Below are 57,671 nucleotides of genomic sequence, written 5' to 3'. Positions count from 1 at the left end.
TGGGAATATTCACCGGGTGGAAACACTTGATGGGAAATATTTATATGGTATAAAGGTATACACCTCAGGTGATAGTTTTAATCTTTGTCCTGCAGACATTTGCCAGACAACAACGGGACAGGAACTATCAAGAAATGCCTGTGCACTTGATGCTCCAAAGAACGGACTTAAAGTAGAAGCATATACTCCTTCAAAGGAAATTATTGATGCTATTGAGAAAATAATTCAGGCCGCCGGGATTGAGGTTGGTGGAATAGAATACATTATAGATGACAGGGATGGCCAACTATATTACTACGACATTAATGCGCTTTCAAATTTTGTTGCAGATGCAGTCAATGTCATAGGTTTTGACCCACATAAAAAATTAGTGGATTTTATAGAAAAAACAGCAAATTTAAAATTAAAACAAGCATTATGAAATTTGGATACTGGTTACCCGTTTTTGGCGGATGGTTAAGAAATGTAAAAGATGAGAATATGACCATTTCCTGGGATTATATTAAGGAACTGGCTCAAAAGAGCGAAGACTGGGGTTATAGCCTTTCCCTTATTGCAGAATTATATTTGAATGATATAAAAGGAGAAGAAGCTCCTTCCCTTGATGCTTGGTCTACTGCAGCTGCATTGGCAGCGGTAACCAAAGAACTAGAAATTATGGTGGCAGTAAGGCCTACGTACCATAATCCTGCTTTGTTGGCTAAGGCGGTAGCAAATCTGGAACACATAAGCAATGACAGAATTTCTCTTAACGTGGTTGCTTCTTGGTGGAAAGCCGAAGCAGATAAGTACGGAATTGAATTTGATGAGCATGACAATCGTTATGCGCGCACCAGCGAATGGATAGAAGTGATCACCCGCCTTTGGAAAGAAGATCATGTTTCTTTTCAGGGGGATTATTACCAAGTGAAGGATAATATTTTGCAGCCAAAACCATCTAAAAAGCCCTTTTTGTATGCGGGTGGAGAGTCTGAAGCGGCTAAAACAATGATCAGTACTCAATGTGACGGCTATGTTATGCATGGGGATTCTCCCGAAGGAATTAAGAAACGTATTGATGACATGAAGCAGCGCAGGGAAAAATTAGGACTGGAACCCATGAAATTCGGAGTGGCTGCTTATTCCATTGTAAGAAATAATGAACAAGAGGCAAAGCGGGAAATTGAAAGGATTTCCAATGTGGAAGCTTCTTCCGCCAGTTATAAAAATTATCAGCAATGGGTTGAAAATACGCAACTGGAAAGCAAGCTTTCATTGCAAGATTATTCGGTTTCAAATAGAGGCCTTAGGGCCGGCCTTACAGGATCTGTTTCCCAAGTTCAGGACAGAATTCATGAATTTGAAAAGGCAGGGGTAGATTTTTTCTTGTTGCAGGCTAGTCCACAAATGGAGGAGATGCAACGTTTTTCAGAAGCCGTGATCTCAGAAATGGCTTAAAAACTATTTTTTAGTAACATACTACTAGGCTGCTTTTAATCAAAGGCAGCCTTTTTCGTTCTATAAATTCGGTAACAAATTGAGCCAATAAAATTTTTAGAGTAAAGTTTAGAGCGGTTAGGAACGTAGATCTTTTCCTATTTAGACTAACAACGAATCAATCTCAAAAGTTATTGACTTGATCCTTGCTTATGGCTGTCCGATAAATCTGGGAGATGCTCGGTTACTAAATCACAATAGATATCCTCAAAGACAGTACAGTCTCTTCTTTTTTTGGCATCAGAGATTGTACTTCTCTTTGGTGAATAATCAAACTTACAATGTGAGATTTTATGGTCATAGCTTACAATGCCACCGCACAGTTCACGTAGTGAGTTGCACACTGAGGTCACACCATATACCATTGTAATTAAGTGCTGAAATGTTGAAAACCGTCTGCAATAATGATCCGATTTGCGCGATAAAGCACGTGTCGTTATTTTACTTTTATTGAGCAAACCTATCATTTGACTGAAAATCGGCTGTCCGAAAAAAAAATAGTACTTTTAACCATGGTTGAATTTCTGGTCAGATATTAATTATTCTATATAAGCAGAAAGTCTCAATTTTTGAGGCTTTCTTTATCGGACACTAATGATTTAAAATAAACGAAATATTTACTGAATAATAAGAACTATGTACAATACGATGGAAAGTATATGTAAAAGATAAAGCATAGACGCAAGATATATTTGTACCATAACTTTTAAAGAAATAAAATCCTGAAAACAGGATTAGCAAATTTAATTATCAGAGTTGGGTTTGCGCTACTTTTTATATGGGGAGGACTGGAAAAATTTATTGAAGGGTTTTTAGGAGGTGTTGGCCTACATAATATGGCTGATTTCTTAAAACAAAGCGGACTTGCTTTTCTTGGCGATTCAGGAACCTATATTTTAGGTGCACTGTTGGCTTTACTTGAGCTTGCCGCTGGTATCTCTCTTGATCATAAACAAGCAGACCATATATGCGTATGCATTTTTAGCATTTGTGATGTTAATGGCATTAGTACTTGTTCAAATCCCATCAGGAAACTGGATGAACATTATGATAAATATTGCTTTAACCACCACGTTGGCTGGATTTGCAATGCAAGAAAAGCAAAGGGTTGAAGCATAACAATAACAAAATAATTACAATTAATCTATAAATAACAGACCATGAACACTACAGAAGAAACAATTGAAAAAAATTTAAAACACATACACCGTCTTTTGGAAAAAGGTGGGTTTATTGAAGCAATGGAAACCTATTTTAGCGACGATGTACAGATGCGTGAGGCCAATGAAGAGCCTAAAATTGGCAAACAAGTTACACTTGATGCTGGACACGATTTAATTGATAATAAATTAGAAGAATTTATCAGTTATAAAATTGGGAATTACGCCGTGCAAGGCAACCACAGCTTTTACGATGCCGTAATGACGCTTAAAATGAAGGACGGAAGTACGATGTTATCTGAGCAGATAGTGGCCACTGAATGGAAAGATGGTAAAATATATAGAGAGCGCTATTATCACGCATAGTCCAATAGTGATCTAATGAAAAAGGCGAATTCCCAATATTCGCCTTTTTTCATTTATAAACACGCTATTAGCTCGCTTCTCCCGTGTTATTTTTAGTATATACGGCTGACGGGATGATCTAAAAAACACCCAATAATTACCTCTTTATAGCAATTATTGAGCGTTTTAAGGTGATTTTAGCTGTTACCCAGCAATATTTTCAACGTTTTTTATCCGAATGCAGATGCTACTGCGCCGGCATCCACTCGATAATTACGGCCATTTACAAAATTAGCTTTATCAGAACATAAAAAAGCGATTACAGCGGCAACTTCTTCAGGTTGGCTACGGCATTGTACTTCCAGATGTGGCCGTTTGTGGGATCAAGGAAAAAACTTGGGGAGAAATGTATCTTTGCAAGCAAAACACTTAGAACTTGGATAAAGAATTAGCCCGCTATTTATTGCCAGAAGGCATATTGGAATATTTTGAGATCATCAGTCATAAATCATCAACAGACAAGGTTCATTTCTATTTAGAAGAGAAGAACATTCTACCCAAAGAACATCAATCTGAAATAGCACAATCCAAAGGCTTCTTACCAGAGATAACGGTTGAAGATTTTCCGCTAAGGGGTAAATCCGTATTGCTCCATATAAAACGGAGGCGCTGGACCCTGGTCAATACAGGAGAGATAGTAAAAAGAGATTGGAACTTAATAGCTAAAGGCACTCGGATAACTAACGAGTTTGCCTCTTTTTTAAAAGGTATCGCTTGATACTCATGCGGTAAGTGCCAAACGCTTTGGTGACTATTATAAGACCAATGGTAAAACGCTGCAGTACCACTACAAAAATCATCTTAGCGACTTCAAAGATTGGACGCAAAAAGAGCATTCACAGGATTGGCTGCTCTATGGAAAGAACTTGGGCAAATATTTGAGTTTAGATGAAACCTCTTTATCCAACGGTGAGCTTTACACTATTCTAACAAACAAAGTAGCCAAGGGAAAGAAAGGCAGCATAGTGGCCATTGTTAAAGGAACCAAAGCAGTTGATGTCATTGAGGTACTAAAGGAAATCCCCGTAGAAAGGCGCAATATGGTAAAGGAAGTCACTGTGGATATGGCCGGGAGCATGAATTTGATCGCTAAAAAATGTTTCCCCAAAACCGAAATAGTCACAGATAGGTTCCATGTTCAAAAATTAGCCTCAGAAGCAGTGCAAGAAGAACGTATCCGATTAAGGTGGGAAATTATAGAAGAAGAAAACAAAGCTATTGAAGAAGCCAGGAAAAATGAAAAAACATACAAACCAGAGCTTCTCAGTAATGGGGACACGCACAGGCAGCTGCTCGCTAGAGGCCGATATCTATTGTTCAAATCCAAAACCAAATGGACGGCAAGACAAATAGAAAGGGCTGAAATATTATTTGATCTATACCCAACTATTGAAAAAGCATACAGCCTCTCTCAAGGGCTAAGCCATGTTTTTAGAAACAACACAAATAAAGATGTAGCAAGGCTAAAATTGGCACACTGGTACAACAAAGTCGAAAATTCCGAATTTAAGTCTTTCAATACCATTGCAAGATCAGTACAACTGCACTACGAGACCATCCTAAACTATTTTAACAACAGAAGCACCAACGCTTCAGCGGAATCTTTTAATGCAAAAATCAAAGAATTCAGAGCTTCGTTTAGAGGTGTCAGAGATGTGAAATTCTTCCTCTATAGACTAACTAAATTATATGCATAATTTTTGAGCTCCCCAATAATATGGTTTGATCCCACATTTGTACAAAGATGTAGAAAACACTGGTTTTAGAGCGTTCAATACCATTGCCAACACAATAACACTCAATTATAGATCAATCCTAAACTATTTTATAAACAGGAGCACTAATGCCTCAGCAGAATCATTCAACGCAAAAATAAAAGCCTTTAGAGCACAGTTCAGAGGAGTGAAAAATGTAGAATTCTTCCTTTACAGATTAACCACAATTTTTGCATAAACACAACAATTAGTCATGATCCAATCTTTCTCTAAAGATTTACAAGCTGTCTTGATTCACTTTTTTCTGCGAAATGCATGGGAACATGCTGAGTAGGTAATAAAATTCACTACCTCATTATGTGAAATAAAAATACTTAATACCATTTAATACCAAAAGATGTCAATTGAGAAGCAATGAAATTACTATATGAAAATTACATTATTCTGTACCTATTCTGTACCCATTAGAAATAAGAAAGGCTCCACATTTCTGTGAAGCCTTGTCTTTCCTAGTAGCGGGAACTGGACTCGAACCAGTGACCTTCGGGTTATGAGCCCGACGAGCTACCTACTGCTCTATCCCGCGATATATTGTGATTTCAAAATGTCAAATTTTTCGACTTTCAGCTCTTCATATTCTTTCTATGCTGCGCTATCGGGTGGCAAATATACAACGCTTTTCTACTTCTGCAAAGGTTTTTTAAAAAAATTATTCAGCAATCCAACTTATCTCTTTTAGCCTGTTCTCGATCGTAAAGCTCTTCACATTTGCATCCATAAGCAAGTCTTTGATTTCCATAGTTTTCCGCATTACAAATAAAATCGAATTGCTTTAAAAGCAAAAAATTGATTCGGAAATATTTCCTTTTCTAGATCTAAAATAACCTTTGAAAATATTTTTCAAGTAGTTAAAATCAGTTTATGAATGTTTTAATAGGTGCAAGAACTAAATATTCCTTGTATGCAATACTCAGAACATTTAAACATTTGGGTTTTTAGAGTAATCTCTAAATGGCATTAAAGATTATCGGGGTTAATTTGAGAGACCCAAGTTATAGCGTCTAATCTTTGGCTTAGTTTGTAAGTTTTAATTTCAGAATGCAAGAAAAGATCTGTGACACTCATCACCGATCTAAGCAAGGATTGGTCTGTAACTACTGCTACTTTATCTATTTGCTGGGAATTATCGTATTTGAATTTTAATTCCTCCATTAATAACTTGAATGGAATATGATTTCCTTTTAGTACCTCACAGAAAAAATTGATCTTTCCAAATTCATCAATTCTTGCAAGTATAATTTCATGGATTTTTTCCAAATAGTCATCAGTGATATCTCGATCTATCATTATTCCCACTACATGATTAGCCAATTGAAATGATGATATCATAATTTGGGGCATTAAATATTATTAATACTTATAAATCTAACAATTTTGCAGTAAGCCTCATCTGCTTTATGAATTTTTAACTATTGCTCTATATCATTTGCTTCAAAGGCATGTAATTCATTATTTTCAAAAGCAACTTGTATCTCAATAGGGTTACAACAGATTTCACAATCTTCTACATAGGTTTGTTGTCTCACAGATCTATCTAACAACATAGTAATGCTCTCCCAACAATATGGACATTGAAATTCGTGCTCTAGCATATAAAAATATTTTAATTAAAAGTTATGAAATCATTGTCGTCCGACAAAAGATATAAGATCGCTGCGCTGCCAGATTCAAGACGCAAGACGCAAGACGCAAGACTTTATTCCAACTAATTGAAAATCAATATTTTATTCTATATAAATTTTTCAAAAAGGAAAAAATAATTCTGTGTTCCAATAGCAAGCTCCTAAACATTGAAAACAGTCTTAATCCGCGTTAATTCGAGCCTCACCGAAATCCTGATTTTTTTTATCGGACAATACTATTATAAAAACAAGAAACTCGGGGTAAGCCCGCCCGAAATACCGGACAGGTCCACGAGCTAAGGATTTAGAAAATAATTTTAAAATTTCGAGGCATCCAAATAGCTATCTAGACGAGTAATTAAACCCTCAATAAGGGATTAAAATTCCAAATTTAAAAGCTGCCCGGTTAATTGTAATACCTGAAGCTCAGCAAATTTAGCATCATATTTAGCTAAGTTCTTATTTGTTTTTGCATTGAGCAAATTAATTTGAGCCTGACGGAATTCTATAGAAGATATTTGGCCAAGTTTGAATTGCTCTTGAGATCTATTAAAATTATCTTCATTTGTTAATACGTTCTTCTCTTGGACTTCATAAATATATCTCTTGTTTTGGTAATTCCCCCAAGAGTTTGCTATATCCCGCTGCACCTCTAAAATTACCTGCTCTTTTAAATACTGCTGATTCTCTAGCCTAATTTCGGCATTTTTCACATTTGTAATCGTTCTTCCTCCGTCAAAAAGACTCCAGCTTAAATTTAATCCTGCCGAATATCCATCTGTAGTATTTGTTTGCACAAATGAGGTAGATGGAAGATTGCTATTGTTCCACCCATAAGATCCGGTAAGGCCAACTGTGGGTAGATAACCAGATTTACTAACCCTGATGTCGTAATCTGATATTAACAGGTTACTCTCTGCTTGCAAAAGGCTAACGTTATTCAAATTCGCAGTCTTTATAAAATCTTCCAGTTCAAATTCAGACAAAAAATTAATTGTGGTATCAATAGCTACATCTCTAAGTTCAGTTTCTGGTTCATTTAGTATCACAAGCAGGTCTCTTTTGGTGTTTTCCAGCTGCTGTTGTGTGTTTAATAATGCAATGCTATCATTATTTACATCTACTTCAGCATTTAATATTCCCAGTCTTGAAGTTTGCCCGTAGTCAAACTGGTATTGTGCTCTTATAATTCGCTGTTTAGATATATCTAAGGTTTCATTTAAAACACTCACATTCTCTGTTAATCTAGCCACTTCAAAATAAACACTTAGCAACTGTAAAATTGTGTTCTCAATGGTTTCTCTTGCCTCCAGTTCGGTTAACTTGTATTGTGCTTTCAACTGCTTATAATTGTAAAGCCTTCCCAAACCGTCAAATAAGGTATAATTTAAATTAAGGGAAGTATTATAGCGTTTAGTCTCGGCTCCATTTAAAATTCGAGGCTCCCCGTCTTGAAACTGGGCTTCAATATTTTCATTACTATAATTGGCTCCTGCGTTTGCACTTAAACTAGGTAGATATCCGGAATTTAAAATGCCTTGGTTATTATCGGCTATTTCAATTAAATTTTGAGAACGTTGAATCCCATAATTACTTTTTAAAGTTTTTGTGATCGCTTCATCTTTGGTAAGCACTGTGGTTTGTCCAAAACTTCTTCCGCAGAGGATGATCAAAAAGAATAATAGAGAATTATTAATGTGCTTCATGAACTTCTTTTTCTTTTTGTTCTTTAATAGCTCTTTCAACTTGTTCATTATCAACTTTTTTACCTGTAGCCAACCAAATACTACCCACTTTGATATTATTACTTATGGAAATAAATAAGGGTAGTAAAAGCAATGTAAGTACAGTTGCAATTCCAATTCCGTAAGCAATAGAAATTGCCATAGGTTTTAAGAACTGTGCTTGCCTGCTCTTTTCGAAAATTAAGGGAGCTAATCCTGCAATAGTAGTTATTGAAGTTAAAAATATGGCTCGAAATCTAGAACGTCCGGCTTCATAAAGCGCCTTTTCAAACTTCATTCCTTCTACCAAAAAGCTGTTGAATTTACCAATAAAGACCAAGCCATCGTTAACCATGATCCCGATGAGAGCTATAATACCCAAAGCCGAAAGCACGTTTATTGGAAAACCGTGTATCCAGTGTCCCCATGCTATTCCAATTATACTAAAAGGGATCATAAGCATCAATAATAAAGGCTGACTGTAACTTCTGAAAGTAAATGCAATAGTTGCATAAATAAGAAATAATACAATTGGTAGTACTTTATTTGCAGAACTACTTAGTTTACCAGCTTCCCGATTCTGTCCTTCATAAGAAACAGATAAAGATGGGTATTGTGCAAGAAGGTCTGGCATTATGTTATCCTGAATATCCTGCAAAATATCTGTAGCAGACCCGTTGGGATCTTCCATATCTGCAGTTACCCGAATCTCTCTTTTCCCATCTAAATGACTAATAGATTCGGTTCCTCGAACAATCTCATAAGTAGCTATTTCCCTAAATGGAACTCGATTTCCGGAAGGAGTGATCAATCTATAATCATCTAATTGGGTGATAGACGATCTTGCTTCCAGATCGTAGCGAACCCAAACCTTAATTTCATCTTGCCCACGTTGGAATCTTTGTGCTTGTGCTCCAAAGAATGCATTTCTAATCTGCCTCATCACATTGTTAAGATCTAATCCTAAAGCGTAGGCGTTATTCTTCAGTTTTATATCTATTTCCTTAATTCCTTTTGGATCGCTATCTGTAACATCCTTCAGCAAAGAATTATTTTCTAAAATAATTTTAAGCTCTTCCTTAGCGGCTTCCAATTCAGAAATGTTATTTCCAAGTAATGATACTGAAACCGGACTTCCACCAAAATTTCCTCCAGAACCAAACGTGAGGCTTTCCACACCAAACACCGGCCCAACTTCCTCTCTAATTGAGTTGGTAATTTCTGGTGAACCAAAATCACGCTCTTCTCCCGGTAATAGGTTTACTTGTAAAGAAGCCTTATTATTTCCAGGTCCAACTCTTTTTATTATATTTTCTACCACTTGTTTCTTACCAGTTTGCTTAGCTGTATATTCTTTATTTACCTTCCATGCAGCCGCTTCTACCATACTAATTATAGAATCTGTTTTAGCAGGATTAGTACCCTCTGCCATTAAAAGATCTATAGAAACTTGATCACTTGCAATACTTGGAAATAGGGTAACCCGTATCCAACCACCGCCAATGGCTCCTATTGTAAGAATAAGGAATACCAATAAAACAGAAAAACTTAATACCTGTTGGTGTAAAACAAATTTTAGAACAGGACTATAGATCCTATCTCTTAAATAAGACATTATTTTATCACCAGTTCTATTGAATCCCCTTAGCTTATCAAAAACTTTGGCCATTCCCTTTTTCTCCTCGGCTCCATTTTCTGAATCTCTTTTTAAGGCCTTGGAATGTGCAATATGAGCAGGCAAAATAATTAAAGCTTCCACCAAGGAAACCGTTAATGTTAATATAACTACCGTTGAGACCTCTGCGAAATACTCTCCAATCCTACTATCCAGAAATAAGAAAGTACCAAAGGCAAGGATCGTAGTTATGATTGCTGAAATAATTGGAGGCACAACTTCCATGGTACCATCTATCGCCGCTTTTACGGGAGACTTACCCATTTCGTAATGCTGATAGATATTTTCTGAAATAACTATTCCATCATCCACTAAAATCCCGATCACTATGATCATTCCAAATAGAGACAGAACATTGATAGTAACTCCAAATTGTTGAGCAAAAATGAACATTCCTAAAAATGCAACCGGCAATCCAAAAGCTACCCAAAAAGCCAGTCTGGTATTTAGGAAAAAGGACAAAAAGAAGAGCACTAATAAAATCCCTATAAAGCCATTTTCTAATAACAGCATTGTTCGCTGATCCAGAGTAATGGAGGAATCACTTACTACATCTAGCCTAACATTGGTATTCTTCTCATTAAAATCTTCAACATATTCACGAACATTCTCTGCAGTAGACACTAGATCTTCGCTGTTCGTATTGCTTATTTGGATATTTACTGAATTGTTTCCGTTAAAATAGGAAGCATTAGGTGTTTCAGAAAAACGATCCCTGATTTCTGCGATATCACCCAAACGAACTGTTTGTCCAGAAGGACTGGCTCTCACCACAAGATCGTTTAACGCATCTCCGTAATAAGAACGATTATTAGCTCGTATTAAATAATCTTCTGCATTTGTCTTTATAGTTCCCCCTGTAGTAAGTATATTAGCATTGGCAACAGTTGCGGCCACTTCTTCAAAAGAAAGATTATAAGCCAAAAGATCATCCTGACTTACCGCAATTTCTATTTCTTCTTGAGGAAATCCTGAAATAGTAATTTGAGAAATTCCGTCTATCGCCCGAAGATCATTTTCTATTTGCTGACTAATCTCTTTCAAAGTTGCGAGAGGAATATTTTCTCCACTAACGGCAAAACTGATAGTTGGCCTTATTTGCTCCTGTTTTGCAACTACCAAAGGCTCCATTCCCGTGGGGAAATTCGGCACTCTATCTACTGCATTTTTAACTTCGGCTAGAAGTGCATCAATATTTTCCCCTTTTTCAATTTCTACAGTGATAGATCCGCCACTTTCACGTGCCGTAGAGGTTACTCGGTCTATGCCTACCAAGCCTTTTAAATTATCTTCGATCTTAAGGATAATTCCTTCTTCTATCTCTTCTGGGGAAGAACCTGGGTATGCAACATTTATAGTAATGATCCTAGAATCCACCAAAGGAAAAAAGGAAGACTTCATATTAAATACTCCAATCAATCCAAAGATGACGAAAGCGAAGATCAAAACATTTACCGCAACCTCATATTTTATAAAATAACTAATTATCTTTCTCACAATTAGTTGGTTTTTACTAGACTAGAATTATCACTTATTTCCACTGGCATACCTACAAAGGCTCCAGGAACCGGAGCTGAGATTAGTTTCGCACCATTCTCCAATCCTGTGATCACCACAGATTCAGATGAAAAATGTACGGCATCTATCTCTGTTAATTGCAGCGTATTGTTTTCTACAACATACACTTTATCTTGATCTACCAACAGATTTCTAGCTATGGATAGCGCATTTTCTACGTTTCTTGCTTCCAAATTAGCTTCCAGATACATTCCCTCTTTAACTTTAGCATCTTTGATCTTTATAAAGACCTGTACTGTTTGAGAGTTCGCATCTATCTTGCTGTTTACCCTGCTTACTTCGCCCTGAAACTGCTGAGTTCCTTCAAGATTTTTAAGAGCAACTTTCTCCCCTACTTGCAAAAGATCACTAAAAGATTTTCTTACCGCAACTTCTAATTCATATTCTGAAGGATCTATGAATTCTCCTAGTTTTTGACCAGGTCTTACCAAAGATCCCTCTGTAACGATTGCTTCTGTAAGCACTCCATTATAGGGTGCTACAATTGTAAATTTATTAAGTCTGGATTCTTGATTCTTGATATTATAATACCCAGAAACGATCCCTCGTCCTGAAATAAAATAATTCTCTTGATCTGAAGAAGATTCTGGAAGTGGAGCTAAACTTTTATTAACATCAAAGTTATTTAAATAAGTTTCCCATTTTGGATAGACATCTGGATAATCTAGCCGAAGATCTGGCATTACTGCAGCGATCTTATTATACAACTCACTTTTGGAAGCCCGCACATTAGCCGCATATTCTGCAGCATCAATTCTTAAGAGCACTTGTCCTCGCGAGTATTCTTGCCCAGGTCTAAAAGGTTTGGAACTACTTCTAAAGATGCCCTCTACTTCAGAAAAAAGGGAGGTTCTTTGTAAAGCAGTAACAGTACCATTTGCAGGAATCACAATAGGAACCGCCCCATTGCTAACCGTTTGCACATAAACAGTTTTAATTACTTTTTTAGCAGGAGGTCTCTCTTTAGTATTGCTTTCTATAATTGCTTTGGCAACAAAAATGGCAACTATAACAAGAACAACTCCTAGGATGGAAAGGATTATTTTACGCATTATTGACTTTTAATTACACCTTAGACTAGTAAAAGTATAAAGCGTTTAATTAACAATCCTTTTAATTATCATAAAAGTCGAAATCCTCTAATGCACCACTAATATTTTTAATTGTCAATCGAGTATTTCTCCTTCGCTCAATACAGGCTAAAATCGAAATGTTTTTTTGACCCTTCGACTTTAGTTTGTCATGAGTGATAGCTAAAGTGCTACCATTGACGTAATTCCAAGAATCTGGAATACACTCCCTCTGGTCGGTAAGGATCTGTTTAATTTTTAAGATTGTTCATTTTTTTGCGTGTCCAAAAAAACGAACCAAAAAAAGGACACTTTTTTGTAGGTGTTTCCAATTATGCTACCGCATAATTAGAACCGTACTTCCACGGCTAAATTTTCTCCAAGGCTTCGAAAATTTTACGCCGTGGAACTACTACACTTGCAAAAAAGAATTTCTTAAGAAGATAAACCTACTAGGAACAATCATATGCCAAAACCTCCGCTAGATAATTTTTTTTATCACAGGTCTCAGGCAGACAAAATAAATCAAGAACCTCGGGGCAAGCCCGCCCGAACATTACGGGCAAGCCCACGAGGTATGTCCCGATGGTTCAGGAGCAAAATACTTTTAAAAATTCGAGGCAAGCCCGCCTGAATATTTCGGGCATGCCTCGGGGAACCTGCCCAGCCGGTCAGGCGGGTTAAACCCTCAATGAGAGATTAAAACATTTAAATTCCTGAGCTAATAATATAAACACGGATGATCAATCCTAAGAAACTTAAGATATGAGCTCCAACTCCTCTTGTAACTGTTCCCAAGATTTCATTAATTGCTCTATTTCCTTTTTCTTCTTCTTATAATTTTCAAGAAAATGAGGCTTAGCGACAGCGGCTTTATAATTTGTAGCCATTTCCTCATCCTTCACCTTTAATTCCTTTTCCAGCTTACCTATTTTAGCTTCGGTATTGCTTAGTTTATTCTGAAGAGATTTAAACTTTTTCTGATCGTTATAAGATTGTTTAGAATTGGAATTATTAGATACTTCTTTCTGAACTTTATCTCTTTTTTCTATAGCACGCATGTTTTCAACATTACGCTGATCCAGATAAAAATCTATATCTCCTAAATATTCTCTAATCTTTTTATCCTTGAACTCATAAACAGAATGTGTTAAATTTTGAAGGAAATCTCTATCGTGAGAAACAATTATAAGGGTTCCTTCAAAACTTTTTAACGCTTCTTTTAAAACATTTTTAGATTTGATATCTAAGTGGTTGGTTGGCTCATCCATAATAAGCACATTAAATGGCTGAAGCAATAATTTACATAGCGCCAATCTATTTCTTTCTCCACCAGATAGCACTTTCACCTTCTTACTTACCTCGTCTCCTCTAAACAGGAAAGAGCCTAACATATCTCTTACTTTACTCCTAGTAGACTCTGTAGCGGCGTCTATCATAGTGTCCAGCACCGTCTTTTCACCATCCAACTCGTCTGCCTGATTCTGCGCGAAATATCCTAACTGTACGTTATGCCCAAGTTTCAACTTACCGGTATGCCCAACCTCTCCAACTATTACTTTAGCCAGTGTGGTTTTACCTTGTCCGTTTTGTCCAACAAAAGCGATCTTACTTCCTCTTTCTATTAGAAGATCTATATCTTCTAATATTTGCACCTCTCCGTATGCTTTTCCAACCTCTTCCGTCTCTATTACAATTTTCCCTGGCTGCAAAGAGATAGGAAAACGTAAATTCATTACGGCATTATCATCTTCATCTACCTCAATTCTATCTACCTTATCTAACTTCTTGATTAAAGATTGTGCCATAGAAGCCTTGGAAGCTTTTGCACGGAATTTTTCAATCAGTTTTTCGGTTTGCTCAATTTGCTTTGCCTGGTTTTTTTGAGAAGCTAATTGTTGCTCTCTCAATTCCTGACGTAAAACTAAATATTGCGAATATGGTTTTTTATAATCGTAGATCTTCCCTAGAGAGATCTCAATAGTTCTATTGGTAACATTATCTAAAAACATCTTATCGTGAGATACAATGATCACACACCCTGGATAATTGGTTAAGAAAGATTCCAACCAGATAATAGATTCTATATCCAAGTGGTTAGTTGGCTCATCCAGCAATAAAATGTCATTACTCTGTAGCAAAAGCTTAGCCAATTCTATACGCATTCTCCAACCTCCAGAAAAGGTATCAGTAAGTTTATCGAATTTATCACGATCAAAACCAAGTCCAACCAGTACTTTTTCAGTTTCTCCTTGGTAATTATATCCACCAATAATTTCATATTGATGAGTAATCTCACTAAGATCTTGGATTATTTGAGTGTATTCGTCACTCTCATAATCGGTTCTGGTAGCTAATTGCTCATTGATAAAGTCTATCTTTTTCTCCATCGCTTTGATCTCCACAAACGCCTGTTGCGCCTCTTGGATCACTGTACGACCTTGAATGAAATCTATATCCTGTTTTAAGAAACCTATTTTAAGTTCCTTGTCTTTAGCTATTTGCCCTGTATCTGCCTCTTGTTCCCCAGAAAGGATTTTAAGCATTGTAGACTTTCCCGCACCGTTCTTACCAATAAGTCCCACGCGATCTCCGGCGCCAAGTCTAAAGGTAATTTCATCAAATAAACTCTCGCCTCCAAATGAAATAGATAAATTATGAATGTTAAGCATTATATTATTCTAAATTTTTTGCAAAGATGCCTATTTTTGCATTACTAAAAAAATAGAAATGCAATTCTTAAAGGGCTCAAAATCATATAGTATACTAACAGGGACTTGTCCGGTGTGTCATGAGGAAAGTATGTACATGGATTCTAACCCATATAGGCTGCAAAATATTTTGAAAATGCACGAAAGATGTTCCAATTGCGGAACAAAGTATAAAATAGAACCTTCTTTTTTCTTTGGAGCTATGTATGTAAGCTATGCTTTAGGAGTTGCTGTATCTGTTGCCGCTTTTATAATATCTTATGTTTTTCTTGGTGGCGGATTGATGACAACCTTTATTGCTATTACACTAAGCTTAATTGTTTTAATGCCAATAATACTTAGATTATCCAGAAATATCTGGATAAATATGTTTCTGAGTTATGACGACGCTGCCTGATATAATTTAGCAAATCTATTTATATCTATTTCTTCGGAAAGAGCTACTGAATCTTCTATGAAGTTAATCAATTCTGAAGCTACCGTAGGCCCTATTAATACTCCTCGGCTTCCAAAGCCATTGCAGCAATACATATTTCCATGTTTGGGATGTTTCCCTACGAGAGGCTTTCTATCCTTAGCTGCAGGCCGAATTCCGGCAATTTGATCTACAACTTCAAAATCACAATTTAAGAATCCGTTTAATTTTTCCAATAAGTAGTTTTTTCCTTCCTGTGTCGGTTCTTTTGTTTTATCCCAATTATTATAAGTTGCGCCAACTTTATAAAGATCTTCTCCAAGCGGAATAATAAATACCGAAGATTTCACTGCTACTTCAAGTTTTAAATCTTGAGCTTTAATAATTAGATATTCCCCTTTGTTTCCGTTTAAAGGCAAGTAATTAAAATATGGATTCTTTTTTAATCCGAAGCCATCACAAAAGATGATCTTTTTAGCTTTTCTATTTTTATAAATGCAGTGATCCTCATTTACTTCAAATTGATCAAAATCGAAGGTTTCTTGCTGAAATGAATTTATTTCAGTTAAATAAGCCCGATATTTTTCAAGCAGGAGTTCTGTATTTACCACTCCAGTTTCTTTAACATGCCCAAAAGAATGCGATGCGGGAATATGTGGATTTATAGTTGAGACTAACTTTTCATCTAAAAATCTACTCAAATAAGGTTTATCCATTGCAGAAAACCAATTGTTCTGTTCTTCTACTGAATGAAACCTTCTATAAATCGGCAAAGGATGGATTAGGCTTATGTCTAATTTTTTCTCTAATGAGCTATAAAATGAAAGAGCGGTATCTAATTGTTCATTAGCATTCCAGGCCAATGTAAATCTTTTTAATATCACTGGATTGTAGATGCCTCCGGCAACTGTAGAGGAAGATTGGGAGTTATCATCATATACCAGAATCTTTTTGTCCTTAGAAAGTAACTTTTCAGCAACGGCAATACCGCTTAAACCAGAACCCACAATAATATAATCCAACATAGCTTATAATTGAAAAACGCCCCGGAAATTCCGGAGCGCTTAGTCTATTTAAAATTTTAAAACTTAGTAGTTCCACATATCTTGTTCGAAATTTCGAATTTGTTCCTTGATCCTTTGAGATTCCAATAGTTGCATAAATGCATTCTCTGCAATATACTCATCTACCTCACGATCTCCTTGCACGTTATCTTCTTTATAGATCACTGCACTGAATCTTCTTGCATTCAGCAAATGATCAAAAGTTATAGATTGTGCGGTGTTGCTTCCATTAAATGCATTATTGTCAAACAAGACTTCTCGCGCATCTGGGAACCAAACCCAAAATAACTCAACTAGATCTGGAATTTCATCATCTATAAAATTAACATCTGGTGCAACTGGAGCGATTCCAAGTATTCTGTATTTCAATTCTGCCATACGCTTGTCAAAATACCACATTCCACGAATATGATATTCTGCAATGTCTGCAGAAGTAATATCTCTTCTATCAATAAATTGCTGATCTATTTCTTCTCCTGCATTGTACTGCTCAACCCCAAGGTCTGTAGTATCAATTTTAGAAATAGCAGCACTAATATCGCTTAAAGTTCTCTTTTCATTGAAATAGGAATCAGCATAGATATTCTTGATCTTTCCAGTTTTAATCCCCGTCATAAGAACATCATAAAGTGATCTTCTATTAGAACCAATGTTATTGGTATCTATTGGGTAATACATTGGGAAATTTACACGTTCGTCTAAATCAATGATCTCCCAAGTATTTTTAGACCATAAGACATCTCTATCATCTACATAACCATAAGGCAATGGCTTGCTTTCTTTCTTCACCGTTTTCTCCGCCTCAGATAACTGTCCAATTTGGTCTGGAGAAGTTGCATTTAATATATTTGCCTGTCCCATTACCGATCCGGTAATAAGCAATCCAAATACACCAATCAAAATCTGATTCCACTTCATTATAAAGAATTTATTAGTTTGTTAACTCCACAAATACGGGAGATACTTTCTTAAGTTTATATCCGCTATTGGTAGCTAATTGCGCTTCAATATCGAATATTTGTACGGTCTCCCCTCTTCCTGCGCGTCTTAATGCCGCTTTAGAAGAAGAATCTAATCTTCCTCCATTAACTTTAATGGTAGGCTGTCCTGATACTTTAAAACTGAATCCTGTTACTTTTAAACCTAATTCAAAATCGAAATCTGGTAATATTGCGCCAACTTCAGATATCTCTAAACTGTTACGTTGCATTTTCACAGCACCATCTTCTCCACGAATGGTTCCAACTGGTCTTGGAATATCTTTAACTCTAAAACTTTTTTTATCTGAAACAGTTTCTCCACCAGGTAATTTACCACTTACGCTAATGGTAACTTCTCTTGCTTGGAGTGTTGTAACATCCATCATATAATTTCCTGCACCACCAGCCTGTCTAAGACCAGGAGCATTTGCAGTTACATTTCCTACCCCAGGGATGGAGATAGTCATTGGGTTTTGAACCCCACGATAAACCACATTCATTTTATCTGCAGAAATTACCGCAGAATTTGGTTTTGGTATTACCGCATAAGAACTAGTAATTGGAATTTTAACTATAGAATCTCCTTCTTTAAATTGGATTTCTCCTCTAATATCTTGTTCTCCAACATTACCAGCAGGGAAATCAAGAATAACTTGACCAGCTTGTGAACTTTCAATCTTTCTACCATTTACAACTACGTTGTCAAACTTTAAAGTTTTGTCTACTCTACCTAAAACAACTTTTCCTTTAAAATTCTCACCACTAAAAAACGCTGTTTTAGAAGGAACAACAATAGCTTCATAGTTAGTTAATGAAACTTCACTTTGTAATTGACCAGATAACATTGCAGAAAGAATTTCACTTTCAGTAGATTTAATATCTGCTTGAGTTTGGGTTAGCTGAGTTACCGAAGCTACTAAAGGAAAACCTTCATAACGGTATTTTAACCACTCTACATTTGCACCATCTACCTTAACAGATTCAGTTGAAAATTCCGCTTGGACATTCTGTACTATTTTTTCAAATCCTTTTTCGTCACCAATAATAGATACAACTCCATTTTTGTAACCACTCATTTTATCTAAAAATTCTTGTCCTTTCGGGCTAACTCTTCCGCTTTGAAAAAACAAACCATCCAATTTATTGGACTTATCCATTTCCTCATATTGTTGCTTATCATCAACATCTGATAATATCTCCGTTTTCAAGTTTTCCAAATACGAATTGAAATCTTCAGATAAAACATCAATTTTATCCGCTTTCTCTTTCAAAATGGTATATTTTTCAGGCTGCTCACTTACTTTTTCCTCTAAACCTGCCAAAAACGCATTATTACGTTGTGCAGTTGTGGTATTAGATTCTGTTAATTTTTCATTCATTAATCCAAAAGCGGTAAGTACCTCTTTAGACATATTTAAAGCCAACATTGCAATGAAAACCAAGTACATTAGGTTAATCATCTTCTGTCTTGGTGATTGTTTTCCAGACGCCATGTATAATTAGTTTAGTTTTTTATTAGATCTATTCTAGTCATTACAACTAATTAATTATGCTCTCACATTCACATTCATAGCAGTAAGCATACCACCATAAACTCCATTTAATGAAGAAAGGTTAGCAGCCATTGAACTCATCTGATCTTTTAATTTACTTGCGTTTTCAGCAACTTCTTCATTGATCTCTGCTTGTCTAGCTGAAGATTCAACTTGAACTTTATATAGGTTATTCAATGTTTCCATTTGGGCAGCTGCTACACTTAATTCTTCAGAATATTTTCTTTGAGAAACCATAGAATCTACTGTTGGAGCAATTCCTTTTGCAGCTCCTTCAAAATTACGAATACTGGTTCCAAGACTCTCCATTAGATTAGCATCTATCTTAGCTTCCTTCAACATTACATCCAATTTCTTAGATAAGGATGCTTCAGTTTCTTTATCTTCTTCAATTAAAGCATTATGTCTTGCAGAGGCAGAACCTCCGTTTAATTCTGGGTATACTAAAGCCCAATCTAAATCATCATCTACAGGCTCAAATGCTGAGATTGCAAATACTATAGCTTCGGTAACTAATCCAATAATCAACATTAAGTTTCCAAAAGGCCAGTGCATAATTTTGAAAAGGGCACCGATAATTACAACCGCGGCTCCAAGGCCATACACCATATTCATAAATTTCATTCTGTTTTTTGACTTTGCCATAATAATTTGTTGAGTTATCTTGTTGGTTAATATTAATTTGGGTTCTTGTTTGTCTTTTTTAATTTCTTGGGGATTGGTTTAAAGTAACATCTGTTCCAAGATAATCTTGGACTGTTCTAAAACCAATATAACTTCTCGCTGTATCTGAATATTCGTAGTCTCTTGTACTTACCTGTAAGAAATAAGCAACATCTTTCCAGGAACCACCTCTCACTACCTTTCGCATATCATTTTCATCATTAACGGTAGGGTTCATAGAAGACATATATTCATAAGCCGCCGGATCGTATGAAGAATTCACCCATTCTGAAACGTTTCCTGCCATATTATATAAATTATAATCGTTTGGCTCATAAGATTTTGCCTCTACAGTATACAAAGCTTGATCTGCAGCATAATCTCCTCTTAAAGGTTTGAAGTTTGCCATGAAACAACCTCTGTCATTCTTAGCATACGGCCCACCCCAAGGGTACGTTGCAGATTGTAAACCGCCTCTAGCAGCATATTCCCATTCTGCTTCAGTAGGTAATCTATAAAAAGGAACATCGTGATCCCCTTTGGATTTTCTGAAAGCATTATGATATAAGGTTCTCCATTGAGTAAAAGCTTTAGCTTGTTTCCAGCTAACACCAACTACAGGGTAATCATCAAAGGCAGTATGCCAGTAATAATCGTTGTGCATTGGTTCATTATAGGAATAATTGAAATCTTTGATCCAAACAGTTGTATCAGGATACACATTCACTTCTTCAGTAACTATAAAATCGCTTCTCTTTTGAGTTTTTGCTCTTGCCGCTTTCTGAATATCCATCCAACGGTACTTAAATTTCAACTTTTTAACGTCTATGGTTCTTTGACCGTTATAAGATTCTTCCAAAGGAATATACATTGAATCCATTACACGAGCATAAGCTTCATCTGGATAATCTCTGGTATCCCAGATGATATCAATATCTTTATTCAGTTTTCTTCCTTGGTAATCTTCAGAAAATTGAGTGTAGTTATCATACATGTATTTCTCATAAACCGTCATGTCTGCCTCGTCAGAATCAAGAAATGCATACTCTCCAATGCCATCTTCCCCTCCAGTTGACCCTTCAAAATCTGCTTCAATAGCAAGATTCATTCTAACTATAGAATCTCTTACCCAGTCGGTGAATTGTCTATATTCAGAATTAGTGATCTCTGTTTCATCCATATAAAAAGAACGCACCGTAACCGTTTTAGGTGGGGCATTTTTCGCATCGGCAATATCATCATCTGCTTTTCCCATAATAAATGCTCCACCTGGTATTAGCGTCATTCCAAAGGGCTTCTCCGGATTCCACCTCTTACCTTCTGCACCTACAAGCTGCCCACGATCACCACTGTTACAGCTATAAAGCAATGATATTACAGCAATAAGCGAAAATAATTTCTTCATAATATCTCTCTGGTTATGACATATTTGATTTAGGTAGTAAACCTATCCAAATAAATTTTAAAAAACAATACTTTTTGCAAAAATACAGTAATATATGAATATGCTTACAAAATTTTAAACTTCGTTCTTCCTTTTGGTCTTATACCATCTTTCCGGAATAACTTGGTTGCAAGCCTCTAAGTAATCCTCATGGTTGCAAGGTAATAACGTGTGCCTTTTCAATTTAGTATTAGAATTTGAAATAAAAGGTATTTCTATCCACCATCTTCCGGTTCTAGGGCTTTTAAAAAACACTAAAATTTCTTCTTCTATTGGCACTTGATATTTAATAAAATCTTTTTTAGCAGATAGGGTGTTTTCATTAGACCTATAATTTACTCCTTCTATAAAATACCAGATCATCTGGGCTATTAACATGTTTCCAGTTTCAGAATAATTGGAAGTATATTCATAAATCCCAAAAGAAGAAATTTTATCGCTTATCCCAGCATAACGCGCTAGAGCACAAATTTCCTTTCCATCGAATCCGTTTGGAGAGTTGTTTGGTGAACTATTAATAGAAGAAGCATTTACAGCATTAAGATCTATGCCAACCAAGTTTGCATCTCTCATTACTGGCTCGACTATTCTTATATTATTTGAAACCTCTCCCAATCTAAAAGAATCAAAAAACAAACGTTCCATCAAACCTATTTCCTCCTGAGAGTTGTAATATGTTTGATAGCCAACATTAGAATAATTAAATAAGTTATAGGGTTTATTTACTACTATCTTTCCAATATAGGACTTGTTGTTTATTGGCTTTTCTGCATCTCCAAGGTCAAATCTTGAATCTACATTAACAAGATTTACCATTTGTTCTACAAAATCGTACGCCCTGTATTGTGCGTAAATTAGATCCTGACTTCCTCCTAATATTACTGGTATAATGTTTTTCTTAAGCAACTCTTTTACTAAAGACTGTAATGCAAAATAGGTGTCTTCTACTGCCTCCCCTTTTTCTATAGAACCAAGGTCTGCAATATTTAAATGCCAGTTTCCTGGGAAAAGGCTATAAAAAGATCTTCTTATTTTATTGAAATTAAGAAACTCATCTTCATATCCCTCTGCCAATCTATTTTCATTTACTGAAACTATTGCTATTTGTACATTTTCAAGATCAGGAATTCCTGAGGACTGAGTATGAACTAGCAACTGGCTTCCTAGGTTATGTGATTCTGCGGAAACAATTTCTTCAAATAATTGCTGCTCTACAGGTCTTAAAAATTCAAAATCCATCAATTACTTCTTTTTTGGAGCTGGTTTCTTTTTAGCGGCAGTTTTCTTTGCTGGAGCCTTTTTCTTAGCAGCAGCTTTCTTTTTTGCAGGCTTTTTCTTAGTGTTCTTTTCTATTATTTCCTGCACCTCAACCAATGTTAATTTAGTTGCATCTACAGTTTTAGGTAGTTCGATCTTGGTTTTCCCCTTGATAATATTAGAGCGTCCCCATCGCGCTTTTTCAACTCGAATCCCTTCATCTTCCCAGTTATGAAGCACTTTATCTATCTCCTTTTGGATCTTATCCTTGATAAGCTCTTCAATATTCGCATCGGTTAAATTATCAAAATCGTATTTTTTATTAACGTTGATAAAGATATTATTCCACTTCAAAAAGGGGCCAAATCTTCCAACTCCTTTTTGCACAGGAAGCTCGTTGTAAAAATATATAGGAGCATCTGCTTTTTCTTTAGCTTCAATAAGCTCTAAAGCGCGTTCCATATCTACACTCATCGGATCTTCACCCTTATCTAAAGAAACGAATTTTCCAGAATATTTTACATAAGGTCCAAACCTTCCGTTATTCACCTCCACTGGCTCTCCTTCCCATTCCCCGATTTCTTTCGGAAGTTTGAAAAGATCCATAGCCTCTTCATAGGTAATAGAACCTAAAGATTGATTTGGAGTTAATCCCGCAAATCTTGGTTTCTCTTCATCTTCTACAGATCCAATTTGCACCATCGGCCCAAATTTACCTAAACGCACACTCACAGGTTTTCCTGATTCAGGATCTTCTCCTAGAATTCGCTCCCCTACTTCTCTATCTGCGTTTGCTGCAACATCCAATACTTGAGGATGAAATTCAGAATAAAAGTCTCTCAACATTTTAGTCCATTCCTCATTTCCTTCTGCAATATCATCGAAACTCTGCTCTACTTTTGCTGTAAAATTATAATCTAATATATTAGAAAAGTGCATCACTAAAAAGTCGTTTACTACCTGACCAACTGCGGTAGGCACTAACTTCCCTTTATCACTTCCAATATTTTCAGTTAATTCCTGTTCACTGAATTTATCATTTTTCAATCTTAACTGCGCATATTTTCGCTCAATGCCATCTACAGTTCCTTTTTCTACATAATTACGATTCTGGATTGTAGAAATAGTTGGTGCATAGGTAGAAGGTCTTCCAATTCCCAATTCCTCTAATTTCTTAACCAAAGAAGCTTCGGTATATCTATAAGGAGGTCTTGTAAAACGCTCTGTAGCGGTAATATAATTGTTGTCTAATTTTTCATTTACTCTTAACGCCGGAAGCATTCCTTCTTGCTCTTCATCTTCATCATCGCTTCCTTCTAAATACACTTTTAAGAAACCCTCAAATTTTAATACCTCGCCATTTGCGGTGAAATTTTTGTCGTGCTTATCTGTTTCAATCTTAACATTAGTACGCTCCAATTGAGCATCACTCATTTGAGATGCGATGGCTCTTTTCCAGATCAATTCGTACAAACGCTCTTGATCGCGATCTGCATTAACCGTATGATTTTCAAAAAGTGTAGGCCTAATAGCTTCGTGAGCTTCTTGTGCTCCCTTAGATTTCCCTTTGAATTGTCTTGTTTTACTGAATTTCTCCCCGTAAGCCTTTAGAATTTCATCTTTTGCACCTTTTCTAGCATCATCAGATAAGTTCACACTATCTGTTCTCATATAAGTAATATGACCCGCTTCGTATAAACGTTGCGCCATAGTCATGGTTTTACTTACTGAAAAATATAACTTTCTGGATGCTTCTTGCTGAAGCGTGGAAGTTGTAAATGGAGGTGCTGGAGATTTCTTAGCTGGCTTAGTGGTTAGATCTGCTACCTTAAAATTAGCCTGCCGATTTTCTAAAAGAAACTTTTCAGCTTCTTCCTTAGTATCAAAATTACGAGGCAATTTCGCTTTTAAGGTCTTTCCTTCTTCCGTAGTAAATTCTGCATCTATTCTATAGGAAGCTTCCGCAGTAAAACCTTCGATCTCACGCTCTCTCTCTACAATAAGACGCACAGAAACAGATTGCACCCTTCCCGCAGAAAGCCCACCTTTTACTTTTCTCCATAATATAGGAGAAAGTTCGTATCCCACCAATCTATCTAATACTCTTCTTGCTTGCTGAGCATTTACGAGATCGTAATTAATATCACGAGGGTTTTCGATCGCTTTTAAGATAGCTGTTTTGGTGATCTCGTGAAATACTATTCTTTTAGTTCTATTTTTATCTAGTTTAAGCTCTTCTGCTAAATGCCATGCGATTGCTTCTCCCTCCCGGTCTTCATCACTCGCTAACCAAACCATTTCAGCATTTTTTGCCTGCTTCTTCAGTTTACTTACAACATCCTTCTTATCCTTAGATACTATATATTTAGGTTTAAAATCCCCTTCCGTATCCACTCCTAATTCTTTGGTAGGTAGATCTGCTATGTGACCAAAACTGGACATTACAGTAAAATCTTTCCCTAAAAATTTCTCGATGGTTTTGGCTTTGGCCGGAGACTCTACAATCACTAAATTCTTTGCCATGTTTGTCTATTTTCTAGCTGCAAAAGTAGAGCAATTTTTAAATATGCACTCAAAATCCTGAAAATTCCACTAAACAAGGGAAATTAATCTCTATAATTTTTAGTGCTGTCACTTTGTCATAATCGCAGTAAAACCTATCTTTGCAAGCTAAATTACCTATAGGACACGATTGACATATGGAGAAGATCATAGATGAAAAATTACAGGGAAACACCTTAGTTATAGAGCCGAAAGCCGAAAACAAACGGAAGTTATTTATTGAAAGCTATGGCTGTGCAATGAATTTTAGCGATAGTGAAATTGTAGCATCCATACTTGAAAAAGAGGGCTTTAATACCACAAAAAATCTTGAAGATGCAGATCTGGTTTTAGTAAACACCTGTTCTATTAGAGATAAGGCTGAACAAACTGTTAGAAAGCGCTTACAAAAATACAATGCTGTTAAAAGAATAAACCCGAAAATGAAGGTTGGGGTTCTTGGCTGTATGGCAGAGCGTTTAAAAAGCAAATTTTTAGAAGAAGAAAAGATCGTGGATCTCGTAGTAGGACCAGATGCTTATAAAGATCTTCCTAATCTTATTAGCGAAGTTGAAGAGGGAAGAAATGCAGTGAATGTAATTCTTTCTAAAGATGAAACTTATGGAGATATCTCTCCCGTAAGATTGCAAAGCAATGGAGTTTCTGCATTGGTCTCTATTACCAGAGGATGCGATAATATGTGTACTTTCTGCGTGGTGCCTTTTACAAGAGGACGTGAGAGAAGTAGGGATCCGCAGAGTATTATAGAAGAAGTAAATGATCTGGCCAGTAAAGGTTTTAAAGAGATCACTCTTCTAGGCCAGAATGTAGATAGTTACGTGTGGTATGGCGGCGGACTTAAAAAAGATTTTAAGAATGCTTCTGAAATACAAAAAGCAACTGCAACCAATTTTGCAACACTATTAAAAATTGTTGCTGAAGCCCATCCTAAATTACGTATTCGTTTTTCTACTTCTAATCCTCAGGATATGACGATGGATGTTGTAGATATGATGGTGAAATATCCAAATATTTGCAAGCACATCCACTTACCAGTACAGAGCGGAAGTAATACGGTGTTGGAAAGAATGAACAGGCTTCACACAAGAGAAGAATATTTTACACTTATAGATAATATAAGAAAAAGAATCCCAGATTGTGCCATTTCTCAGGATATGATCGCAGGATTTTGTGGTGAGACTGAAGAAGATCATCAAGACACCTTATCTTTAATGGAACATGTTAAATACGATTTTGGATATATGTACTCCTATTCTAAAAGACCTGGAACATTAGGTGCTAAGAAATTTGAGGATGATGTTCCTGAAGACACAAAACAAAGAAGACTTGCTGAAATTGTAAAACTTCAGCGAGGACATTCACTTCTTAGAACACAAGGTTATATTGGCAAAACAGTAGAAGTACTTATAGAAAGAGAGTCAAAAAAATCTGACAAGCAATGGAGTGGTAGAACTACCTATAATGCGGTTGCTGTTTTTGATAAAGACACCTATAAGATTGGAGATTTCGTAAATGTTGAAATTACCGACTGTACAAGTGGGACTTTAATTGGTAAACCTATTGGATACAGCATCCATAATTAGTAAACCACCAATAAAAAATTATATAAATTTAAAGTTGCAACCTGGCGCAAGCCAATAAGCAATAGGTAAGAAATATATGGAATCAGTTCAAGCAATAAAACAGCGATTTGAGATCATAGGGAACGATCAGGTACTAAATCGTGCAGTAGAAAAAGCTATCCAAGTATCTCCTACAGATATTTCTGTTTTGGTTACAGGAGAAAGTGGTGTTGGTAAAGAAAGTATTCCTAAAATAATACATTCCTTATCTCATAGAAAACATGGGAAATATATCGCAGTTAACTGCGGAGCAATTCCAGAAGGTACAATAGACAGTGAATTATTTGGTCACGAAAAAGGGGCTTTTACAGGAGCAACACAAACCCGTAACGGTTATTTTGAAGTTGCAGATGGAGGAACTATTTTTTTAGATGAAGTAGGAGAACTTCCATTAACCACGCAGGTAAGATTGCTTAGAGTTTTAGAAAATGGCGAGTTTATAAAAGTTGGATCTTCAAAAGTTCAAAAAACTAATGTTAGAATTGTAGCTGCTACAAACCTTAATATGTTTGATGCTATTAAAAAAGAAAAGTTTAGAGAAGATCTTTACTATAGATTAAGCACCGTAGAAATTAATCTTCCTCCTTTAAGGGATAGAAAAGACGACATCCATTTGTTATTTAGAAAATTTGCAGCAGATTTTGCTATCAAATATAAGATGCCTACCATTAGGTTAGAGGATGCTGCAGTAGAGCTTATTCAGAAATACCAATGGGGTGGAAATATCCGCCAATTACGAAATGTTGCTGAACAAATTTCGGTTTTAGAACAGGAAAGAAATATTAACGGCCCTCTGATAAAAGGCTACCTTCCCAATATTGGAAGCAATTTACCAGCTGTTATTTCAGAAAAAAAGAAAGAAAGCGATTTTAGCAATGAGCGAGAGATTCTTTATAAAGTTCTTTTTGATATGAAAAGTGACTTGAACGACCTCAAGAAACTCACCATGAAATTGATGGAAAGCGGAAATCTCAAGGATGCAAAAGATGAACATGAAGGATTGATCCAGAAAATATATGGAGAGGATGATGATGAGCAAGATATAGAAGATCTAAACGAAGAAGAGCTTAACATTTTACAAATACCTCAAAATTCTTCTAAAGAAAAAGAAGATAAATACTACTTTGCTGAAGAAATAGAAGAGGAAGAAACTCTTTCTTTACAGGACAAAGAATTAGAACTTATTAAAAAATCTTTGGAAAGGCACAGCGGAAAAAGAAAAAATGCTGCTGAAGAATTGGGCATAAGCGAGCGTACCTTATATAGGAAGATTAAGCAATATGACCTTTAACTCAAATTTGATATTATAAAAGGATTAAAGATTTTAAATATTTATTTTCAATGAATAAAATTGGTTTTATTTTAAGTTGCTTATTGCTGTTTAGTTTTCAATCCTGTGGCATTTATTCTTTTACTGGAGCAGATACTGGAGCAGCGACTACATTTCAGGTGAATTATTTTCAGAATAATGCAGATATTGTAGAACCAGGAATAGATAGAGCCTTCACAATACGGCTTCAAGATCTTATCCAAGGCCAGACCAATTTATCCCTAACAAATGATGGAGGAGATCTTATTTATGAAGGAGAAATCATAGATTATTATGTAGCACCAATAACAGCAACAGCACAAAATACCGCTGCACAAAACAGGCTCACAATTGCGGTGAACCTAAGATATTATAATACCTTGCAGCCAGAAAAAGATCTTGAAAGGCAGTTTTCTTTTTATTATGATTATGATGCAAATGCCCAACTAACAGGACCTACCCTAGATACCGCCTTAGAGGAGATCTTTTCCAGAATCACTCAAGATATTTTTAACGCAACGCTTACAAATTGGTAATGAACTCTAAAGAATTAACTTCCTTATTTGCGAATTCTGCTCCTGTAAAAAACTCAGAGACAGCCGTATTGGAACCTATTCTAGAGAAATTTCCATTTTTTCAGGCTGCTAGAGCCACCTATCTTAAAGGATTACACTCCATGGATAGTCCACGTTATAATTCGGAATTAAAAAGGACAGCCGCACATACTTTAGATAGAAGTGTTTTGTTCGATTTTATTACCTCGTCGAATTTCCTACAGGATAAGGTTGCCTTGCAAATTAAGAATCAGGAAGAAAACTTAAGAAATATTACGATTTTTGAACCTGAAGAAGTTTTTGGAACTAAAAGTCTGGCAATAAACGAAGCTATAAAAATGAAGCAAATAGAATCGGACCAAGTAATGGATCCGTTTTTATTTGAAAAATTAAAAGAGCAAGCCACTCTTGAGGTACAAAACGAAAATATTCCTCAAGAGTCTCTAATAAATATTGGCAAACCCTTAGAATTCAATTCTCAAGAATCGCATTCTTTTTCGGAATGGTTAAGTTTAACTAGAGCAACTCCTATAGAAAGAAATACTCCTAAACAAAAATCAGAGTCTCCATTAAAATCTAGAAAATCGCAGCTTATAGATAATTTTATCTCGAAAAGCCCCAAGATAAAACCTAACAAACCTGCGAGCAATCACAATGTACCACTGGATAGAACAGTCCCTCCAGAAGCTTTAATGACAGAAACTTTAGCCAGGGTTTATCTGGAACAAAAAAACTATAAAAAAGCTATTCAAGCTTTCAAGATTTTAAGTTTGAAAAATCCCGAAAAAAGTGGTTTCTTTGCAGACCAAATTAGGGCAATTAAGAAATTACAAGAAAATAATACAGGAAAAGAATGAGCACATTCACTATTTTTTTAGCATTGATAATCATTGTAGCATTTTTACTGGTAATAGTAATTATGGTACAAAATCCTAAAGGCGGCGGACTTTCATCTTCATTTGGAGGTGGCGGAGGTCAGCAAATAGGAGGAGTAAAGAAAACAGGAGACTTTTTAGATAAAAGTACTTGGACCCTTGCAACTTTAATGTTGGCTTTAATCCTATTATCTAACATCCCGGTGATGGAAAGCAACGGAATCTCTGAGTCTAGAGTGATAGATGGTGACGGCACTATTGAAAACACAGTTCCAGAAGCTACACAAACTCCAGTTCAAACAGAACAAGAGCCAGAGCAAGAATAAACACTCATGACATTATAATATACAATGCCAGCTTGTCATAAGCTGGCATTTTTTGTTTCATAATGTCAGTATATATGGCGTGGCACAATTTTAGTCATTTAGGCTTTGTACAAATTAAATTAATTAACTAAAATACATTACATAATGGCTTTAAAAATCAAACCTCTTTCAGACAGAGTACTTATCGAACCTGCTGCTGCCGAGACTAAAACAGCATCTGGTATTTATATTCCTGAAACCGCAAAAGAAAAACCACAAAAAGGTAAAGTAGTTGCAGTTGGAAAAGGGACTAAAAAACATGACATGACCGTTAAGGTTGGTGATGAAGTCCTTTATGGTAAATATACTGGCACAGAACTAAAATTGGAAGGGAAGGATTATCTTATCATGAGAGAAGATGATATTCTTGCAATTGTGTAAACCCTTACACGTTTAAAATGCATTCTGCATTTTAATTTAAGAAACTATAATTTATTAATTAAAACATTTCGCTTTTATGCTTGGCATAAATCAGATGTGAAATTTTCAAAAAACTAAAAATAATGGCAAAAGATATTAAATTTAATCTTGAAGCCCGCGATGGAATAAAACGCGGAGTAGATGCATTAGCAAATGCTGTAAAAGTTACCTTAGGACCTAAAGGTCGTAATGTAATTATTGGAAAATCTTTTGGAGCACCTATGGTTACTAAAGATGGTGTAAGTGTTGCTAAAGAAATAGAATTAGATAATGCTCTAGAGAACATGGGAGCTCAAATGGTTAAAGAAGTTGCTTCTAAAACCAATGATCTTGCTGGTGATGGTACAACTACCGCTACAGTTCTTGCACAAGCTATCGTAGCTGAAGGCCTTAAGAACGTTGCTGCAGGCGCAAACCCAATGGATCTAAAGAGAGGAATAGACAAAGCTGTTGAAGCGATCACAGAAGATCTTACTAAACAAGCAAAAGAAGTTGGAAACTCTTCTGAAAAAATAAAACAGGTTGCATCTATCTCTGCTAATAATGATGACCATATTGGTGAACTCATAGCACAAGCTTTTCAGAAAGTTGGAAAAGATGGTGTAATTACTGTTGAAGAGGCTAAAGGAACTGATACGCATGTAGATGTTGTTGAAGGTATGCAATTTGACAGAGGATACCTTTCTCCATATTTTGTTACAAACAGTGAGAAAATGACCGCAGATCTTGAAGATCCATATATATTATTATATGACAAGAAAATCTCTTCTATGAAAGACCTACTTCCTATTTTGGAACCGGTTGCTCAATCTGGAAAACCATTATTGATCATCGCTGAAGATGTAGATGGAGAAGCACTTGCGACTTTAGTTGTAAACAAACTTCGTGGATCATTAAAAATCGCTGCAGTGAAAGCTCCAGGATTTGGAGATCGTAGAAAAGCAATGTTGGAAGACATCGCAATCCTAACTGGTGGTACTGTAATTTCTGAAGAAAGAGGATTCTCTTTAGAAAATGCTACTCTAGATATGTTGGGTACTGCTGAAAAAGTTGCTATAGATAAAGACAATACAACTTTGGTAAATGGAGCTGGAGATAATAACGCTATTAAAGAGCGAGTTCAACAGATTAAAGCTCAAATAGAGTCTACTACTTCAGACTACGACAAAGAAAAACTTCAAGAGCGTCTAGCTAAATTAGCTGGTGGTGTTGCTGTACTATATGTAGGTGCTGCTTCAGAAGTTGAAATGAAAGAGAAGAAAGACCGTGTAGACGATGCATTAAATGCAACTCGTGCGGCTATTGAAGAAGGTATTGTTGCTGGTGGTGGTGTTGCCTTAGTTAGAGCCAAAAAAGTTCTTGAGAGCTTAAAAGGTGAAAATGCAGACCAAATGACCGGTATTCAAATCGTGAATAAAGCGATTGAATCTCCTTTGCGTACTATTGTTGAAAATGCCGGCGGCGAAGGCTCCGTAGTGATCAATAAAGTATTAGAAGGTAAAAAAGATTTTGGTTATGATGCCAAAACCGATACCTATGTAGATATGCTAAAAGCAGGTATTATAGATCCTAAGAAAGTAACAAGAATTGCATTGGAAAATGCGGCTTCTGTTGCCGGAATGATATTAACTACCGAATGTGCTTTAGTGGACATTAAAGAAGATAACGCTGGTGGTTCGCCAGGTATGGGTGGAGGTATGCCCGGAATGATGTAGGTGGCATTGCCATATTAAATATAAAACCCCGCTTCAAGTTGAAGCGGGGTTTTTTTTGTACTTATATATTGAGATTTTTCTATTCCGAATCATGTTATTATAAAATTTTGATGGATATCACTTCGAATAATAAATGAAGACGCTTAGAATTAAGGCTTCAGTAGGAAAATCAAAACCTTGGGCACGTCCACGAGATTTGTACCAGTGAAATGGTTCGAGAGATAAATACTTTTAAAAATTCAAGGTAAGCCTTGGGGAATTAAACCTATATAAAAGTATCAAAAAGCTGAAAATAGCCCCTCCTTGAAATGATCCCAATCTGATAAAATCTGGCTTACAACCAAAAAAACTACAATAAATATCAGAATCATTTTCCAGTTCCACTTTTTTTCGTTTGGTTCATTCATGTTTTCGGTTTGAAATTAAAGATATTAAAAAAGCCATCTGTAAAAAATACAGATGGCTTTTTATAAATTATAATCTTTGTTTAAGAAACTGCTTTAAGTTTGCTTATAGTAGATTTATTCAATTTATCTTCTGCATATTCTCTAGTAACCAATAGTTCTGTTTCTTCACCTTCCGGCATTTCGAACATCGCATCAGTTAAAATTGCTTCACATAGAGATCTTAAGCCTCGTGCTCCCAATTTATATTCAACTGCTTTTCCAACTATATAATTAAGCGCATCTTCAGTAATTTCAAAAGAAATATCATCTATTTCAAACAACTTTTGATATTGTTTAATAATGGCATTTTTAGGCTCTGTAAGAATTGCTCTTAATGTTTCCTCATCTAGAGGGTCCATGTAAGTAAGTGCTGGTAAACGCCCGATAATTTCAGGAATTAATCCATAATCTTTAAGATCCTTCGGAATAATATATTTTAAAAGATTGGTGCGCTCTATTTTATCATCACTTTGAGAAGCACTAAAACCAACAGCTTGCATATTTAAACGCTTACTTATGTTTCTTTCAATACCATCAAAAGCTCCACCTGCTATAAAAAGGATATTTTCTGTATCTACCTCAATAAATTTCTGATCTGGATGCTTTCTTCCTCCTTTTGGCGGAACATTCACGGTAGTTCCTTCTAATAACTTCAATAAAGCCTGCTGAACACCTTCCCCGGAAACATCTCTGGTAATAGATGGGTTATCACTTTTACGAGCGATCTTATCTATTTCATCTATAAAAACAATTCCGCGTTGTGCTTTCTCTACATCATAGTCTGCTGCCTGAAGCAACTTCGTTAAAATACCTTCCACATCTTCACCAACATAACCTGCTTCTGTAAGCACTGTAGCATCTACAATTGCCAATGGAACATTCAACATTTTAGAGATGGTTTTTGCCATTAGGGTTTTTCCGGTTCCGGTCTCCCCTACCATAATGATATTACTCTTTTGGATCTCTATATCATCTTCACTTTTTGGTTGCAATAATCTTTTATAGTGATTATAAACAGCCACAGACATTACTTTTTTAGTGGCTTCTTGCCCTATGATATATTCATCTAAAAAAGCTTTTATAATCTTCGGCTTGCTTAACATCAAATCTGATGACAACTCCTTTGCGCCTCCTTGTTTTGATTCTTCTAAAACTATCCCATGAGCCTGCTCGATACATTTATCACAAATGTGTGCATCTAAACCTGCAATCAGAAGATCAGTCTCTGGTTTTTTCCTTCCACAAAAGGAACATTCTAAATCATCTTTCGCCATTTCTTACAATTTCAATATTTAAATACTGCTTATAGAATATATGAAATATCTCAGCAGTATCCTAGATCATTCTATTTATCGCGGGTTAAAACCTCATCTATCATCCCGTAATCCTTCGCGCGATCTGCTTTCATCCAAAAGTCTCTATCGCTATCTTCTTCAATTTTCTCGTAAGATTGCCCACTATGCTTGGCAATAATATCATACAATTCCTTTTTCAAGCTAACTATCTCACGTGCCGTAATTTCTATATCGCTTGCTTGACCTTGCGCACCACCTAAGGGTTGGTGGATCATCACTCTCGAGTGAGGCAATCCAGTACGTTTTCCTTTTGCTCCTGCACATAATAACACTGCTCCCATCGAAGCTGCCATTCCTGTGCAGATTGTTGCCACCTCTGGTTTAATAAATTGCATAGTATCATAAATCCCTAATCCGGCATAAACACTTCCTCCTGGGGAGTTAATATATATCTGGATATCCTTAGAAGAGTCTGTACTTTCTAAAAACAAAAGTTGTGCTTGGATAATATTAGCGATCTGGTCGTTAATACCTGTCCCTAAAAAGATGATCCTATCCATCATCAATCTTGAAAAAACGTCCATTGCTACTGCATTCATTTGGCGTTCTTCAATAATATTAGGGGTCATCCCCGTTGGGTTCATACTAGTGATAATCTTATCGTAATAGTTCCCGTTGATGCCATGATCTTTAATGGCGTATTTTTCGAATTCTTTTCCGTAATCCATAGCTTATTATATTCTCTATTTAAGTAAATAAGGCGTTATAACCATTGGTTTAACGCCTTAAAGATATGTATAAAAATTTAAGAAAGTCTACTTATAGATCTCTTTAACAAAGTCTTCGTAAGTAACCTCTTTTTCTTTTAAACTGATATTTTCTTTGTAGAATCCTAAGAGTTTTTCGTTCATCAATTGTTCAGATAAACGTTTGATCTCATCTTGATTTGAAAGTACACGCGCAGCGATATCATCCAATTCCTTTTCTGCAGGATCTGTTTGCCCAAATTGAGCCATCTGTTCCTTGATTCTAGCAGTAGTGAATTCTTTAAGATCTTCAAATTTAACTTCCAATTTGTTCTCGCTGATTAACTTCCCTTCGATCAATTGAAATCTTAAACCTTGCTCGCTCTTTATATATTCTTCCTTAGCTTCTTCTTCTGTTAATGGCTTCTCTCCTATTGTGCGAATCCATTTCTGAAGAAATTCTTTTGGAAGATCAAACTTATTATTTTCTATTAAAGCTTCAGTAACATCATTCAATAATTGTTGATCTCCTTGTTGCTGAAATTGTTTTGCCGCATCTTCCTTGATCTTTTCTTTAAGATCTTCTACATTCTTAACTTCAGAATCCGGGAAAAGCTTATCAAATAATTCCTGATTTAACTCAGCAGATTCCTGATGATTGATTTCGGTTACCGTAAGAGTAACCTCTACATCTAAATCATGTATTCTATCATGCTCTACATTTAAAACTTTTTCTAATTGATGATCATCCTCAAAAAGACCTTTAGTTTTCAATGTAATTACATCCCCTTTTTTTGCTCCAACAAATTTATTGATATTCTTTTTCCCTTTTAATTGGTCTAAAGAAATAGTCCCTAAATTTTCAATATTTTCTTCTTCATTTACAATGGTACCAACTACAACATCCCCTTCTTCAGCTACCTCTTTAGAGATCAATTTCCCATATTGTTTTTGGATATTGGTGATCTGATTTTGAATCATCTCTTCTCCTGCAACAATTTTGTAAAGAGTAATAGGTTTTTTAGTCTTTAAATTCAACTCGAATTGCGGAGTTAGCCCTAATTCAAATTCAAAACTGTAATTATCCTGATCCCAATTAAAATTCTCTTTCTCTTTTGGTAAAGGATTACCAAGAACATCTAACTTTTCTTCGGTTAAATACTTATTTAAAGCTTCTTGTAATAATTTATTTACCTCGTCTACCAATACAGCCTGACCATATTGCTTCTTCACCATCCCCATTGGAACATGACCTTTTCTAAATCCAGGTATATTTGCGTTCTTTTTGTAATCTTTTAAGATCTTGTCTACCTTTTCAATGTAGTCGTCTTTCGCGATATCTACTTTTACTATCGCATTCAATTCATCAATATTCTCTCTAGTAATATTCATTGTAACGTATTATAAATTGGTGTGCAAAAGTACACATTTTTGGATTGTTCACAAAGTTTCAAACTGCTGAATTTCAGCATCCTCTAATCTGATCCCAGTACAGAATATAATATAGTTTGCAAAAGAGATAACAGCAAGCTAAATATAAGGGCAATTAAAAACCCATCTACTCCAAACCCGCTCACAAATGCATCTGCTAGTAAGATTATAACTGCATTAATAACCAACAAAAATAAGCCCAAAGTGACAATAGTAACTGGCAATGTTAGCAACACCAGAATAGGCTTAACTATCAAATTGAGAATAGCCAAAACAATTGCAACAATAATTGCAGTTACATATCCAGCAACTGTTACACCAGGTAAAAATTTTGCTAGTAAAACTACCGCAACTGCGGTCAATAGAATGCGTATTAAAAATTTCATCTCTTTGCTTTATTTGATTGAATATCTAACAAAAATGCAAAAAAAACATCGGAATAAATCCAGCACTTTGGTTTTTATGATTTAATTAATACGCTCTAAGTCTAGAGTTTGAAATCTTAGTGAATTATCCCTACCTTATTTTTACTAAATTAGAGGTCGAGACTCAGCCTGTCTCATGCACAAACTCGTTATAGCAAATAAAAATGGAGTACGATTATATTATTGTTGGAAGTGGTTTTGGAGGTTCGGTTAGTGCCCTAAGGTTATCAAAAAAAGGCTACAAGGTTTTAGTGGTTGAAAAAGGAAAATGGTACAAGGCTGAAGATTTCCCTAAAACCAACTGGAATTTCAGAAAGTGGCTGTGGATGCCTTATTTGAGGTTTTTCGGCATTATGAAACTTTCCATTTTTAAACACATCGCGATAATTTCAGGGACTGGAGTTGGTGGTGGTTCTTTAGTTTATGCAAACACCTTACCTACACCTAAAACTGCTTTTTTTAATTCTGGAAGTTGGAAGGAGCTAAACGATTGGGAAAATGAACTGAAACCCTATTATAACGAAGCTTTAAGAATGTTGGGTGCTGCACAAAACCCAAAATTATTCGATGGAGATCTGGGTCTCAAAAAAGTGGCAGAAGATTTAAACATCAAGAAAAATTTTGACACAACACGTGTTGCTGTTTTTTTCGGAAAACCAGATCAAACAGTAAAAGATCCTTATTTTAATGGGGAGGGACCAGATCGCTCTGGCTGTAATTTTTGCGGCGCGTGTATGACAGGTTGTAGATATAATGCAAAAAACACACTCGATAAAAACTATCTCTACCTCGCCCAAAAAAACGGTGCAGAAATTCTTGCCGAAAACGAAGTAGTTGATGTACAACCCCTCGGCACTGCTGACGGGTCTCAGGGGTATGAAGTTTCCTTGAAAAGGAGTACCAGGATTTTTGGCAAGCACCAAAAGATCAAAGCCAAAGGTGTTATATTCTCTGGTGGTGTTTTGGGTACAGTAAAATTACTATTAAAGCTTAAGTTGAAATCACTACCCAATCTATCAGATAAGCTTGGAGAAGACATTCGTAGTAATAATGAGACATTGATAAGTGTTTCTGGACTCGACAAAGATAAAAACTATTCGAAAGGTATTGCAATAGGTAGCATCCTTGACACAGATGAAAACAGTCATCTTGAAATTTGCAGATATGGTGAAGGTTCTGATGCTTGGAAACTGGCTCACTTACCTTACGTAACCGGATCTAATGTTTTTTCCCGTCTTTTTAAAACGCTAGTTAAACTCCTGAAAAATCCTGTTGACTATTTTAAAATATATTTTGTGAACGGCTGGGCAAAAAATACGGTCGTATTGCTTTTTATGCAAACCCTGGACAGTACCTTAAAATTTAAGCGAAACGCTCTGGGACAAATGACTTCAACAATAAGTACAGGGAAGGCTCCTACCCCTTTTATCCCAGAGTCTATAAATCTGGTAAAAGCCTACCGCAAAGCTATTAACGGAGTAAGCACCTCTTTTGCTTTAGAAACCTTAGCGGGAATACCATCTACCGCGCATATCCTAGGCGGTGCAGTTATGGGAAAGGATCACAGCACAGGTGTAATTGATAAGGACAATAAGGTTTTTGGGTACAAGAATATGTTTGTAATAGATGGTGCGATGATTTCTGCAAATCCAGGTGTAAATCCATCCTTGTCAATAACAGCGATTGCCGAACGTGCAATGGATCAGATACCTGCTAAGAATGAACTAGGTAAGAGTGACACGCTTAAGAAAATGAACACTGGAAGTTCCATGATGAATAGCGCTGAAGCTTCAAATGATATAAGCAGATGAAATATTTCTTCGAAGGATTAAAGATAATTTTAGTCTTTGTTTTTTATTTATAACGGTTATCATTATTTTATTCGGGCAATGAGATATTTCATTGAACGAATTGAAAGCAAAGTACATGATAAGGCTTTATCATTCATTATATGAGTGGGATAGATGTTCATTCTCGTTATTTTCTCAACTCTCTCGGTCAAGTATCTAACATCAGTTAATGCAAATAGCCGGCAATGGAATGAAAAGTGAGATCCTAGATACCAAGTAACAAACAACCAAACCTACAATCCCAGTTCATATCGGGACGCATCTCTATTCCACGCTACTTAAGTTAACCATGGCTATGACCTGTAATATTAACAAAACCAGAATTGACATCATTAATAAGTTGAGAATAGCTAAAACCACAGATACTATAATTTGCTAGTGCAACCTCAGGTAAAAATATTGCTTATAAAACTATCGCTACTTCAGTTAGGCGTATGCATGATAGAAACTTGAACTTTTTATTTTCCTTATTTACTATTTCACAAAAACGCAAAAAAACGCCGGAAATTAATCCGGCGCTTTCTTTTATATGATTTAATCAATACCACCTCATCCTTATAAGAATTGAATGATATTAAGAAATGCTATTATTGAACATCATCGCTTATAGTAACAGTCTTGTAAGTTCCGATATTTACTTTTGGAACTGTAGAGTTGTAAGTCGCATTTATAGCATCTATTATGGTGTTAGCCACCAATGCATAGCCTCTTGGAGTAGGGTGTACTCCATCTAGAGAGAATCCACCTCCTACAACAAACTGTGAAGTAACTACACCAGCATCAAAAGGAATACCTCCATTAGCAACTTGCGCTAAAGTAGCCTGAGCGTCTACAAAGGCCAGTCCGTTAGCCTGAGCTAATGCTTTTATAGTTGCATTATAGCTAGCTTGTGCAGTAGAAATCGCAGTTAATTCGTCTTTATCTAAAGCATCTTTATCGTCTATTCCGCTAACAGCATCTAAAACCAATTGAGCTTGTTCAGGAGTTGGCTGACCCCCTGCTTGGAGTATACCTAAAACTTGAAGAACTTCAGGAGCTAAAACAACCGAACCATATCCTTGAGCTAAAGCTCCTTGATCTATAGTAAGAACCAACAACTCATCTGCTGTCATTTGTCTAAATCCTAATGGATTTGTTTGAGAAACTGGTACATCTATTAAAAACCTATTTGCACCTTCACTAAAAGTAAGTGCATATTGAGCAGCTACAGCCTGAGCAGTCGCTGGATCTAAACCTTGTTGAATTGCTCCCTGAGCAAAAATACCTGCAACCGCCTGAAAAAATCCGGTTAAGTTTGCTGCTGTTGCTGCATCTAAAGCCAAAGCATTATTTGGAACGGTAGTAAAAAATGGAATAGAAGTTACATTTGGTATATTTACTAAAGCACCATCTGCACCTGTTCCTACCATTGTACTTACAATTGTAGAATATGCTGAAGCAAAAACTTGTGGATCTGTAATATCACCAGGTCCATAGGTAGATGGATCTAAATTCCCTGTTTGGTCTATACCAACTCCACCCGAAGTAGCAAAACTTAAAATATCGTTATTCCCAATAAAAACTGAGAAAAAAGTTGGATTCTGCGCAGCGGCATCGGCTAAAACTGTTGAGCTAGAGCTAGATGCAAATCTCACAAAATATGGATTAGCAGATCCAACAGGCACTCCAGAAATATCTCCATAATTAGGAGTTACTAAATGAAAACTTTTTGCTCCCGGAACTCCCATGTTATTAAACGGCCCAGATAATACATTTACAATATCTGTAGTTGGTTGCATTCCTGTATAAACTCTTGGAGCTGGGCTTCCATCAGGTCCAAAAGCAAGCACTCTTCTATTTGAAGTTATTTGTGTCCCGGCCAATAACAATCCACCAGCATTATCATTTACTAAAGGCTGCGTAAATAATTGGGTTTCTTGCACTTTTGCAAACTGTTGCGCCATGATATTAGGATAGGAATCTTCCTGTCCTGTAATATATAGTGCTCCATCTGCATAACCTGCAGTAAGCGAATTTCCTAAAGCAACATAATTTGAGAAATCTGCCTCTCCATTAGAATAAAATCCAGCTTCATCTACTGGAGTATCAAATTCTGGCTCGCAAGAAATAACTCCTAATGCCAGAAATGGTAAATATTTTATATAATTTTTCATTTTAATATCTGGTTTAATCTATTATAATTTATAAGTTATTCCTAGTCCTGGTACAAACGCACTAGACTTGTAAGTTCCAGAAAATGGAACTGCCTGACCGTTTTCGAAGTAGAAATCGTAAGAAGCATCCAGTTCCTTAAATCGTATGTACAAGAAAGAGGCATCTATTGCTAAACGCTCATTTACATTTATAGAAAAACCACCAGTAAAGTTGTTAGAATCGTTACGCGGCGTTTCTGGAGCAAAGTAGCCTTCTTGAACAGGAGATTCATCAAAGTAGTATCCAGCTCTCAAAGTAAACATATCGTTAGCTTCATATTGAAGTCCAAATCTATAAGTTGAAGCATCTTCATACATTCTAGCATTTTGCGAATCCGGAATAGCTGGATTTGCAAAATCAATGTCTAAAGATTCATATACACTCCAAAATGTTTGGTTATAATCAAAAGCGAACAACCATTTATCACAGAATTCGTAAGAAAAACCTACAGCAAGTTCTGCGGGTAAAGGTAATGCAGCATTAAATTCTGTATCTGCGAATGGAGTTGCAGGAGAATTCGGAATATTTTCGAAATCAGCATCTCCACCTTCAGCTTCCAAAATAATTTCGGATCTGTAATTGAAACCTACTCTTATATCATCTGTTGGAGAGAACATAGCACTTGCAGACCATCCCCAATTAGAAACGCCGGAAGCATCCACTGTAACTTCAGATCTATTTCCATCAATATCAGTTAGAGTTCTATTCAAATTTCTATTAAAATTTACACTTCCTGTTACATAAATAGGTCCACCCCCAACACTAAAATATTCATTAAGCTTTAATGATACTATTGGCTGAATGTATATGGCAGCAAGATCTATATTATTAACAAGATGAGAACCTGCCCAATCGTCTTCCCATTCCACACCACTTCCATAAGGTGTATATACACTTAAACCTGCAGTCAACCAATCGGTCACTTTATAGGAAGCGTATAAATAGAAAGGAGTTCCTACAGAACTATTTACTCTAGCAGCATCCCCAGTTTGTTCATTTTGATAGGCTATATCTGCAAATACTCCAAAACCACCCGCAGAGACGTTTAAGCGATTTTCTAAATACACCAAACCCGCAGGATTAAAAAATCCGAGTTCTGCATTATTCACTACCGCAACTCCGGTGTGTCCCATTGCCAAAGCTCGCTGCCCTTGCAAGCTTACCCGATACCCTCCGGCATAGGTTACAGCGGTAGCCAACATGAAAACCGCAAGAAATAATAGTTTTTTCATAATTAAATTTGAGTTAATTTTTTATTTTTTGGATGCTCCAAGATTAGCATAAATTATAAATTACGCAAGCAATTGATGCAATTTATTATGCATACATAATAATTCCATTAAAGTTTAAATGAAATCTGTTACATTCTTAAAAAATTCAGTGATCTTCTCAGCATGCACCCAATGTCCTGCCCCTTCTATTGTTTGGATTGTTGCATTTGGGAAATGCTTTTTTATTAAGGGTTTATCCTCTTCAGAAATATAACCAGACCTTCCTCCACGAATAAATAAGCTAGGTTTAGAAAATATAATACTATCGGAGAGTGCCATACCTATACCTTCTCCAGATTTACTCAACACATCCAGGTTTAATCTAAGAGATAATTTCTCTTTAGTTTTCCAGTATAAATTCTTCAGAAGAAAAAGTCGAGTTCCTTTATCTGGAACAAATTTGGCTAAGAAATCTTCAGCATCTCCCCTAGAAGTGATTACTTCATTATCTAAAGCTTCTAAGCCCTGCAATATTTCATGATGATGTGGAGCATAATATTTTGGAGAAATATCTACAATTATAAGTTTTTGTAGTAGTTCCGGAAAATCTCCTGCAACTTGCATCGCTACTTTTCCGCCCATGGAATGCCCCAATAAGATGATATCCTTTAAATTGTTCTCTTCGCAATATACTTTAATGTCTTGTGACATTACCTCATAATTCATTTCTGAAGTATGAGGGCTTCTTCCATGATTTCGCTGATCAATTAAATGAACTTGAAACCCATTCTCTGCAAACTTACTTCCAAGAGTTTTCCAATTATCACCCATTCCCAAAAATCCATGAAGGAACAAAAAAGGTGTGCCTTCGCCTATAACGGTTGCATTTAGTTTAATCATCCTTTTAATAAATTTAAATATCTTTTAATAGTAGTTTCTAAACCAAAATATAAAGATTCGGTTATTAAGGCATGCCCAATAGAAACTTCTAGCAAACCAGGAACTTGTTGTTTAAAATATTGAATGTTTTGCAAGGAAAGATCATGGCCTGCGTTTAAACCAAGGTCCATTTCAATAGCCTTTTTGGCACAATCTGTATATATTTTTACCGCACCTTTATTCCCTTTGCTAAATTCTTCTGCATAAGCTTCGGTATACAATTCTATTCTATCTGCGCCAGTATTTGCAGCATGTTCTACCATACTTAAGTTTGGATCTACAAAAATGGAGGTTCTAATATCATTTCTTTTAAATTCTGAAATAACTTCTTTCAAAAAATCTTTATGTTTAACAGTATCCCAACCTGAATTGGAAGTAATAGCATCTACTGCATCTGGCACTAAAGTTACCTGCGCAGGCTTCGCTCTTAAAACCAGATCAATAAATTTTGCTATTGGGTTTCCTTCTATATTGAATTCTGTTTTCACTACAGGTTTAAGATCAAAAACATCTTGATATCTAATATGTCGCTCGTCTGGCCTGGGATGAACGGTGATTCCTTGGGCTCCAAAAGACTCTATATCCTTTGTGAATTGAACTAAATCTGGAACATTACCACCTCTGGCATTTCTTAGTGTGGCAATTTTATTGATATTTACACTTAAATGGGTCATTATATTTGGCTTTGAATTAACAAAAATACAAAGATGCAGATGCCTTATTGAATATAATTTTAATTAATTTGCATTAAAATGAGGAGGAATTATGAGTATTGAAAGTTATATAGTAAATGACATGGAGATCTGCCAGATCACTGAAAAGATTGGGAATCTAAAGAAAAAATTCAATGAACTCACCTATTCTCACATGCCTGTAGGAAAAGATGGTGTTTATTTGGGAAGTATATCTGAAAATGATGTGCGATGTTTTGATGCTGAAAAGACTCTGGCTGATTATCAATACGCTTTGGAAGGATTTTTCGCCCGAGTATCAGATAATTGGTTGGATACTTTAGAAACATTCGCTCAGAATCAGGCTAATATACTCCCGGTTTTAGGTTCAGAAAATCAATACTTAGGCTATTTAGAACTGAGTGATATATTGCATCAGTTCAACGAAACTCCATTTCTAAACGAACCTGGTGGAATTGTTGTTTTGGAGAAAGGAAGTTTAGATTATTCATTTAGTGAAATAGGACAGATCATAGAATCTCAAAATGCCCGGATTTCAGGAATGTTTGTTTCTTCGCAAGAAAATGACCTTACCCAAATCACAGTTAAAGTAAACGCATCTGGTTTAAATGAAATATTACAGACCCTCAGAAGGTATGGATATACTATAATTTCTGAACATCAGGAAGACCTTTATAGCAAAAATTTAATAGAGCGCTCCAGATATTTGGACAAATACCTTAATATATAACTATGAAAGTAGGGATTTATGGTCAGTTTTACCACCAAGATTCTGGCATTTATATAGAAGAACTTTTTGATATTCTGGATCATGAAAATATCGAGGTGAGTATTGAGAAAAACTTTCTGGATCTTATTCATGAACATAAAATATTAAAAAAGAATTATAAACATTTTAGCACCTTTAGGGAGTTGGATGCCACCTACGATCTATTCTTCAGTATTGGTGGAGATGGAACTATTCTAAAATCCATCAATTATATACAGGATCTTAATATTCCTATTCTGGGTATTAATACAGGAAGGCTGGGTTTTCTTGCTACCATTCAGAAGGAAGAAATAAAGAGAAGCATTTCATCTATACTTCACAAAAAATATGAGATCTCAGAAAGAACTGTTCTTTGTATAGAAACAAATCCCTCAAGCGAAGAGATTGGCGAAACAAATTATGCATTGAATGAGATAGCGGTAAGTAGAAAAAATACTACCTCTATGATTACTGTTGAAACCTGGTTAGATGATAAATATTTAACTTCTTATTGGGCAGATGGATTAATAGTTTCTACTCCTACTGGCTCTACAGGTTATTCCCTAAGCTGTGGCGGTCCGGTAATTGTACCAGATACTAAAGCTTTAGTAATAACACCAATTGCACCACATAATTTGAACGCAAGACCTCTAGTAATAAAAGATGACACCAAAATAAAACTTAAAATATCCGGAAGAGAAGATTTTTTTCTAGTTTCTATGGATTCCCGAATTGCAACCCTAAGCAATGCAACAGAGATCAGCATTAAAATTGCTCCCTTTACAATTAGCATGGTAGAAATAGAAAAGGGCAGTTTTCTAGAAACCCTTAGAAAAAAACTTTTATGGGGCGAAGACAAACGTAACTAAACAATAAAAGCTTCCATTATTTGTTTATAAGCATATACAAAAACGCCCAAAATATTGCAGGGTAAACAATATTACTATATTTGCAAACTTTTAAAAACCTATGAGGCACCTGTTATTACTACTTATTTTTTTTGCTTTCTCTAACTCTTCTGTTGCTCAAACATTCGAAGTAGGACCATTTATTGGAGGTGCAAATTACATAGGAGATGTAGGTAAATCATCTTTTATAAATCCCAGTACTCTTGTTGGTGGAGGGATAGTGAAATGGAACAGGAGCGATCGCCATAGCTTTAGATTTAGCTTATTATATGCCGAAATTCAAGCAGATGATGCAAAATCTAATGAAGTAAGAAGACAGCAAAGAGGTTATAGTTTCACAAACCATATTGCAGAGGCTTCTTTAGGACTGGAGTTTAATTTTTATTCTTTTGATCTTCATGATGCAGTACCACAAAGCACCCCCTACCTATACACAGGGATCTCCTATTTTAATACTAATCATCATTATTTAAGTGCAGATCTTCCAAATTCAGGTATGTTAGAGCCTCAGGGGGATAATTGGAGTTTCGCTATTCCAGTTATATTTGGATATAAACAAACAATAACCCCCATGATTATTGGAGCCTTGGAAATTGGGGTTAGATACACCTTTACAGATAATATTGATGGGAGTAATCCCCAAGAATTATTAGGGAGAAGAGATCCTCCTAGAGAATTTGGAAATACAAATACTAAAGACTGGTATGTATTTTCGGGTGTAAGCTTTACCTTTACATTCGGAAAAAAACCATGTTACTGTAATATATAGGATGTTCAAAGAAAAAATTAACCCCAAATGCTTACCCAAACATATCTCTATTATTATGGATGGGAATGGTAGATGGGCAAAGCAAAAAGGATTTCTACGCGCGTTTGGACATGAAGAAGGCACAAAAGCAGTTCGTGATGTGGTAGAAGGTTCTGCCGAATTAGGTATTGAAAACCTCACCTTATATGCTTTTTCTACTGAAAACTGGAATCGTCCAAAATTGGAGGTAGATACTCTTATGCGATTATTGGTTACCTCCCTTAAGAAAGAAATAAAAACACTCCTCAAAAATGACATTAAGCTAAATGCGATAGGAAATCTTCATACGTTACCTAAAAAGGCACAAAAAGAACTTAATGAAGTTATAGAGAAGACCAAAAATAATAATAGAATGATCCTGACTTTGGCTCTAAGCTATGGTTCTAGGGAAGAATTGATTCATGCAGTTAAGGATATTAGCCAAAAAGTAAAAAATGAGGAATTATCTTTAGATGCTATTGATGAATCAATTATAAATCAGCATCTTTACACCCAAAATTTACCAGACGTAGATTTACTTATCCGTACCAGTGGAGAACAACGAATAAGTAACTTTTTGTTATGGCAAATAGCATACGCAGAGTTATATTTTAGCAAGATTTTATGGCCGGATTTTCGTAGAGAAGATTTATACGAGGCCATTTATAATTATCAAACGAGAGAACGAAGATTTGGAAAAACCAGTGAGCAGATTAGTTAACACAAACATGTCAAAAAAGTTTTTAAGCCTTTTGGCATTTTGTTTTTTGTATACCCTAACATTTCAGGCACAAGATTTACCGCTAGGTGGAGGAATTAAATATACAATAGGAAAGATTGAAGTAACAGGAACAGTTAGTTATAACGAACAAACTGTAATAGCCTATACAGGCCTTAAACCTGGTGATGAAATCTTTATTCCAGGAGATAAAATAAGTAAGGTTCTAAAGAAATTATGGGATCTCGGTCTTTTTAGTGATATTAATTTTTACGTTACCAATATAGAAGGAAATGTTGCAGATCTTGAACTTGAAATTCAGGAAGTTCCAGAATTGGCGGAAGTGAGAATTCAAGGAATCAAAAAGAAATCTACTCAAGAGGAACTTATTAAAGAGAACTCGTTAACACCGGGATCTAAAGTTACAGAAAACCTCACAACCACTACTAAAAACTATATAGAGAACAAATATAAAAAAGATGGATACTTTAATACTAAAGTAGTCATTAACACAACTCAGATTGTTGACACCACAGGCACCAATAAGGTAAATATGGTGGTTAATGTAGATCGTGGTGAGAAAGTAAAAGTAGGAAACATAGAATTCATTGGTAACGAAGAATTGAGTGATTCTAAACTTAAAGGCGCCATGAGTAACACTAAAGAGAAGAACTTCTTTAGGGTTTGGAAAAGATCTAAGTTCAATTCCGATGATTTCGAAGCAGATAAAGTTGGAATAGTAAACAAGTATAAGGAGAAAGGATTTAGAGATGCAAGAATAGTATCTGATTCTTTAATTATTGAAGATCCTAAAACAGTTGCATTACAAATTCAGGTAGAAGAAGGAAACAAGCATTATATTGGAAACATAGATTTCGTTGGAAATGTGGTTTATTCTGACGATTTACTTACCAGAGCTCTAGGAATAAGCAAAGGTGATGTCTACAATGGGGTGCTTTTGGAAAAACGTATCTCAGATGAGTCCAAGCCAGATTCTCAGGATATTGCTAACCTATACAAGAACAATGGATACCTATTTGCTCAAATAAATACAGTTGAAACAAAGGTTTACAATGACACAATAGATTTTGAAATTAGAATTGTAGAAGGCAAGGAAGCTTATTTCAACAAGATTAGTGTAGTAGGTAATACAAAAACTAAAGATCATGTAATTTACCGTGAGCTACGGACTAAACCAGGTCAAAAATACAGTCAAGAAAATGTAGTAAGAACTATTAGAGAGATAGGTCAACTTGGATTTTTTGATGCAGAAAATGTGCAACCAAATTTCCAGAATGTAGATCCTAACAGTGGAACTCTGGATATGGAATATGCTGTTGTAGAAGCTGGAGCAAGCCAAATAGAACTGCAAGGTGGATATGGTGGTGGTGGTTTCATAGGAACTTTAGGTTTATCTTTTAATAACTTCTCTCTTGCAGGAATTTTTGACAAAGAAGCTTATAGACCAATTCCAATGGGAGATGGTCAAAAATTATCTTTAAGAGCACAAGCAAGTATTTACTATCAAACTTATAGTCTATCTTTTGTAGAACCATGGTTAGGCGGTAAAAAACCTCAAAGTTTATCTACTTCCTTTTCTTATACCAGACAATTCCTTTTTGATCCCCGAACTAGAAGAGCAGACAGATCTAGAAGTTTTGATATTCTAGGAGTAAATGTTGGTCTAGCGAAGAGATTACAATGGCCAGATGATTACTTTACCTTATCTCAATCTTTAGGTTTCCAGAGATATGATTTAAATAATTACAACACTGGATTATTCACCTTTGGAGATGGTTTTTCTAACAATCTTACTTACACACTTGGATTAAGTAGAAATAGTAAAGGGCTAAACCCAATATTCCCAACAGTAGGTTCAGAATTTAATTTTATAGCAAAATTTACACCTCCCTATTCCCTTTGGAATGGAATAGATTATAATGATCTTGAAAACCAGAGAGCCTTTCAATTGGAAGATGAAAACGGAAATCTTTTAAATTCAGACGGATTAAGATTAAGACCAGGAGATGAAGCTGTGGGAGATCAAGGTAAAATAGATCAGGAAAAATTCAAATGGTTAGAATTTTACAAAATAAAATTCGATGCTGCATGGTACACCACTTTATTTAACATTGGACCAAAAGGACCATTAGTTTTAAAGACTGGAATGGAATATGGTTTCTTGGGAGCCTACAACAATGAGCGTGGAATTCCTCCTTTTGAGCGTTTCTATTTAGGTGGGGATGGCCTAGGTGCTTTTAGTTTAGACGGAAGAGAAAGCATTGCTTTAAGAGGATATCCAAATCAATCTTTAGTGCCTTTAGATAGAACAAGTTTTAGTCAGGCCACTAATGAAGACGGGGCGGTTATTTATAACAAATATTCATTGGAATTAAGATATCCAATAACACTTAAACCTGCTGCATCTATTTACGGATTAATGTTTATAGAAGGAGGAGCGTCTTATGACAATTTCAGAGATTTTAATCCGTTTCAATTAAATAGATCTGCCGGTGCTGGATTAAGGGTTTTTATGCCTCAATTTGGATTGTTAGGAATAGACTTTGGTTATGGTTTTGATCCTATCCCTGGAGGAACATCACCAAATGGTTGGGAAACTCACTTTATAATCGGACAGCAATTCTAGGTTTGGCACGATTATTTCAAATAGCAATACTATGAAACGTCAAGTTTTTATTCTACTAGTTTTTTTAGCAGGATTTCAGCCATTAATTCAGGCTCAGAAACCTAATAGGATCGCTTATATAGATATGGAATTTATCTTGGCAAATGTTCCTGAATATAAAGAAGCTTCGGCTCAACTAGAAGAACGAGTTCAGCAGTGGAAAATGGAGCTGGATAGAGATCTGAAAAAAGTGGAAGCAATGCAAATTGCTCTGGAACAAGAAAGACCATTATTAACAAAGGAACTTGTTGAAGAAAGAGAAGCTACAATAGCTTTTGAAGAATCTAAAATTGCAGAATATCAACAAAAACGTTTTGGTTCCAATGGAGATTTTTTACTTCAGAAGAAACAATTAATAAAGCCAATCCAGGATCAAGTTTTTAATGCGATTCAGGAAATTGGAACTCAAAGAAATTACGATTATATTTTTGACAGAACTTCTAATGTTGGTATGGTTTTTTCAGCAGAAAAACATAATATTAGCGATCAGGTATTAAGAATTATTACAAGAGCATCTAAAAGAGAACAGTTAAGTTCTAGAGATGAGATTGCGGAAATGGAAGTTGAAGAGAATCGTACGGTTGAAGAAGATGAAGAGATTGCAGAAAAGCAACAAGCCGTTAAAGCTGTACAAGATGAAAGAGAAGCACTTTTAGAAGTAAGAAAGCAAGAAAGAGATTCTATTAGAGCAGTAAAGCAAAGAGAATTTGACGAGCGCAGAGCAAAGATATTAGCAGATAGACAACGTAAAAAAGATTCGATAGATACAGTTAGAAAGCAAAAGATCGAGGAAAAAGAAAATAAAGATAACGATTAATAAATAACGCAAACCCTTAACAATTAATAATTAATACATTTAAAATGAAACAATTTAGAACCCTTTTTATAGCAGTAGCTTTAATGATTGGAGCAACAGCTTTTACAAATGCACAATCCAAAGTTGCTCACGTAGCATCTCAAGAATTAGTTGAAACTATGCCTTCTTATAAAGAAGCTATGGGACAATTAGAAAAATTGCAAAAAACCTACGATGCTGAGATCAGAGATATGATGACTGAAGCTCAAAAAACAATGCAACGTTACGAATCTGAAGCTGCAACTAAGACAGAAGAGGAGAATCAAAAAAGAGCTCAAGAATTACAAGGAACTCAAAGAAGAATTCAAGAACACGGACAAAAAGCACAACAAGATCTTCAGAAAAAAGAACTTGATCTTTTAAAGCCTGTGTATGAAAAAGCTAGAGTTGCAATCCAAAAAGTTGCAAGAGCAAAAGGATACGATTACGTTTTAGACTCTTCTAACGGAGCCGGAGTAATCATGGCAGATGGTTTTAATTTAATGCCAGACGTGAAGAAAGAATTAGGAATGTAATATTTTCTTAATATTATTTCTAAAAACTGCGCTTCCTTGAAGCGCAGTTTTTATTTTTGTACTAATGAGTAATTCTAACCCCATTGGATTTTTTGATTCTGGCGTAGGCGGCACTTCCATTTGGAAAGAAGTGATCCAGCTATTGCCAAACGAAAATAGCATCTATCTCTCAGATAGTATAAACGCTCCATATGGTGAAAAACCTATAGAAGAAATTATAGCTTTAAGTAAAAAGAATACTGAAAAGCTCATATCTATGGGTTCCAAAATTATTGTTGTAGCGTGCAACACGGCTACCACCAATGCCATCCAAATTTTAAGAGACACTTATCCACTTCCAATTATTGGGATAGAACCGGCAATTAAGCCTGCAGCTTTAGGATCTCAAACAAAATCTATTGGAATCCTAGCTACAAAAGGAACGCTTTCTAGTAAGCTATTTTCTAAAACCTCCGAACTATATTCAAAAAACATAACTATCATTGAGGTAGTAGGAAATGGATTGGTAAGTCTTATTGAGCAAGGTAAACAGGATTCTGAGGAAATTAAAGAGTTGTTATCCAATCTTCTAAAACCAATGCTGGATGCTCAGGTAGATTACCTGGTTTTAGGATGCAGCCATTACCCTTATTTAGTTCCCGTTTTAAAAGAGCTTTTGCCTAACGACGTAACTATAATAGATTCTGGAGAGGCTGTCGCCAGACAAACCAAAAAACTGCTTTTGGAAAACAACTTAATGAATAATATAAACATCTCTCCAAAACATTCACTTTTCACCAATGCAAAACCCGAGGTTCTCGCAAATCTAGTACATGCTAAAAAAAACAATCTGGATGTTTCTTACCTAAATTTCTAATTGATAGCTGGGCATTTACAATCGTATCTCCCGCGATCTTCTCCAAAATTATAGCCTAAGGTAATTTGATGAAATCCACTGTTGCTTAAAACAAGGGAGTTTATTTGATGAGAATAAGTATAAGCAAAAAGGAATCTCTTATAGTCCAATCCAACAAATGGAGTAACATATTGCAGTTGTTGATTTTCAATTTTTGAGCCATCCGTAGTATATTCGGCCCCTTCAAAACTTCTTCTATAGGAAACACCTCCCCAGATATCGCCAAACTCCAACGTTCTATAAGCCTTTAAATTAGCATCAATAGCTTTTTCTGAAGTTTGCTCTCTAAGTTGAAATAAGATAGAAGGTTCAAAACTCCAGTCACTATTAGCTCTAGTAAAAATATAACCTGTAGAAAACAAATATTTACGCTGGTTGTTAGGCACTGCATCTGAGTAAAACAATTCTCTGCTTACCGGAAGTATATTTTTAGCTGTTGCATGTGCAAAAAAATCTAAATAATAATAAGACATCCCTACATCCATATTTGCATAGATATCTGAAGGGTTTCCACCACCAATTATGGGATCAAAGTCTGTGAATCCAGATTGATCCAGGCTATGTTGTATAACGCCTAGGCTTATCCCAAACGAAAACTGATTAAGATCTAGTTCACTCCTAGACAGCATTAAATGGTAAGCTAAGGTAGCGTAAGCACCTTGTTTAGAATAGTTTCCGTTCTTATCGTTAAAAACAATACCTCCTATTCCTATTTTCTGCCCTACTCTCCCATTCACACTCAATGTTTGTAAACTTGGCGCATCTTTTACGTCAAACCACTGCTGTCTGGCAGTAAGTCTAATTTTATTAAAGTTTGCAGCACCCGCCATAGATGGATGGAGCAAGTATAAGTTGTCTGTTAGATAATCTGAATAGGTGGGTATTACCTCCTGTGCTTCAGAGGTAGTAGCTATAAATAAAGACAAGAAAAAACTAATGTAAAGATAAAATTTCATTAAAATAAATCATTTTAAAAGCACTAATAGCTTTATGATTTCAAAATACTAGCAAATAGGTTAAGACTATGCGCTCAACCAGAATAACAATTGTAAATATATAGATTACCGCACTTTGTTTTAGTAATTTTGCAACAAAATATTGAAGATGAACACATATACTATTAATATAGAGCCAACGTCTAATTCTGCGATCGTTAAATTTGAAACAAATCAGTTTTTAACAAGACATGAAAGTTTTGAGTTTGGAAATATTGAAGAAGCTCAAAAATCGCCATTGGCACAGGAACTTTTTCATTTACCATTTGTAAAAACTGTTTTTATAGCTCAGAATTTCATAGCAATAGAAAAATACAATATCGTAGAATGGGCAGATGTGCAGGAAGCGGTTTCAGAGCAATTATTGGAGTATTTAAATAATGATGGAATCATATTAAAGGCTGAAGAGGACACCACCACTACGCCTTCCAAAAAAGTGCCTGTAACTGTTTATGCTGAAACAACTCCAAATCCATCAGTAATGAGGTTTGTAGCGAACAAAAAATTAGTGATCGCTCCTACCGAATTTAAAAATATAGATGCTACCGCCAATGCACCCATTGCACGTGAGTTATTTAATTTTCCTTTCGTAAAAGAAGTATTTATAGATGAAAATTATATTTCCATTAATAAGTACGATATCGCGAATTGGGATGAGATCGCAATGGAGTTACGTGAGTTTATAACTAAGTACATTCAGGATGGAAAGGATATAGTTCTAAAAGAAACTCTTAAAACTGCAACTGAAGCAGACAATGGTACAGAGAAAGCAAAGCCTTCTGTTTCAAATGAAAATCTAGATCCTGTTTCTAAACAAGTAATAGACATTTTAGAAGAATATATTAAACCCGCCGTTGCAAGTGATGGTGGAAATATAATGTTCGATTCTTATAATGAAGAAACCAAAACCGTAAAAGTTATTTTACAAGGTGCATGCAGTGGCTGCCCATCATCTACTGCCACTCTAAAGAATGGAATTGAAACCATGATGCGAGATATGCTTAAAGGCAAGGTAGAATATGTTGAAGCTGTAAACGGATAATATTTTCAACCAAAAGCAAGGGTCTTTCATTTAACAAAGCTTTATAAACTTGGCTTTTAATATTTTGTAACTTAGGTACTACTTATTAGTAACCAATTTAAAAAGAAATATTATGCCTGTAATTAAAGTGATTGAAATAATGGCAACCTCTAGTAGTGGTTGGGAAGATGCCGCAAAAAATGCAGTTGTACACGCAGCAAAAACTGTAAAAAACATTAAATCTGTTTATATAAAAGATCAGAGTGCACGCGTACAAGGTGAAAATTTAACCGAATATCGTGTCAACGTGAAAATCTCTTTTGAAGTTAGCTAAAGTTTTCTTCAGAAAAATTGTAGAGCTAATAACAAGTTATTTTAATTGTCTTTAAGATTAAAATACTTGCTATTAGCTTTATTTATTTCAAACAATTCTTTTATTTCATTAAATTATTCTTTATGAAATCAGAAAAGCACACCAACTCCCTTATACAAGAAAGCAGCCCTTATCTTTTACAACATGCCCACAACCCTGTAAACTGGTATCCCTGGGGGTCTAATGTCCTAGATAAGGCCGTAGCAAACGATAAACTTATTATTATTAGTGTAGGTTATGCAGCTTGCCATTGGTGCCATGTAATGGAGCATGAGAGTTTTGAAGATGAAGACGTAGCAGAGATCATGAACTCCCATTATTATAATATAAAAGTAGACAGAGAAGAACGCCCAGACGTAGATATGGTGTACATGAGTGCTGTACAAATAATGACAGGAAGCGGTGGTTGGCCAATGAATATTGTGGCTTTACCAGATGGGCGGCCAGTTTGGGGTGGCACTTATTTTAAGAAAGATACTTGGAAAAGCTCGCTATTACAAATTGCTAAACTTTATAAAGCAAATCCCGAAAAACTGCATGAATATGCCGATAAATTAAGTGAAGGGCTTAAGAGCATGCAACTGATACCAGAATCCTCTACTGCAGAAAGCGATTTATCTCTTGATCTTATTATAGAGAAATCAGAAAAAAACTTCGATTGGAAATATGGAGGAACCAAACAGGTTCCCAAGTTTGTAATCCCAGCTAACTTTGAGTTTTTACTTAAATATGCTAAACTATATAAGAAGGAAAAAGTTGAAGAATTTGTAAAACTGAGTCTCACTAAAATTTCCTTTGGCGGAATTTACGATCATGTAGAAGGAGGTTTTTCAAGATATTCTGTAGACGAAAAATGGCATATTCCTCATTTTGAGAAAATGTTGTACGATAATGCTCAAATGGTGAGTTTGTACAGTAAAGCTTATGCATTGACCAATATAGATTGGTATAGAGAAGTAGTGGAGCAAAGCTTGGAATTTATCAAGAACAATCTCACAACCAAAGAAGGATCTTTTTACTCTTCGTTAGATGCAGACAGCATTAATAAAAAAGGGCAACTTAAAGAGGGAGCCTTTTATACGTGGGAAATAGATGAATTGAAAGAACTTTTAAATGAAGAGTTTCCCATTTTTAAAGAATACTACAATGTTAATTCTTATGGAAAATGGGAAAACAATGAGTATGTTTTAATAAGAAGCCAAAAAGATGCTACTTTCTTAGAAGAACATAAATTAAATTCGGCTGAATTTAGAAAGATGAAAGACAATTGGTCTACCTCTCTTTCTTCAAAAAGAAATACTCGAGAAAAACCAAGATTAGACGATAAGCAATTAACCTCCTGGAACGCTTTAATGCTCTCCGGTTATGTGGATGCTTATAAGATTACCCATAATGAAGATTATTTAGCTATCGCGCTTAAAAACGCTTACTTTATCAAGAAGCACCTATATAAGACAGAAGGAAATCTTCAGCGCTCATTTAAGAATGGAGAAAGCTCTATTAATGGTTATTTGGAAGATTATGCGTTTTTAATTGAAGCTTGTATAAAACTATATGAAGTTACCTTCGATTTTAATTGGCTTACTTTCTCAAAAGACCTTATAGATTCTTGTATTCAAAATTTCCATGATCCAAAATCAGGCTTATTTTATTTTACATCTAAACAAGACCAACCACTTATTACCCGAAACTATGAACTTTCAGATAATGTGATCCCGGCTTCAAATTCTGTAATGGCTCAAAACCTATTCAAACTTTCTAAATATTTCGGGCAGAAAGATTTTCTGACTATTTCAGAAAAAATGCTAACTGCGGTGACACCTCAGCTTAAAGATTATCCACAAGGTTATTCCAATTGGCTTTCTTTAAAACTTAATTTCAGTCATAATTTTTATGAAGTTGTAATTATGGGACCTAATGCAAAAGACTTATTAGCGAAACTCCACAAAGCGTATCTTCCAAATATTCTAATTGCAGGTTCAACTGTGGAGAGCAATAGTTCTCCGCTGTTCCAAAATCGATTTAAAGAAGGAGAGGATCTTATTTACGTATGTACCAATGGAACCTGCCAGCTACCTGTAAAAACAATAAATTTAGCATTAGAGTTAATAAAATAGATTTAACAATACTTAAACAGCAAAAATTATCAATCCCGCAATAAAAACGTTTTTTTTTGCAAAAAAAATAAATTAAATGAAATACTTAGACAATTGGGAAGCTTACGCTACAGAATATACCGATAAATTTATCGACTTTCTTCCGAGTCTACTTTTTGCCATATTCTTATTAGTCTTTGGATTATGGCTCATTAATATATTCGTGAAATATATACGCAAGTATTTTGATAAGAAAGATTATGACCCTACCCTAGAAAACTTTGCGGTTACTCTTACTAACTGGACATTAAAAATAATTTTATTTGTACTTGTTATCACAAAATTAGGAGTGGAAACCACTTCTTTAGTCGCAATTATTGGTGCCGCTGGTTTGGCGATAGGTTTGGCCTTGCAAGGATCGCTTTCTAACTTTGCTGGTGGAGTACTTATAATTGTACTCAAACCTTTTAAAGTTGGAGATTTTATTGAGGCTCAAGGTGTTTCAGGAACAGTAAAGGAAACTTCTTTATTCTATACAAAATTAACCACTTTTGGACACCAATTGGCGGTAATTCCCAACGGTCAACTTACCAACGATAATATTATAAATTACTCTGTTGAAGGAAAGAGAAAAGACGCCATTACCATTGGTATCTCTTACGATAGTGATATAAAGCAGGCTAAAGATATTCTAATCAATCTTATGTCTGGACATGAGAAGATCTTTGAAGACCCAGCACCACAAGTGGTTGTTGCCGAACTCGCAGATAGCGCTGTAAATCTATCATTACGTTTCTGGGCTTATAATGAAGATTTCTGGGATTGTCATTGGTACACCATTGAAGAGGCAAAAATAAGACTAGAAGCTGCAGGAGTTGGAATTCCGTTCCCCCAAAGAGATGTTCATTTCTATAATCATTCTGAAAACACTGAGGAAGAGAATAAAAAAGATAACAAGGAAGGTGATATAGTAGAGAATAAGGAGGAGGAAAATAAAGAAGAAAATAATAAGGAAGAGAACAATGAAAATAACTAGAAGTTAACCCATCATAAAATCTTTCAAATAGTAAGGTTCAAAATAAGCGACATCTTCAAAGTCGCTTATTTTGTGCTTTATAGTTGCTAGGGAAACCATCTGAGCGGAAGATGGCAATTTATCTTCAATATATCGCGCATTTGGATGTTCACAGATCTTTTTGAACTTCTCTACACCACTACCAATAAAATAAACTATTTGTTCATCTAGATATTCCTTATAAGATTCTGCATCTAGTATTTTGGCTGATGTATCTTCAATCTGGTTTTTATCCTTGTCGAATACGGCAGTATAAACTTCCATACGTCTAGCATCCATCATAGGAATGATAGTCTCCTCATTCTCAACTTGATTAGCCAAAGAAGTAAGTGTGGCTACAGAAATTAGTGGAAGGTGTAATGAAAAACACAAACCCTTAGCAGCAGAAACACCAATCCGTAAACCGGTGTAAGATCCTGGACCTTTGCTTACTGCAATAGCATCCAGATCTGAGAGCTCCAGATCATTTTCAGCTAAGATTTCTTTTATAAAATTATGTAGCCTTTCCGCGTGGGAGTAGCTGGAATCATAATCTTCTTTTAATGCGAGCAACGTTCCGTTCACACCAATAGCAACAGAGCAATTGGTGGAAGCGGTTTCTATACAAAGTATGGTAGACACTTTTGTTTTATTTATTCGGTAGGTTTTTCCTCTTTTAGCAAAATTACATCATCTCCAGATTTTAAAGATTTTGTAACTGTGTTGTAAGGCCCGGTTATTACTATTTCTCCTGGTTCTAAACCAGAAACAATTTCGATATTTCTATCGTCTTGGAT

Annotated in this window: 54 protein-coding genes and 1 tRNA gene (2 of these 55 running past the window's edge); 28 read left to right on the top strand and 27 right to left on the bottom strand. The window is 35.5% G+C overall.

The features are described 5' to 3' along the window. Positions 1–421, top strand: the 3' portion of a protein-coding gene (locus H033_RS0106205) for a RimK family alpha-L-glutamate ligase (protein WP_034886149.1). The gene continues 566 nt to the left of window position 1, outside the view; the window shows 421 of its 987 coding nt (coding positions 567–987); the start codon falls outside the window, past its left edge; it ends in the stop codon at positions 419–421. Further along, positions 418–1,437 (top strand): LLM class flavin-dependent oxidoreductase, encoded by a 1,020-nt coding sequence (locus tag H033_RS0106200; RefSeq protein WP_026837517.1) that lies wholly within the window; start codon positions 418–420, stop codon positions 1,435–1,437. The genes H033_RS0106205 and H033_RS0106200 overlap by 4 nt, the downstream gene beginning before the upstream one ends. 170 nt (positions 1,438–1,607) lie before the next feature. On the opposite strand, the gene H033_RS22465 is transcribed toward H033_RS0106200, so the two are convergent. Beyond that, positions 1,608–1,955 carry a DUF4372 domain-containing protein gene (locus tag H033_RS22465; protein ID WP_410503523.1) on the bottom strand — a complete coding sequence of 116 codons (348 nt, stop codon included), beginning with the start codon at positions 1,953–1,955 and terminating at the stop codon, positions 1,608–1,610. A gap of 357 nt (positions 1,956–2,312) precedes the next feature. On the opposite strand from H033_RS22465, the gene H033_RS19710 reads away from it, so the two are divergent. Both H033_RS19710 and H033_RS0106190 read left to right on the top strand, forming a co-directional pair. Then, positions 2,313–2,588, top strand: a complete 276-nt coding sequence (locus H033_RS19710) for a hypothetical protein (RefSeq protein ID WP_026837516.1) — start codon at positions 2,313–2,315, stop codon at positions 2,586–2,588. 48 nt (positions 2,589–2,636) lie between these two features. Further along, positions 2,637–3,002: a hypothetical protein gene (locus H033_RS0106190; protein WP_026837515.1), complete on the top strand. Its 366-nt coding sequence runs from the start codon at positions 2,637–2,639 to the stop codon at positions 3,000–3,002. 209 nt (positions 3,003–3,211) lie between these two features. Here the strand turns inward: H033_RS0106190 and H033_RS21200 are convergent, their stop codons facing one another. Then, positions 3,212–3,346 (bottom strand): SDR family oxidoreductase, encoded by a 135-nt coding sequence (locus tag H033_RS21200; RefSeq protein WP_081661860.1) that lies wholly within the window; start codon positions 3,344–3,346, stop codon positions 3,212–3,214. Between the two features lie 71 nt (positions 3,347–3,417). On the opposite strand from H033_RS21200, the gene H033_RS0106185 reads away from it, so the two are divergent. The 3 genes from H033_RS0106185 to H033_RS0106175 are packed head-to-tail and all read left to right on the top strand — an operon-like array spanning position 3,418 to position 4,994. Next, positions 3,418–3,759: a hypothetical protein gene (locus tag H033_RS0106185; RefSeq protein WP_026837010.1), complete on the top strand. Its 342-nt coding sequence runs from the start codon at positions 3,418–3,420 to the stop codon at positions 3,757–3,759. Positions 3,760–3,817: 58 nt separating this feature from the next. Continuing rightward, positions 3,818–4,738 carry a transposase gene (locus H033_RS0106180; protein ID WP_026837514.1) on the top strand — a complete coding sequence of 307 codons (921 nt, stop codon included), beginning with the start codon at positions 3,818–3,820 and terminating at the stop codon, positions 4,736–4,738. Positions 4,739–4,763: 25 nt separating this feature from the next. Then, on the top strand, positions 4,764–4,994 hold the full coding sequence (locus H033_RS0106175; RefSeq protein ID WP_026837513.1) for a transposase: 231 nt from the start codon (positions 4,764–4,766) through the stop codon (positions 4,992–4,994). Between the two features lie 275 nt (positions 4,995–5,269). On the opposite strand, the gene H033_RS0106170 is transcribed toward H033_RS0106175, so the two are convergent. From H033_RS0106170 to H033_RS0106135, 7 genes are all read right to left on the bottom strand, one after another. Then, positions 5,270–5,342 (bottom strand) — tRNA-Met (locus tag H033_RS0106170). Between the two features lie 431 nt (positions 5,343–5,773). Beyond that, positions 5,774–6,145: an STAS/SEC14 domain-containing protein gene (locus H033_RS0106160; RefSeq protein WP_034886147.1), complete on the bottom strand. Its 372-nt coding sequence runs from the start codon at positions 6,143–6,145 to the stop codon at positions 5,774–5,776. 80 nt (positions 6,146–6,225) lie between these two features. Further along, the gene (locus tag H033_RS0106155; protein WP_026837511.1) at positions 6,226–6,408 is read right to left on the bottom strand and encodes a CPXCG motif-containing cysteine-rich protein; all 183 of its coding nucleotides are present in this window, start codon (positions 6,406–6,408) and stop codon (positions 6,226–6,228) included. 407 nt (positions 6,409–6,815) lie between these two features. Next, positions 6,816–8,144 (bottom strand): TolC family protein, encoded by a 1,329-nt coding sequence (locus H033_RS0106150; RefSeq protein ID WP_026837510.1) that lies wholly within the window; start codon positions 8,142–8,144, stop codon positions 6,816–6,818. Continuing rightward, a complete protein-coding gene (locus tag H033_RS0106145; protein WP_026837509.1) occupies positions 8,131–11,334 on the bottom strand; it encodes an efflux RND transporter permease subunit in 3,204 nt (1,067 codons plus the stop codon). Before H033_RS0106145 ends, H033_RS0106150 begins: the two co-directional genes overlap by 14 nt. Before the next feature lie 2 nt (positions 11,335–11,336). After that, positions 11,337–12,467 (bottom strand): efflux RND transporter periplasmic adaptor subunit, encoded by a 1,131-nt coding sequence (locus H033_RS0106140; protein ID WP_026837508.1) that lies wholly within the window; start codon positions 12,465–12,467, stop codon positions 11,337–11,339. 776 nt (positions 12,468–13,243) lie between these two features. Then, on the bottom strand, positions 13,244–15,157 hold the full coding sequence (locus tag H033_RS0106135; RefSeq protein WP_026837507.1) for an ABC-F family ATP-binding cassette domain-containing protein: 1,914 nt from the start codon (positions 15,155–15,157) through the stop codon (positions 13,244–13,246). A 58-nt stretch (positions 15,158–15,215) separates the two neighbouring features. Between H033_RS0106135 and H033_RS0106130 the strand changes: the two genes are divergently transcribed. After that, complete coding sequence (locus tag H033_RS0106130; protein WP_026837506.1) at positions 15,216–15,593, top strand: DUF983 domain-containing protein; 378 nt, start codon at positions 15,216–15,218, stop codon at positions 15,591–15,593. Here H033_RS0106130 and H033_RS0106125 read toward each other — a convergent pair. The 7 genes from H033_RS0106125 to topA form a co-directional block, all read right to left on the bottom strand. Continuing rightward, complete coding sequence (locus tag H033_RS0106125; RefSeq protein WP_026837505.1) at positions 15,575–16,636, bottom strand: NAD(P)/FAD-dependent oxidoreductase; 1,062 nt, start codon at positions 16,634–16,636, stop codon at positions 15,575–15,577. The two genes, H033_RS0106130 and H033_RS0106125, sit on opposite strands and share 19 nt — an antisense overlap. Positions 16,637–16,699: 63 nt before the next feature. Then, positions 16,700–17,593 carry a gliding motility protein GldN gene (gene gldN, locus H033_RS0106120; RefSeq protein WP_026837504.1) on the bottom strand — a complete coding sequence of 298 codons (894 nt, stop codon included), beginning with the start codon at positions 17,591–17,593 and terminating at the stop codon, positions 16,700–16,702. A gap of 13 nt (positions 17,594–17,606) precedes the next feature. Next, positions 17,607–19,148 carry a gliding motility protein GldM gene (gene gldM, locus H033_RS0106115; protein ID WP_026837503.1) on the bottom strand — a complete coding sequence of 514 codons (1,542 nt, stop codon included), beginning with the start codon at positions 19,146–19,148 and terminating at the stop codon, positions 17,607–17,609. A 54-nt stretch (positions 19,149–19,202) separates the two neighbouring features. Beyond that, entirely contained in the window at positions 19,203–19,853 is a 651-nt protein-coding gene (gldL, locus tag H033_RS0106110; RefSeq protein ID WP_026837502.1) for a gliding motility protein GldL, read from the bottom strand. Positions 19,854–19,911: 58 nt separating this feature from the next. Continuing rightward, positions 19,912–21,276, bottom strand: coding sequence for a gliding motility lipoprotein GldK (gene gldK / locus H033_RS0106105; RefSeq protein WP_026837501.1), 1,365 nt, complete (start codon positions 21,274–21,276; stop codon positions 19,912–19,914). A gap of 114 nt (positions 21,277–21,390) precedes the next feature. Then, positions 21,391–22,554, bottom strand: coding sequence for a formimidoylglutamase (locus H033_RS0106100; RefSeq protein ID WP_026837500.1), 1,164 nt, complete (start codon positions 22,552–22,554; stop codon positions 21,391–21,393). Between the two features lie 3 nt (positions 22,555–22,557). Beyond that, the gene (topA, locus tag H033_RS0106095) at positions 22,558–25,095 is read right to left on the bottom strand and encodes a type I DNA topoisomerase (protein ID WP_026837499.1); all 2,538 of its coding nucleotides are present in this window, start codon (positions 25,093–25,095) and stop codon (positions 22,558–22,560) included. 176 nt (positions 25,096–25,271) lie between these two features. On the opposite strand from topA, the gene miaB reads away from it, so the two are divergent. The 7 genes from miaB to groL all read left to right on the top strand — a co-directional run bounded on the left by miaB (position 25,272) and on the right by groL (position 31,994). Beyond that, positions 25,272–26,717 carry a tRNA (N6-isopentenyl adenosine(37)-C2)-methylthiotransferase MiaB gene (miaB, locus tag H033_RS0106090; protein WP_026837498.1) on the top strand — a complete coding sequence of 482 codons (1,446 nt, stop codon included), beginning with the start codon at positions 25,272–25,274 and terminating at the stop codon, positions 26,715–26,717. Positions 26,718–26,793: 76 nt separating this feature from the next. Beyond that, on the top strand, positions 26,794–28,047 hold the full coding sequence (locus tag H033_RS0106085; RefSeq protein WP_026837497.1) for a sigma 54-interacting transcriptional regulator: 1,254 nt from the start codon (positions 26,794–26,796) through the stop codon (positions 28,045–28,047). Positions 28,048–28,097: 50 nt separating this feature from the next. Continuing rightward, on the top strand, positions 28,098–28,601 hold the full coding sequence (gene lptE / locus H033_RS0106080) for an LPS assembly lipoprotein LptE (RefSeq protein WP_026837496.1): 504 nt from the start codon (positions 28,098–28,100) through the stop codon (positions 28,599–28,601). After that, entirely contained in the window at positions 28,601–29,476 is an 876-nt protein-coding gene (locus tag H033_RS0106075; RefSeq protein ID WP_026837495.1) for a hypothetical protein, read from the top strand. Before lptE ends, H033_RS0106075 begins: the two co-directional genes overlap by 1 nt. After that, entirely contained in the window at positions 29,473–29,820 is a 348-nt protein-coding gene (secG, locus tag H033_RS0106070; protein WP_026837494.1) for a preprotein translocase subunit SecG, read from the top strand. Before H033_RS0106075 ends, secG begins: the two co-directional genes overlap by 4 nt. Before the next feature lie 144 nt (positions 29,821–29,964). Beyond that, the gene (groES, locus tag H033_RS0106065; RefSeq protein WP_026837493.1) at positions 29,965–30,240 is read left to right on the top strand and encodes a co-chaperone GroES; all 276 of its coding nucleotides are present in this window, start codon (positions 29,965–29,967) and stop codon (positions 30,238–30,240) included. 122 nt (positions 30,241–30,362) lie between these two features. Beyond that, a complete protein-coding gene (gene groL, locus H033_RS0106060; RefSeq protein ID WP_026837492.1) occupies positions 30,363–31,994 on the top strand; it encodes a chaperonin GroEL in 1,632 nt (543 codons plus the stop codon). Between the two features lie 487 nt (positions 31,995–32,481). On the opposite strand, the gene clpX is transcribed toward groL, so the two are convergent. The 4 genes from clpX to H033_RS0106035 all read right to left on the bottom strand — a co-directional run bounded on the left by clpX (position 32,482) and on the right by H033_RS0106035 (position 36,298). Then, positions 32,482–33,714 carry an ATP-dependent Clp protease ATP-binding subunit ClpX gene (clpX, locus tag H033_RS0106050; RefSeq protein WP_026837491.1) on the bottom strand — a complete coding sequence of 411 codons (1,233 nt, stop codon included), beginning with the start codon at positions 33,712–33,714 and terminating at the stop codon, positions 32,482–32,484. 71 nt (positions 33,715–33,785) lie between these two features. Next, positions 33,786–34,463: an ATP-dependent Clp endopeptidase proteolytic subunit ClpP gene (gene clpP / locus H033_RS0106045; protein ID WP_026837490.1), complete on the bottom strand. Its 678-nt coding sequence runs from the start codon at positions 34,461–34,463 to the stop codon at positions 33,786–33,788. Positions 34,464–34,550: 87 nt separating this feature from the next. Next, positions 34,551–35,873: a trigger factor gene (gene tig, locus H033_RS0106040; protein ID WP_026837489.1), complete on the bottom strand. Its 1,323-nt coding sequence runs from the start codon at positions 35,871–35,873 to the stop codon at positions 34,551–34,553. Positions 35,874–35,956: 83 nt separating this feature from the next. Next, on the bottom strand, positions 35,957–36,298 hold the full coding sequence (locus H033_RS0106035; RefSeq protein ID WP_026837488.1) for a phage holin family protein: 342 nt from the start codon (positions 36,296–36,298) through the stop codon (positions 35,957–35,959). Between the two features lie 203 nt (positions 36,299–36,501). Here H033_RS0106035 and H033_RS19705 point away from each other — a divergent pair, with 203 nt between their 5' ends. Then, positions 36,502–38,148, top strand: coding sequence for a GMC oxidoreductase (locus tag H033_RS19705; protein ID WP_081661813.1), 1,647 nt, complete (start codon positions 36,502–36,504; stop codon positions 38,146–38,148). Between the two features lie 626 nt (positions 38,149–38,774). Here the strand turns inward: H033_RS19705 and H033_RS0106025 are convergent. From H033_RS0106025 to H033_RS0106010, 4 genes are all read right to left on the bottom strand, one after another. Next, positions 38,775–40,340, bottom strand: a complete 1,566-nt coding sequence (locus H033_RS0106025; protein WP_026837487.1) for an SGNH/GDSL hydrolase family protein — start codon at positions 40,338–40,340, stop codon at positions 38,775–38,777. 21 nt (positions 40,341–40,361) lie between these two features. Then, entirely contained in the window at positions 40,362–41,612 is a 1,251-nt protein-coding gene (locus tag H033_RS0106020; RefSeq protein WP_026837486.1) for an OmpP1/FadL family transporter, read from the bottom strand. Between the two features lie 114 nt (positions 41,613–41,726). After that, positions 41,727–42,491: an alpha/beta fold hydrolase gene (locus H033_RS0106015; RefSeq protein WP_034886146.1), complete on the bottom strand. Its 765-nt coding sequence runs from the start codon at positions 42,489–42,491 to the stop codon at positions 41,727–41,729. Then, positions 42,488–43,204, bottom strand: a complete 717-nt coding sequence (locus H033_RS0106010) for a pyridoxine 5'-phosphate synthase (RefSeq protein WP_026837484.1) — start codon at positions 43,202–43,204, stop codon at positions 42,488–42,490. The genes H033_RS0106015 and H033_RS0106010 overlap by 4 nt, the downstream gene beginning before the upstream one ends. Positions 43,205–43,295: 91 nt before the next feature. Between H033_RS0106010 and H033_RS0106005 the strand changes: the two genes are divergently transcribed. The 8 genes from H033_RS0106005 to murI all read left to right on the top strand — a co-directional run bounded on the left by H033_RS0106005 (position 43,296) and on the right by murI (position 51,296). Beyond that, positions 43,296–43,952: a CBS domain-containing protein gene (locus tag H033_RS0106005; protein ID WP_026837483.1), complete on the top strand. Its 657-nt coding sequence runs from the start codon at positions 43,296–43,298 to the stop codon at positions 43,950–43,952. Positions 43,953–43,954: 2 nt separating this feature from the next. After that, entirely contained in the window at positions 43,955–44,839 is an 885-nt protein-coding gene (locus tag H033_RS0106000; protein WP_026837482.1) for an NAD kinase, read from the top strand. A 100-nt stretch (positions 44,840–44,939) separates the two neighbouring features. Then, positions 44,940–45,647, top strand: coding sequence for a DUF6089 family protein (locus H033_RS0105995; protein ID WP_026837481.1), 708 nt, complete (start codon positions 44,940–44,942; stop codon positions 45,645–45,647). 1 nt (position 45,648) lies between these two features. After that, complete coding sequence (locus H033_RS0105990) at positions 45,649–46,386, top strand: isoprenyl transferase (RefSeq protein WP_026837480.1); 738 nt, start codon at positions 45,649–45,651, stop codon at positions 46,384–46,386. Positions 46,387–46,393: 7 nt separating this feature from the next. Next, complete coding sequence (gene bamA / locus H033_RS0105985) at positions 46,394–49,030, top strand: outer membrane protein assembly factor BamA (RefSeq protein WP_231367559.1); 2,637 nt, start codon at positions 46,394–46,396, stop codon at positions 49,028–49,030. Between the two features lie 31 nt (positions 49,031–49,061). Continuing rightward, on the top strand, positions 49,062–49,886 hold the full coding sequence (locus tag H033_RS0105980) for an OmpH family outer membrane protein (RefSeq protein ID WP_026837478.1): 825 nt from the start codon (positions 49,062–49,064) through the stop codon (positions 49,884–49,886). 44 nt (positions 49,887–49,930) lie between these two features. Beyond that, complete coding sequence (locus H033_RS0105975; RefSeq protein ID WP_026837477.1) at positions 49,931–50,440, top strand: OmpH family outer membrane protein; 510 nt, start codon at positions 49,931–49,933, stop codon at positions 50,438–50,440. A 64-nt stretch (positions 50,441–50,504) separates the two neighbouring features. After that, on the top strand, positions 50,505–51,296 hold the full coding sequence (gene murI / locus H033_RS0105970) for a glutamate racemase (RefSeq protein WP_026837476.1): 792 nt from the start codon (positions 50,505–50,507) through the stop codon (positions 51,294–51,296). Here the strand turns inward: murI and H033_RS0105965 are convergent. After that, entirely contained in the window at positions 51,293–52,291 is a 999-nt protein-coding gene (locus H033_RS0105965; RefSeq protein WP_026837475.1) for a type IX secretion system membrane protein PorP/SprF, read from the bottom strand. The two genes, murI and H033_RS0105965, sit on opposite strands and share 4 nt — an antisense overlap. A gap of 148 nt (positions 52,292–52,439) precedes the next feature. Here H033_RS0105965 and H033_RS0105960 point away from each other — a divergent pair, with 148 nt between their 5' ends. The 4 genes from H033_RS0105960 to H033_RS19700 all read left to right on the top strand — a co-directional run bounded on the left by H033_RS0105960 (position 52,440) and on the right by H033_RS19700 (position 56,856). Next, entirely contained in the window at positions 52,440–53,372 is a 933-nt protein-coding gene (locus H033_RS0105960; RefSeq protein ID WP_026837474.1) for a NifU family protein, read from the top strand. A gap of 112 nt (positions 53,373–53,484) precedes the next feature. Continuing rightward, positions 53,485–53,685, top strand: coding sequence for a dodecin family protein (locus H033_RS0105955; RefSeq protein WP_026837473.1), 201 nt, complete (start codon positions 53,485–53,487; stop codon positions 53,683–53,685). Between the two features lie 122 nt (positions 53,686–53,807). Beyond that, positions 53,808–55,841 (top strand): thioredoxin domain-containing protein, encoded by a 2,034-nt coding sequence (locus H033_RS0105950; RefSeq protein ID WP_026837472.1) that lies wholly within the window; start codon positions 53,808–53,810, stop codon positions 55,839–55,841. A 76-nt stretch (positions 55,842–55,917) separates the two neighbouring features. Beyond that, positions 55,918–56,856, top strand: coding sequence for a mechanosensitive ion channel family protein (locus H033_RS19700; protein WP_081661812.1), 939 nt, complete (start codon positions 55,918–55,920; stop codon positions 56,854–56,856). Positions 56,857–56,859: 3 nt separating this feature from the next. Here the strand turns inward: H033_RS19700 and tsaB are convergent, their stop codons facing one another. Both tsaB and H033_RS0105935 read right to left on the bottom strand, forming a co-directional pair. Then, a complete protein-coding gene (gene tsaB / locus H033_RS0105940) occupies positions 56,860–57,516 on the bottom strand; it encodes a tRNA (adenosine(37)-N6)-threonylcarbamoyltransferase complex dimerization subunit type 1 TsaB (RefSeq protein ID WP_026837471.1) in 657 nt (218 codons plus the stop codon). Positions 57,517–57,527: 11 nt separating this feature from the next. Beyond that, positions 57,528–57,671 carry the 3' end of an efflux RND transporter periplasmic adaptor subunit gene (locus H033_RS0105935; RefSeq protein ID WP_026837470.1) on the bottom strand. 1,134 nt of this gene lie beyond the right edge of the window, so the window shows 144 of its 1,278 coding nt (coding positions 1,135–1,278); the start codon falls outside the window, past its right edge; the stop codon is at positions 57,528–57,530.

Source organism: Gillisia sp. JM1, assembly GCF_000424645.1.
Classification (GTDB): domain Bacteria; phylum Bacteroidota; class Bacteroidia; order Flavobacteriales; family Flavobacteriaceae; genus Gillisia.
Note: the sequence above shows the minus strand (reverse complement) of the source record. Positions and strands in the feature narration are given on the sequence as shown.

Coding starts and splice junctions, on each gene's coding strand:
- H033_RS0106190 (WP_026837515.1), top strand. CDS start 2,637: ATGAACACTACAGAAGAAACAATTGAAAAAAATTTAAAACACATACAC.
- H033_RS0106020 (WP_026837486.1), bottom strand. CDS start 41,612: ATGAAAAAACTATTATTTCTTGCGGTTTTCATGTTGGCTACCGCTGTA.
- H033_RS0106005 (WP_026837483.1), top strand. CDS start 43,296: ATGAGTATTGAAAGTTATATAGTAAATGACATGGAGATCTGCCAGATC.
- gldM (WP_026837503.1), bottom strand. CDS start 19,148: ATGGCGTCTGGAAAACAATCACCAAGACAGAAGATGATTAACCTAATG.
- groL (WP_026837492.1), top strand. CDS start 30,363: ATGGCAAAAGATATTAAATTTAATCTTGAAGCCCGCGATGGAATAAAA.
- lptE (WP_026837496.1), top strand. CDS start 28,098: ATGAATAAAATTGGTTTTATTTTAAGTTGCTTATTGCTGTTTAGTTTT.
- H033_RS0106200 (WP_026837517.1), top strand. CDS start 418: ATGAAATTTGGATACTGGTTACCCGTTTTTGGCGGATGGTTAAGAAAT.
- H033_RS0105960 (WP_026837474.1), top strand. CDS start 52,440: ATGAACACATATACTATTAATATAGAGCCAACGTCTAATTCTGCGATC.
- H033_RS0105975 (WP_026837477.1), top strand. CDS start 49,931: ATGAAACAATTTAGAACCCTTTTTATAGCAGTAGCTTTAATGATTGGA.
- H033_RS0106025 (WP_026837487.1), bottom strand. CDS start 40,340: ATGAAAAATTATATAAAATATTTACCATTTCTGGCATTAGGAGTTATT.
- miaB (WP_026837498.1), top strand. CDS start 25,272: ATGGAGAAGATCATAGATGAAAAATTACAGGGAAACACCTTAGTTATA.
- H033_RS0105990 (WP_026837480.1), top strand. CDS start 45,649: ATGTTCAAAGAAAAAATTAACCCCAAATGCTTACCCAAACATATCTCT.
- H033_RS0105965 (WP_026837475.1), bottom strand. CDS start 52,291: ATGAAATTTTATCTTTACATTAGTTTTTTCTTGTCTTTATTTATAGCT.
- H033_RS0106130 (WP_026837506.1), top strand. CDS start 15,216: ATGCAATTCTTAAAGGGCTCAAAATCATATAGTATACTAACAGGGACT.
- H033_RS0106085 (WP_026837497.1), top strand. CDS start 26,794: ATGGAATCAGTTCAAGCAATAAAACAGCGATTTGAGATCATAGGGAAC.
- H033_RS0105950 (WP_026837472.1), top strand. CDS start 53,808: ATGAAATCAGAAAAGCACACCAACTCCCTTATACAAGAAAGCAGCCCT.
- H033_RS0106160 (WP_034886147.1), bottom strand. CDS start 6,145: ATGATATCATCATTTCAATTGGCTAATCATGTAGTGGGAATAATGATA.
- H033_RS0105955 (WP_026837473.1), top strand. CDS start 53,485: ATGCCTGTAATTAAAGTGATTGAAATAATGGCAACCTCTAGTAGTGGT.
- H033_RS0106075 (WP_026837495.1), top strand. CDS start 28,601: ATGAACTCTAAAGAATTAACTTCCTTATTTGCGAATTCTGCTCCTGTA.
- H033_RS19705 (WP_081661813.1), top strand. CDS start 36,502: ATGGAGTACGATTATATTATTGTTGGAAGTGGTTTTGGAGGTTCGGTT.
- tig (WP_026837489.1), bottom strand. CDS start 35,873: ATGAATATTACTAGAGAGAATATTGATGAATTGAATGCGATAGTAAAA.
- clpX (WP_026837491.1), bottom strand. CDS start 33,714: ATGGCGAAAGATGATTTAGAATGTTCCTTTTGTGGAAGGAAAAAACCA.
- secG (WP_026837494.1), top strand. CDS start 29,473: ATGAGCACATTCACTATTTTTTTAGCATTGATAATCATTGTAGCATTT.
- H033_RS0105980 (WP_026837478.1), top strand. CDS start 49,062: ATGAAACGTCAAGTTTTTATTCTACTAGTTTTTTTAGCAGGATTTCAG.
- H033_RS0106155 (WP_026837511.1), bottom strand. CDS start 6,408: ATGCTAGAGCACGAATTTCAATGTCCATATTGTTGGGAGAGCATTACT.
- H033_RS0106140 (WP_026837508.1), bottom strand. CDS start 12,467: ATGCGTAAAATAATCCTTTCCATCCTAGGAGTTGTTCTTGTTATAGTT.
- H033_RS0106010 (WP_026837484.1), bottom strand. CDS start 43,204: ATGACCCATTTAAGTGTAAATATCAATAAAATTGCCACACTAAGAAAT.
- murI (WP_026837476.1), top strand. CDS start 50,505: ATGAGTAATTCTAACCCCATTGGATTTTTTGATTCTGGCGTAGGCGGC.
- H033_RS19710 (WP_026837516.1), top strand. CDS start 2,313: ATGGCTGATTTCTTAAAACAAAGCGGACTTGCTTTTCTTGGCGATTCA.
- H033_RS0106000 (WP_026837482.1), top strand. CDS start 43,955: ATGAAAGTAGGGATTTATGGTCAGTTTTACCACCAAGATTCTGGCATT.
- H033_RS0106015 (WP_034886146.1), bottom strand. CDS start 42,491: ATGATTAAACTAAATGCAACCGTTATAGGCGAAGGCACACCTTTTTTG.
- gldN (WP_026837504.1), bottom strand. CDS start 17,593: ATGAAGTGGAATCAGATTTTGATTGGTGTATTTGGATTGCTTATTACC.
- bamA (WP_231367559.1), top strand. CDS start 46,394: ATGTCAAAAAAGTTTTTAAGCCTTTTGGCATTTTGTTTTTTGTATACC.
- clpP (WP_026837490.1), bottom strand. CDS start 34,463: ATGGATTACGGAAAAGAATTCGAAAAATACGCCATTAAAGATCATGGC.
- H033_RS0106135 (WP_026837507.1), bottom strand. CDS start 15,157: ATGCTTAACATTCATAATTTATCTATTTCATTTGGAGGCGAGAGTTTA.
- gldL (WP_026837502.1), bottom strand. CDS start 19,853: ATGGCAAAGTCAAAAAACAGAATGAAATTTATGAATATGGTGTATGGC.
- groES (WP_026837493.1), top strand. CDS start 29,965: ATGGCTTTAAAAATCAAACCTCTTTCAGACAGAGTACTTATCGAACCT.
- H033_RS19700 (WP_081661812.1), top strand. CDS start 55,918: ATGAAATACTTAGACAATTGGGAAGCTTACGCTACAGAATATACCGAT.
- H033_RS0106125 (WP_026837505.1), bottom strand. CDS start 16,636: ATGTTGGATTATATTATTGTGGGTTCTGGTTTAAGCGGTATTGCCGTT.
- H033_RS0105995 (WP_026837481.1), top strand. CDS start 44,940: ATGAGGCACCTGTTATTACTACTTATTTTTTTTGCTTTCTCTAACTCT.
- topA (WP_026837499.1), bottom strand. CDS start 25,095: ATGGCAAAGAATTTAGTGATTGTAGAGTCTCCGGCCAAAGCCAAAACC.
- H033_RS0106100 (WP_026837500.1), bottom strand. CDS start 22,554: ATGGATTTTGAATTTTTAAGACCTGTAGAGCAGCAATTATTTGAAGAA.
- H033_RS0106035 (WP_026837488.1), bottom strand. CDS start 36,298: ATGAAATTTTTAATACGCATTCTATTGACCGCAGTTGCGGTAGTTTTA.
- gldK (WP_026837501.1), bottom strand. CDS start 21,276: ATGAAGAAATTATTTTCGCTTATTGCTGTAATATCATTGCTTTATAGC.
- H033_RS0106150 (WP_026837510.1), bottom strand. CDS start 8,144: ATGAAGCACATTAATAATTCTCTATTATTCTTTTTGATCATCCTCTGC.